Origin of the sequence: Luteimonas sp. FCS-9 (assembly GCF_001014645.1) — a bacterium.
GTDB lineage: Bacteria > Pseudomonadota > Gammaproteobacteria > Xanthomonadales > Xanthomonadaceae > Luteimonas.
Genome location: NZ_LASZ01000013.1, coordinates 1 through 55,392 on the forward strand (window position 1 = coordinate 1; position 55,392 = coordinate 55,392).

Sequence of the window (55,392 nt, forward strand, 5' to 3'; positions counted from 1 at the left end):
CCGCCGTCGGCGTCCCCGGCCGGCAGCGTGAAGCGCAGCGTCGCCTGCGCGCCCGGCGCGGTGCCTGGCGCCGGCGCCAGCACGTCGACCGCGCGACGCTCGCCCGGCCGCAGTTGGGTCGAGGCCACCAGCGCCACGAACAGGCCCAGCAGCAACAGCAGGCAGCCGGCCAGCACCCAGCCGTGACCGGGAATCGCACGCGCACGCTCGCTGGTCGTCATCGGCGGGCCCTCCCGCGCGCGCCGGCCCGCGGCCGACGCATCGTCGCCCACGCGCCACCCGCGCGCGTGTTGTCGCTGTCGCGCTGCATCCTGCCCGTTCCCCGTCGGAAATCCATACCCCGTCACATCATTATGTCACCGGCGGTCACAGAAACGCGTCCGACCGGGCGCAGCGCCCGGCGGCGGCCCGGGCGCGCCGGTCCGCTACACTGCGCAGTTCATTCCGATCCCCCGAGCCGCCCGCCCCATGTCCGCAGGTCCGACCGAATCCGCCGCCCCGCCCGCCGATGCCGCCGCCCCGGCGCGCCAGGACTTCATCCGGCAGATCGTCCGCGAGGACCTGGCCAGCGGCAAGCACGCGGCGGTGCGCACGCGCTTCCCGCCCGAGCCCAACGGCTACCTGCACATCGGCCATGCCAAGGCGATCTGCCTGGACTTCGGCATCGCCGCGGAGTTCGGCGGGCACTGCAACCTGCGCTTCGACGACACCAACCCGGAGAAGGAGGACCTGGCGTTCGTCCGCGCGATCGAAGACGACGTGCGCTGGCTGGGCTTCGACTGGGCCGAGCTGCGCCATGCCTCGGACTACTTCGAGGTCTACTACCTGGCGGCCGAGAAGCTGATCCGCCAGGGCGACGCATTCGTCTGCGACCTGACCGCCGAACAGATCCGCGCCTATCGCGGCACGCTGACCGAGCCGGGCCGCGATTCGCCGTTCCGCGACCGCAGCATCGAGGAGAACCTGGACCTGTTCCGGCGCATGCGCGCGGGCGAGTTCGCCGACGGCACGCGCACATTGCGCGCGAAGATCGACATGGCCAGTGGCAACATGAACCTGCGCGACCCGGCGCTGTACCGGATCAAGCACCTCGCCCACCAGAACACCGGCGATGCCTGGCCGATCTACCCGATGTACGACTACGCGCACGCGCTGGGCGACGCGGTCGAGGGCATCACCCACTCGCTGTGCACGCTCGAGTTCGAGGACCACCGCCCGCTCTACGACTGGGTCGTCGACCGCGTCGACCTGGCCGGGCATCCCGAACTGCTCGCGTCGCTGAGCGCGCGCGGGCTGCCGGTGGTCGCGGCCAAGCCGCGCCAGATCGAGTTCTCGCGCCTGAACATCAACTACACCGTGATGAGCAAGCGCAAGCTCACCCAGCTGGTCGCAGACGGCCTGGTCGACGGCTGGGACGACCCGCGCATGTACACGCTGCAGGGGCTGCGCCGGCGCGGCTACACCGCGTCGAGCCTGCGCCTGCTGGTCGACCGCGTGGGCATCAGCAAGCAGAACTCGGTGATCGACTTCTCGGTGCTCGAGGGCGCGCTGCGCGACGATCTCGACGCGCGCGCGCCGCGGCGCATGGCGGTGATCGAGCCGCTCAAGCTGGTGCTGACCAACCTGCCAGAGGGCCATGCCGAGACGCTGACCTTCCCCAACCATCCCAAGGACGAGGCGCAGGGCACGCGCGAGGTGCCGTTCTCGCGCCAGCTGTGGATCGAGCGCGACGACTTCGCCGAAGTCCCGCCCAAGGGCTGGAAGCGGCTGATCCCGGGCGGCGAAGTGCGCCTGCGTGGCGCCGGCATCGTGCGCTGCGATGAGGTGATCAAGGACGACAGCGGCGCGATCGTCGAACTGCGCGGCACGCTCGACCCCGAGTCGCGCCCCGGCATGGAAGGCGCCAACCGCAAGGTCAAGGGCACGATCCACTGGGTCAGCGCCGCGCACGCGGTCGAGGCGCAGGTGCGGCTCTACGACCGGCTGTTCGTCGTCGAGAAGCCGGACGACGAATCGACCGGCAAGACCTATCGCGACCATCTCAACCCCGATTCGAAGCGCAGCGCGACCGGCTTCGTGGAACCGGCGGCGGCGCAGGCCGCGCCCGAGCAGGCGTTCCAGTTCGAGCGGCTGGGCTACTTCGTCGCCGACCGCTACGACCACACCGCCGCGGCGCCGGTGTTCAACCGCAGCGTCACGCTGCGCGATGCGTGGACGGCGTGGTCGTGACCGGCGCGCGCGTCCGCTGGCTGGCGCTGGCCTGCCTGCTGGCGCTGGCCGCGTGCGCGGCGCCGCGGACGCCGGGCACGGACGCGTCCCGGGTGCCCGCCGGCGCCCCGCCTGCGCTGACGGCCGGCGATCCGCTCGCGCCCGACACCGGCTGCAGCGTCGACGCCGACTGCACGGTCAAGAACGTCGGCAACTGCTGCGGCGCCTACCCGGCGTGCGTGAACCGCGACGCCGCGGTCGACCCCCAGGCCGTCGCCGCGGACTGCGCGGCGCGCGGCCTGGCATCGGTGTGCGGCTTTCGCGAGATCGAGGCTTGCCGCTGCGTGTCCAACCGCTGCGAGCCGGCCCCCATGAACGCGCTCGCGCGCTGACCGCGCCTGCGCTGTCCGTCCTTTCCGGAACGTCCCGATGCTGTACGCACAAGTCCATCTCACCCTGCCCGCCTGGGTCCACGCGCACGTCGACACGACACGCGCCTATCCCGGCGACGAGGCCAAGGTCGCGCTGGCCATCGCGCTGTCGCGCGAGAACGTCGACGCCGGAAGCGGCGGTCCGTTCGGTGCCGCGGTGTTCGACGGCCAGGACCGCATCGTGTCGGTCGGCGTGAACCGGGTGATGCCGCACACCTGCTCGGTCGCGCACGCCGAGACGATGGCCTACATGCTGGCGCAGCAGCGCCTGCAGACGCCGCGGCTCAACGAGCGCATGGGCCCGGTCACGCTGGCGACCTCGTCGCAGCCGTGCTGCATGTGCTACGGCGCGACTGTCTGGGCCGGCATCGACCGGTTGCTGATCGGCGCGCGCGCCGAGGACGTCGAGGCGCTGACGCCGTTCGACGAGGGCCCGCTGCCCGAGGACTGGGTCGGCGCGCTGGCAGGCCGCGGCATCGCGGTGGTGCGCGACGTGCTGCGCGACGAGGCCTGTACGGTCCTGCGCGCCTACGGCGAATCGGACGGAGCGAAGTACTGACATGACCGACCTCGACCCGGCCCGTCCGGACACCGGCACCGACCAGGCCGGCACGGCCGCGTCGCCGCTGCAGCCGATCAGCGGCCTGCTGTGCTATTGCCGGCCCGGCTTCGAATCCGACCTCGCCGCGGAACTGACAGAGCGCGCCGCCGGCGTGCACGTCGCCGGCTACGCGCAGGCCCGGCGCGGCGACGGCTACGTGCTGTTCCATTCCGACAACGGCCCGTCGGCGACCCACGAACTGCCGTTCCGCGAGCTGATCTTCGCGCGTCAGAAGCTGATGCTGCTGGCCGAACTGCGCGGCCTGGACCCGAGCGACCGCATCACCCCGATCTTCGAGGCCCTGGCGGGGCGCGGACGTCACGGCGAACTGCTCGTCGAACATTCCGATTCCGACGAAGGCAGACAGCTCTCCGGCCTGGCGCGCAGCTTCGGCAACGCGCTGCGCCCGGCACTGCGCAAGCGCGGCTTCCTGAGCCAGAAGGACGAGGCGCGCTTCCCGCGCCTGCACGTCTTCTTCGTCTCGGGCACGCATGCGTACATCGCGCAGTCGATCGTCGGCGACAGCGCGCCCTGGCCGATGGGCATTCCGCGCCTTCGCACGCACGCCGACGCGCCGTCGCGCTCGGCGCTGAAGCTCGAAGAGGCCTTCCTGGCGCTGCTGACCGAACGCGAGCGCAATGCGCGCATCAAGCCGGGCATGCGCGCCGTCGATCTGGGCGCCGCACCCGGCGGCTGGACCTGGGTGCTGACGCGCGAGCACATGCGCGTGGTCGCGGTCGACAACGGACCGATGCAGGCCGAGCTGCTCGACACCGGCCTGGTCGACCACCACCGGGTCGACGGCTTCCGCTACCAGCCGGTCGGCCCGGTCGACTGGCTGGTCTGCGACATGGTCGAACAGCCGCGCCGGGTGGCCGAGCGCATGGCCACCTGGTTCCGCGAGGGCTGGTGCCGCCACGCGATCTTCAACCTCAAGCTGCCGATGAAGAAGCGCTGGCAGGAAACGCTCCTGGCGCTGGACCTGTTCGCCAACAACGCTGGCGAGCATGCGACGCTGACGTTGCGTGCCCGCCAGCTCTACCACGACCGCGAGGAGATCACGGTCTACGCCAGCGTCGAGTAGGACGCGCACCGGAGGATGTCCCATGGCCGCAGGCTGGATCACCGTCGTCGCCCCGTACCTGCCCGAGATCGTGCGCCTGGCGCGGCCGATCTTCACCCGCACGCCGCCGCAGGCCGACCTCGGCCAGCAGCGGCGGATCGACGTGATCGACGCGCAGATCGGCGAGCTGCAGGACGCGGCGAGCGTGAACGCCGACTCGATCGCCAAGCTCGCCGCGGACATGCAGAAGACCATCGAGGTGCTGCAGCTCGGCGCCGAGCGCATGGAACGCCGGCTGATCCTGTCCAACCGGCTGGCCGTGGCCGCCGCGACCGCCGCGGTGTTGGGGTTCGCGATCGCGGCCTACGCACTCGCGCGCTGACGTGCGCGCGCGCGTGACCGCACGCTCACCGGCGTGACGGATACTGCGCGCCGGTCCCCTCTTCCGGCGTCTCCCGATGGCCTCCAGCCTGCTGACCCTGCTCGACGACATCGCCACCGTGCTCGACGACGTCTCGGTGATGACCAAGGTTGCGGCGCGCAAGACCGCCGGCGTGCTCGGCGACGACCTCGCGCTGAACGCGCAGCAGGTCACCGGCGTGCAGGCCGACCGCGAGCTGCCGGTGGTCTGGGCGGTCGCCAAGGGCTCGGCGCGCAACAAGCTGATCCTGGTGCCCGGCGCGCTGGCGATCAGCACCTGGCTGCCGTGGCTGGTCACGCCGCTGCTGATGGCCGGCGGCCTGTTCCTGTGCTACGAGGGCTTCGAGAAGGTCCTGCACAAGCTCGTGCACCGCGGGCGCGACGACGCCGCCAAGTCCGCGCGCACCGCGGCGCTGGCCGCGGCCGACGTCGATCCGGTGGCGTTCGAGCGCGACAAGGTGCGCGGCGCGGTGCGTACCGACCTGATCCTGTCGGCCGAGATCATCGCGATCAGCCTGGGCACGGTCGCCGGTCAGCCGTTCGCGACCCAGCTGGGCGTGCTCGCGGGCATCTCCGCGCTGGTGACGGCCGGCGTCTACGGCCTGGTCGCCGGCATCGTCAAGCTCGACGACGCCGGCCTGGCGTTGACCCACCGCGCCTCGGCCTTCGCGCAGGCGGCCGGCCGCGCGATCCTGCGCGCCGCGCCGTGGCTGATGAAGGGCCTGGCGGTCGTCGGGACCGCGGCGATGTTCCTCGTCGGCGGCGGCATCATCGCCCACGGCATCCACGACGTGGCGACCTGGATCGAGGAGGCCGCGACCGGCCTGGGCGCGCTGCCGACCGTCGGCACCGTGCTCGGCGCGATCGTCCCGACGCTGGTCAACGCCGCGGTCGGCGTGGTCGCCGGCGGCCTGGCGGTCGCGGTCGTGTCCGGCGTGCGCCGCCTGCGTACGGGCCGGCGCGCGGCGCCGACGGGCTGACCGCGCCGCCGGCCGGCTCAGCAGCGCAGGACCGCCCAGGCGCCCCAGACCCAGATGCCGGCCGCCCAGATGGCCAGCATCGCGACGGTCGCCAGCAACATCGCAGCGACGACGAGCGCGGCCGACCGGCCACGCGTCCTGCGGTACGCGAGCCACGGCACCGCGGAGCCTGCGACCACCGCCAGCACCAGGCAGGCGACGCCGAGGAACGCGAACAGGCCCGCGTCGTCGCTGACCGCAGGACATGGCTGCAGCGCGAACGCCGGCGACGCGCCCAGCCACGCCGCCCCACCGGCCGCGGCCCGCAGGCGCGCGACCGCGCGCCGGTTCAGCGGCCGGCGGCGCGCGCCCACAGCAGGTTGCGCAGCGGCGGCAGCGCCTGCGCGATGCCCAGCGCATGGCTGCGCAGCAGCGTCGGCGCCAGCGCGTCGGTGGAGTAGACGCGGTTGATGGCGTCGAACGCATAGGCGGCCACGGTGTTGTCGCTGCGCCGCGTGCGCGCCCAGCGCGCGAGCCGGTGCGGCGCATCCCAGGCCGCGCCGCGGCCGCGCGCCTGCGCCACCGTCGCGGCCAGCCCGGCGACGTCGCGCAGGCCCAGGTTCACGCCCTGCCCGGCCAGCGGGTGGACGACGTGCGCGGCATCGCCGACGACCAGCACGCGCCCGGCCAGCTGGGTGTCGACGAGCTGGCGACGCAGCGGGAACGCCGCGCGCGCCGACACCGGGGCCAGCCGCCCGAAGCGGCCCTCCGAGGCCCGCGTCAGCGCGTCGGAGAACGCGGCGTCGTCGAGGCCGCGCACGCGCGCCGCCTCGTCGGCCGGCAGCGTCCAGACGATCGAGCAGCTGCCGTCGCCGCAGGGCAGCAGCGCCAGCGGGCCGGTCGGCAGGAACCGCTGCCAGGCGGTGTCGGCGTGCGGCCGTTCGCCGCGCACGTAGCCCACGACCCCGCTCTGGCCGTAGTCGTGCGCCTGCGCGCCGATGCCGGCCAGCCGGCGCAATGCCGAGCCGGCACCGTCGGCGGCGATCGCCAGCCGCGCTTCGATCCGGGGGCCGTCGGCCAGCCGCAGCGCGACCGAGCCGGCGGCCGTCTCCAGCGCCTCGACCGTCGCCGGGCTGCGCACCTCGACCCCCGCCGCGGCCAGTCGCGCCCAGAGCCGGTCGACCAGCAGACCGTGCTCGACGATCCATCCCAGCTCGCGCATGCCCAGCGCATCGGCGTCGAAGACCAGTTCGCTGCCGCCGCCTGCGTCCCAGACCCGCATGCGCCTGTAGGGATGCGCACGCGCGGCGCGCACCGCGTCCCAGGCGCCGACCTGCGCCAGCAGGCGCGCATTGTCGTGCGCGAACGCATAGACGCGCAGGTCCGGCGCCGCGGGTGTCCAGCCGGCCGGCGGCCGGGCCTCGACCAGCACCACGTCCAGGTCCTGGGCGGCGAGCGCCAGCGCGCAGGCCGCGCCGACCACGCCGCCGCCGACGACCACGACGTCGCGCACGCCGCGCCGGCTCATGCCGACGCCCCGCGGCACAGCGCCGGCACGTCGCCGCGGTAGCCCATCGCGCCACCGGCCAGCAGCGCCTGCAGGCCGCGGTCGCCGTCGAGCGCCAGCAGCCCCGCGCTGCGCAGCGGCCGCAGCAGCGGCGACGGGTTCGCGGTCAGCCGCGCCAGCCCGTCGGAGAACGCCAGCGTGCGCGTGCGGTCCTCGCGCCGCCGCGTCGCCCAGGCCGCGAGCAGCGCCGGCGCGCCCGGATCGCCGCCGTCGGCGGCCAGCTCGGCCAGCGTCAGCGCATCGCGTAGCCCGAGGTTGAAGCCCTGCGCCCCGATCGGGTGCAGCGTCTGCGCCGCGTTGCCGACCAGCGCCGCACGCGCGGCGGTCGTGTGCTCGGCGACGACGCGGCGCAGCGGGTAGCGGCTGCGCGGGCCGACCGCTTCGAAGCGGCCGGCCCGCCAGCCGAACACGGACTGCACGCGGGCCAGGAACGCGGCGTCTTCGAGCGCGGCGACCGCGTCGGCGGCGTCGCGATCGACGCCGTGGACCAGTCCGTAGTGGCGGTCGCCGCGCGGCAGCAGCGCGGTCGGGCCGTCGTCGGTCAGGCGCTCGAACGCGCCGCCGTCCGGCGCGCGCGCCGCGCGCAGCCGGGCGACGAACAGGTCCTGCCGGTAGTCGTGTTCGATGGTGTCGATGCCCAGGGCCGCGCGCACCGTGGACCCGGTGCCGTCGGCGGCGACGACCAGCGCCGCGCCGATCCGCAGTTCGCCGTCGCCGGTCGCCACGCGGACCGTCCGCAGGCCATCGGACTCCGCTTCCAGGTCGACGAAGCGCGCCGGCCGGTAGCGCGTCAGGTGCGCCAGTTCGCCGAGCCGCGCCTCCAGCGCCTGGCCGAAATCGCGGGCGACGACGACCTGCCCGAACTGGTCGCGGCCGTAGTCGGCGGCGTCCAGCCGCAGACGGCCGAAGTCGCCCCGGCGGCTGACGTGGATGCGGCGGATCGGGCCCGGCGGCATCCGCAGCTTCTGCAGCACGCCCAGCGCGGTCAGTGCGTTGACCGTGGCCTCGGCGAAGCTGAGGTTGCGCTCGTCGAAGACCGGCGGCATCGCGTCGGGCGGCGTGGCCTCGACCAGCCCGGTGTCGATGCCGGCGCGGTCGAGCGCGATCGCGAGGCTGGCGCCGACCAGCCCGCCGCCGACGATCAATACAGCATGGGAGTGCGTCATGGCCGGATTGTAGCGGCAGGCGCCCGCGCCGACCGTTGTGCGGGTGTCGCCTGTCTGCGGCGCCGCCGGCCGCCTGCCCGGGCGATCCACGCTAAGATCGGCCGATACCTCCGCACGCCCAGTCCGCCATGCCTGCCCGCACGAAAACTCCCGATCGCGCGATCGCCCCTGGCCCGACCGTGCTGGCCGGCATGATCCTGCTCGCCGCGTTGTCCAGGCTGATGCCGCTTCCCCCGAACTTCGCGCCGATCGAAGCCATGGCGCTGTTCGGCGGCGCGTACTTCGCCAGGCGATGGCTGGCGCTCGCCGTGCCGCTGCTCGCGATGGCGCTGTCGGACGTGGCGCTGGGCATCGCGCGCGGCGGCACGTATGTCGAGTACTTCACGACGCCGGCGTACCTGCCGAGCATCGCCGCGAACTACCTGTGCATCGCGCTGACCTGCGTGCTGGCGTTCGGGCTGCGCGGCCGCGTGACGGGCGCTCGTGTGCTGGGCTACTCGCTCGCCGGATCGGTGCTGTTCTTTTTGATCAGCAATTTCGCGATCTGGCTGAGCGCCTCGCTCAACCCCGCCTATCCCGCCTGCAGCCAAGGCCTGCCGGCGTGTTACGCGGCGGCGCTGCCGTTCTTCAAGACGACGCTGCTGAGCACGTTGTTCTACGCGGCGCTGCTGTTCGGCGGTTTCGCGCTCCTGCGCGAGCGGCTTCCCGCGCTGCGCCCGCAGACGGCCTGATCGCCAGTTGCATCCGCGATGGGCCATCGTCTCTCCAGGATCTACACCCGCACCGGCGACGACGGTTCGACCGGTCTGGGCGATGGCAGCCGGACCGGCAAGGATGCGCTGCGGGTGGCCGCCTACGGCACCGTCGACGAGGCGAACTCGGCGATCGGGCTGGTGCTCGCCGCGCCGCTGCCCGACGACGTCCGCGCCCTGCTGACCGGGCTTCAGCACCGGCTGTTCGATCTCGGCGGCGAGCTGTGCATCCCCGGCCACGCCGCGATCGAGGATGCGGACGTCGTCGAACTCGAAGCGCAGCTCGACCGCTACAACGGCACGCTGCCCCCACTGCAGGACTTCGTCCTGCCCGGCGGCGGCGAGGCCGCGGCGCGCTGCCACCTCGCGCGCACCGTCGTGCGCCGCGCCGAGCGCGAGACCGTGGCGCTGTCGCGCGCCGAGTCCGTCCGGCCGCAGGCGCTGCGCTACCTCAACCGGCTGTCGGACCTGCTGTTCGTGCTGGCCCGGGTCCTGGCCCGCGCCGACGGCCACGGCGAGGTGCTCTGGCGGCACGGGGAGCGAGCCTGACATGCACCATCCGATCGGCTTCGGCGGCGATCGACGGCAGGTGCCGGTGTTCTCGCACCCCGCCTGCCTCGACCACGACACCGGCCCCGAACACGCAGAACGCCCGCAGCGGCTGGCGGCGGTGATCGAGGCGCTGCGGGCGTCGTTCCCGGACCTGGACCTGCGCCAGGCGCCGGCCGCGACCCGCGGCCAGCTGCTGCGGGTGCATGACGAGGCCCTGCTGCGCACGGTGCTCGAATCGCAGCCGACCGGGCGCATCCCGCTCGATGCCGACACCGTACTCTCGCCAGGTTCGGCCCAGGCCGCGCTGCACGCGGCCGGCGCCGGGGTCGCCGCGGTCGACCTGGTCTGCAACGGCGAGTTGCGCCGGGCGTTCTGCGCCGTGCGCCCGCCGGGCCACCACGCCACCGCCGACATCGCAATGGGCTTCTGCCTGTTCAACAACATCGCCGTGGCCGCGGCCCATGCGCTGGACCGCTACGGGCTGATGCGGGTGTCGATCGTCGATTTCGACGTGCACCACGGCAACGGCACCCAGGCGATCTTCGAGCAGGAGCCGCGGGTGCAGTACCTGAGCTCGCACCAGTTGCCGCTGTTCCCCGAAACCGGCCTGCGCCGCGAGCGCGGCGTGGGCAACATCGTCAACATCCCGTTGGCGCCGGGCACCGGCAGCGCGCGCTTCTGCGAGGCCTGGCGCGAACGGATGCTGCCCGAGATCGACGCCTTCGCGCCGCAACTGGTGCTGGTCTCGGCCGGGTTCGATGCCCATCGCCTCGACCCGCTGGCGCAGCTCGAGCTCGAGGCCGAGGACTTCGCCTGGCTGACCCGGGAGCTGGTCGCGCTGGCCGACCGCCACGCCGAGGGCCGCCTGGTGTCGATGCTCGAGGGTGGCTACGACCTGCAGGCGCTGCGGGCGTGCAGCGTGGCCCACCTCCAGGCGCTGCCCGGCTGAGCCGCCCGCGCCCGGCCGGACGTGAACGGGAGGTCGGGAGGCCGCATTGCCGCTGCACTAGGGATGCGGCATGCTGGCGCCCGTTTTGGCTGAACGGATCGACCGTGCGCCCCGCCCTCCGCCTGCTGCCCCTTCCGTTCTGCATCGCGATCTCGCTCTCGGCCCATGCCGACGACCTGCCGCGCGCCAACTACTGGGCGCTGTGCCCGATCGAGGATGCGGTGCCGGCGTTCGCCGACGCGCAGGCGCCGGTGGGCTCGGTCGAGGACCGCGAGAACCAGCCGACCGACATCGACGGCGACCAGTTCGAGGGGTTGTCGGGCATGGACAGCGACTTCACCGGCAATGTCAGCGGTGACGTGACCCTGCGCCGCGGCGACCAGTTCCTCGGCACCGACGACCTGCAGTTCTCGCAGGACGACGGCACGTTCGTCGCCAGCGGCAACGTGCGTTACCAGGATGCGGGCATGCGCGTGGTCGCCGACCGCCTGGAAGGCGACACCATCGCCGAGTCCTACCGCATGGACAAGGTGCGCTACCAGTTGACCGCACGGCGCGGCAATGGGGGCGCAGAACGTATCGAGATGGACGGAACGGTCGGCGCACTGATGGGCTCGACCTATTCCACCTGCCCGCCGAGCGACCGCTGGTGGGAGCTCAAGGCCCAGCAGATCGACGTCGACACCGACATGGGCATGGGCACCGCGCGCAACGCGACGCTGCGCGTGGGCAAGGTGCCGGTGCTGTACGTGCCCTGGTTCCGCTTCCCCGTCGACGAGCGTCGCATCTCCGGCCTGCTGTACCCGCGGATCTCGCAGTCCAGCCGCAACGGCTTCGACTACACCCAGCCGGTCTACCTCAACCTGGCGCCGAACTACGACATGACGCTCGAGCCGCGCTGGATGAGCAAGCGCGGCCTGCAGTTGGGCACCGAGTTCCGCTTCATGACCGACGCCACGCGCGGCGAACTGGACGTGATCTACCTGCCGTCCGACAAGCTCGCCAGCCGCGAGCGCGAGCTCGAGCAAACCCAGGTCCCGATCGCCGAGAACCGCCGCAAGGACGACCGCAGCTTCCTGAGCTTCAACGGCTCGGCCGACATCAACCCGACCTGGCAGGGCCGCGCGAGCCTGACCTGGATGAGCGATCCGCGGTACCTGGAGGACTCGAACAACAACATCGACGGCATTTCGTCGATCAGCGCGGTCAGCCAGCTCGGGGTCTTCGGCCAGGGCACCTCGGGCGAGCGCGGCTACTGGAACGCCGGCGTGCTGGGCGACTACCAGCTGCTGACCGACTACACGCTGCCCGAGTCGATCCTGCCCTACAACCGGCTGCCGCACGCCTACTTCACCTGGGAACGGCCCTACGGCCGCTGGTTCACCGCCGGCGTCAACGCCACCGCGACCCGCTTCGCGCACGTCGACGACGTCGCCAGGCCCGGCGGCAGCCGCGTCGACCTCAAGCCCTACATCTCGATGCCGCTCGAGGGCCCGAGCTGGTTCGTGCGGCCCACGCTCGCCTGGCGCCACACCGCCTACGGCCTGGACCGCGAACTGGCCGATGCGATCGCCGACCAGCGCGCGCGCGGCGCGCTGGGCATCGGTGCAGGGGACGCCGTCCCCGACGCGCTGCTGGGGCAGTACCAGGCCGCGTTCGGCCAGTTGCGCGACACCGCGCCCAGCCGCAGCCAGCCGATCACCTCGATCGACGCCGGCCTGTTCTTCGACCGCAACACGGCTTTCCGCGGCGAGGACTACCTGCACACGCTCGAGCCGCGGATCTACTACCTGCACTCGCCCTATCGCGACCAGTCCGCGCTGCCGCTGTTCGACACCAGCCCGCTGACGTTCGGCTGGGGCCAGCTGTTCCGCGACAACCGCTACTCGGGCGCCGACCGCCAGGCCGACGCGAACCAGGTGACGCTGGCGGTGAGCACGCGCCTGATCCGCGAATCGGACGGCCAGGAAAAGCTCAGCGCCAGCCTGGGCCAGATCGTCTACCTGGACGATTCGCGGGTGACGGTCGGCAACGAGACGCAGATCGAGCGCGGCCGCTCGGCCTGGGTCGCCGACTCGACCTACGCGATCAACGACCGCTGGACGATCAGCGCCGGCTACCAGTGGGACCCGAAGTTCCGCCGCGAGGACCTGGCGAGCGTCCGCACCCGCTACCTGATCGGCGACGACGGCATCGTCAATTTCGCCTACCGGCGCCGCAGCGACCTGATCGAACAGGCGGACTTCTCGTTCCTGTATCCGATCAACCCGACCTGGAGCCTGATCGGCCGCTACTACTACTCGTTCACCGAGGACCAGCTGCTCGAGGCGGTCGCCGGCGTGCAGTGGGACAGCTGCTGCCTGGCGGCCCGCGTCGTCGGCCGCCGCTACCTGCGCAACCGCCAGGGCGAGCTGAACAACGCCATCATGTTCGAGCTCGAACTCAAGGGCCTGGGCTCGGCCGGCCCCGACACGGAGAGCCGCCTGCGCCGTGCTATTCTCGGCTATTACCGTGACGACCTCTATCTCGTGCCGCCGTCGGAACTGCGCAACAGCGACGACGATGAAACCATCACTCCCGGCCTGAGCCAATGAAGACACTGATCCGTTCCCTCGCGGCCGCCGTCGCGCTGTGCGCCGCCACCGTGCATGCGCAGGACCTCCAGCCTCTCGACCGCATCGCCGCGGTCGTCGACGAGGACGTGATCCTCGCCAGCGAACTCGACCGCGCGGTGAACAACATCCGCACGCAGTACGCGACCCGCCAGGACCAGCTGCCGCCGCAGGAGATCCTCGAGCGCCAGGTGCTCGAGCGCCTGATCACGATGCGGCTGCAGACCGCGCGCGCGCAGCAGACCGGCGTTCGGGTCAGCGACGAAGAGGTCGACCAGGCAATCGCCGCGATCGCCCAGCAGAACAACTTCACGATGGACCAGCTGCGCCAGCAGCTGGCCGGCGACGGCATGTCGTTCGACGACTTCCGCGCCTCGCTGCGCGACGAGCTGCTGATCCAGCGCATGCGCCAGCGCTTCGCGCAGACCCGCATCTCGGTCAGCGATGCCGAGGTCGACGCCGCGCTGTCGGCGCAGGCGACCGGCGCCCAGTACCGCCTGGCGCACATCCTGGTCGCGCTGCCCGAGGGCGCCACGCCCGAGCAGATCCAGACCGGCCAGCAGAAGATCGACGGCATCAAGGGCCTGATCGACCGCGGCGAGATGGAGTTCTCGGCCGCGGCGGTGCGCTACTCCGACAGCCCGAACGCGCTGGAAGGCGGCGACCTGGGCTGGCGCCGGACCGACGAGATCCCCGCCGCGTTCGCGACCTCGGTCTCGTCGCTGCAGCCCGGCCAGGTCATCGGCCCGATCCGCGGCCCCAGCGGCTTCCAGCTGCTGCAGCTGGTCGACGTGCGCGATGCGGCCCAGGGCGGCGGCGCCGGCACGGTCACCGAGTACCAGGCCCGCCACATCCTGATCCGCGCCCAGGGCGACAACGACAGCGCCGCCAAGGCGCGCGCCGACTCGCTGCGCGCACGCATCGCCGGCGGCGCCGACTTCGCGCAGATCGCCCGCGACAGCTCCGAGGACAACGCCACCAAGTCTGGCGGCGGCGACCTGGGCTGGTTCACGCAGGACGAGTTCGGGCCCGACTTCGGCGGCCAGGTCGCCGCGCTCGGCGACGGCGACGTCTCGCAGCCGTTCCGCACCCAGGCCGGCTGGCACATCGTCCAGCGCATGGCCAGCCGCCAGTCGGCCGGCAACGACAGCAACCGCCGCGCGCAGGCGCGCGAGGCGATCGGCCAGCGCAAGCTCGAGGACGAGTGGGACCGCTACGTGCGCGAGATGCGCGGCGAGGCCTACGTCAGCGTCCGCGTCGGCGCCAACCCCGACCCCGAGATCGGCGGCGGCGGCTGACCGATGCCACGGCCCAGGCTGGCGCTGGTCCCGGGCGAGCCGGCCGGCGTCGGTCCGGAGCTGTGCGTGCGTGCCGCGTGGCGCGCCTGGGATGCCGACCTGGTCGCGCTCGGCGACCGCGCCGCGCTGCAGCGGGCGGCCGACGCGATCGCGCTGCCGATCGCCTTCGCCGACGCCCGGGCCGCGCACGTGCCGCCCGGCACGCTGCGCCTGATCGACCTGCCGCATGCGGTCCCCGTCCCGTTCGGCGCGCCCGACCCGCGCAACGCGCGCAGCGTCGTGGACGCGCTGCTGCACGCCGCCGCCGGCTGCCGCGAGGGCCGCTTCGACGGCGTGGTGACCGGCCCCGTGCACAAGGCCGCGATCAACGCCGGCGGCGTGCCGTACACCGGCACCACCGAACTGCTGGCCGACGACGCCGGTCGCGCGGTCGTGATGATGCTCGCCAACCCCACGCTGCGCGTGGCCCTGGCGACCACCCACCTGCCGCTGCGCGCGGTGCCCGACGCGATCACCGCGTCGGGGCTCGATCGCGTGCTGCGCATCCTCGACGCCGCGCTGCGCCGCGACTTCGGCCTCCCGTCGCCACGGATCGCCGTGCTGGGCCTGAACCCGCACGCCGGCGAGGACGGACACCTGGGCCACGAGGAACGCGAGATCATCGCGCCGCTGCTGACGCGCCTGCGCGCCGAGGGCCTCGTGCTGGACGGACCGCTGCCGGCCGACACCGCCTTCCTGCCCGCCCGCCTGGACGGCACCGACGCGGTGCTCGCGATGTACCACGACCAGGGCCTACCGGTGCTGAAGTTCAGCGGCTTCGAATCGGCGGTCAACCTGGCGCTGGGCCTGCCCTACCCCAGGGTCGCGGTGGACCACGGCACCGCGCTGGACCTGGCCGGCACCGGCCGCGCCGACCCGACCAGCCTGTTCTGCGCGATCGATCAGTGCGCGACGCTCGCCCGCCATCGCAGGGCCGCCGCATGAGCGCGGGCGCGCCGATCGCCTGGGACGATTTCCTGCGCGTTGACCTGCGCGTGGGTCGCGTGGTGTCGGCCGAGCCGTTCCCGGCCGCTCGGCGCCCGGCCTACGTGCTGCACGTCGACTTCGGCCCGCAGATCGGCGTGCGCAAGTCCAGCGCCCAGATCACCGACCACTACGCGCCCGAGACGCTGGTCGGCCGGCTGGTCGTGGGCGTGGTCAACTTCCCGCCCAAGCAGATCGGGCCGCTGATGTCCGAATGCCTGATCACCGGCTTCCACGACGCCGAGGGCAGGGTCCGGCTGTGCGTGCCCGACGGCGACGTCGCGCCCGGCACCCGGTTGCTCTGACGCATCCTCCCTTTCCGACAACGCCCCGATGACCCGATCCCCCGCCGCGCCCGGCGCCTTCTCCGAACCGCCGAAGAAATCGCTCGGCCAGAACTTCCTGCACGAACGCGGCGTCGTCGACAGGATCGTGCTGGCGATCGACCCGCGCCCCGGGGACCGGCTGGTCGAGATCGGCCCCGGCCAGGGCGCGATGACGTTCCCGCTGCTCGATCGCCACGGCGCGCTGACGGCGATCGAGTTCGACCGCGACCTGCTGGCGCCGCTGACCGCGCAGGCGGCCGCGCACGGCGCGCTGACGCTGGTCCACGCCAACGTGCTCGACGTCGACCTGACCGCGCTCGCGGCCGGCGCGCCGATCCGGCTGGTCGGCAACCTGCCCTACAACCTGTCTTCGCCGATCCTGTTCCATGCGCTGGCACACGCCGCCGCGATCGTCGACATGCACTTCATGCTGCAGAAAGAGGTCGTCGAGCGCATGGCGGCCGGTCCGGGCAGCAAGGTCTACGGCCGGCTGAGCGTGATGCTGCAGGCCTACTGCGAGGTCACCGCGCTGTTCGTCGTCGGGCCCGGTGCGTTCCGGCCGCCGCCGAAGGTCGACTCGGCGGTCGTGCGGCTGGTGCCGCGTCCTTCGGCAAGCATCGGCATCGACGATCCCGGGCGCTTCGCCGACATCGTCCGCGCCGCGTTCGGCCAGCGCCGCAAGACCCTGCGCAACGCGCTGGGTGGCACGATGGACGCCGAGGCGATCACGGCTGCCGGCATCGATCCGCAACAGCGCGCCGAGCAGCTGTCGGTGGCCGACTTCGTACGGCTGGCCAACCATCCGGCCACGCCATAGTCGAAGCATTCATTGCCGCCCGCTACACTGGACGCGCCATGGACGAGACTGCCGACTACACCCTCGAAATCCAGATCGCGACGCGCTTCCTCGACGAGGAATCGACGCCCGACGACGACCGCTACGTGTTCGCCTACACCATCCGCATCCGCAATGTCGGCCGGCTGCCGGCGCAACTGGTCTCGCGCCACTGGATCATCACCGACGCCAACGGCCGCGTCGAGGAAGTGCACGGCGACGGCGTCGTCGGCGAACAGCCGCGGCTCGAGCCCGGCGAGGCCTTCACCTATACCTCCGGCGCGGTGCTGTCGACGGCGGTCGGGACGATGGAGGGCAGCTACGACATGGTCGGCGACGACGGCGCGCACTTCGACGCCCCGATCCCGCCGTTCACGCTGTCGGTCCCGCGTACCCTGCACTGATGGCGATCTGGGCGATCGGCGACCTGCAGGGTTGCTATGGCGCAACCGCACGGCTGCTCGAGGCGATCCGCTTCGACCCCGCCGTCGACCGGCTGTGGTTCTGCGGCGACCTGGTCAACCGCGGCGGCGAATCGATCGAGACGCTGCGGCTGGTGCATTCGCTGCGCGAGAACGTCGTCAGCGTGCTCGGCAACCACGACCTGTCGCTGCTGGCGATCGCCGAGCGCCGCGAGGAGGACCAGCGCAAGGTCAATCCGGACCTGCGCGGGGTGCTGTTCGCGCACGACCGCGACGTGCTGCTCGACTGGCTGCGCGCCTGCCCGCTGCTGCACGTCGACCGCGCGCTGGGCTGGATGATGCTGCACGCGGGCCTGGCGCCGCGCTGGACCACCCAGTTGGCCGAGAAGCACGCTGCCGAGATCGAACGCAAGCTGCGCAGTCCCGGCTACCGCAAGCTGCTGCGCAACATGTACGGCGACCGCCCGGCGTGGTCGCCCAACCTGACCGGGCCCGATCGCGACCGCGCGATCATCAACGTCTTCACCCGCATGCGCTACTGCGCGCCCAAGGGCCGCATCGCATTCGAGGAGAAGGGCGCGCCGGGCACCCAGCAGCCCGGCCTCTATCCATGGTACGAGGTCCCGGGCCGCGCCGAGCGCGACCTGAAGATCGTCTGCGGCCACTGGTCGACGCTGGGCCTGTTCATCGGCCACGGCATCCACGCACTCGACACCGGCGCGGTCTGGGGCGGCAAGCTGACCGCGCTGCAGCTCGACGCCGAGACCCTGCGCATCGTGCAGGTGCCCGGGCGCGACGTGCCGCCGCCGGCGAAATGAACCCGGGCGCGCGCCTGCGCATCCGCCTGGCGGCGCTCGCGCTGGTCGGCCTGCTGGTGTCGGCGACGGCCGTGGCGCATCCGCTGGCGGAGGCGGCCCGCCGCCAGGTCGGCGTCACCGTCCGCTACGATCCCGCCTACGTCCGCCTGGACTACCCCGGCGGCGACGTGCCCGCCGACCGCGGCGTGTGCACCGACGTCGTGGTGCGCGCGCTCCGCGCCCACGGCATCGACCTGCAGCAGCGCATCCACGACGACAAGCGCGCCCACCCCGACGCCTACCCGCGCCAATGGCGGCACCTGGCCGCCGACCGGCACATCGACCACCGGCGCGTGCCCAACCAGACGACCTGGTTCGCGCGCCAGGGCTGGTCGCTGCCCGTCGCGCAGGCGCGCGGCGACTACCGTGCGGGCGACATCGTCGCCTGGCGCCTGGACAACGGCCTGCTGCACATCGGCATCGTCTCCGACCGCAAGGCCGCCGACGGCACGCCGCTGGTACTGCACAACATCGCCCGCGGCACGCGCGAGGAGAACGTGCTGCTGGCCTGGCGCGTCATCGGGCACTACCGTCCGGCGCTGCCGACGGCTTCCCCGTAGGCGCGGCGCGCGCACGCGCGCGAAGACGCTTCGCCAGGAGATCCTGTCGCGCGCGAGCGCGCGCCTATGGCGTGGTCGGCATGGCCCGGCGGTAGTCGACGAACGCGAACGCGTGCGCGTGGCGCGCATCGGCGGCATGTGCCTCGCGGCCGGTCTCCACCCACTGCGCCGGGTCGAACGCCGGGAACCATGCATCCGCACCGGCTGCATCGGTATCGACGTGGGTCAGCGCCAGGTGCGTGGCGCGCGGCAGCGCCAGCGCGTAGACCTCGCCGCCGCCGATCACGCACAGCGCATCGGCGCCGTCGGCCGCGGCCTGCGCGATCGCCGCGTCGAGCGAATCGACCGCTTCCATGCCGGCGAACGGCACGCGACCCGAGCGGGTCAGCACGAGGTTGCGGCGCCGGGGCAGCGCGCGCCCGATGGCCTCGGCGGTCTTCCGCCCCATCAGCACCGGCTGGCCCAGCGTCAGCGCCTTGAAGCGCTTGAGGTCGTCGGGCAGGTGCCACAGCAGCGCGTTGTCCCCGCCGATCGCGCCGTTGCGGTCGAGCGCGGCGATCAGCACGATCCGGGGACCGGATGCGCGCACCGATGCGGGGCTGCCCGAATCCCGGGTCGCTCCGCCCGACGCCCGACCCGTCACACCGCCACCGGTGCCTTGATCGCCGGCAGCGGGTCGTAGCCGTCGAATGCGATGTCGTCGTAGCCGAACGCGAACAGGTCGGTCACGTCCGGGTTCAGGCGAAGCCGCGGCAGCGCGCGCGGGGTGCGCGCCAGCTGCTCGCGCGCCTGCTCGAAGTGGTTGGCGTACAGGTGCGCGTCGCCGAGCGTGTGCACGAAATCGCCCACGCCCAGGCCCGTCGCCTGCGCGACCATGTGCGTGAGCAACGCGTAGCTGGCGATGTTGAACGGGACGCCGAGGAAGATGTCGCCGCTGCGCTGGTAGAGCTGGCAGCTGAGCCTGCCGTCGACGACGTAGAATTGGAACATCGTGTGGCAGGGCATCAGCGCCATCTGCGGCAGGTCGGCGACGTTCCAGGCGCTGACGATCAGCCGGCGCGAATCGGGATTGCGCGCGATCTCGTCGACGACCCAGCGGATCTGGTCGATCTCCCGGCCGTCGCTGCCGGTCCAGCGCCGCCACTGCTTGCCGTAGACCGGACCCAGTTCGCCGTCGGCGTCGGCCCACTCGTCCCAGATGCCGACCCTGTTCGCCTTCAGGTAGCCGATGTTGGTTTCGCCCTTCAGGAACCACAGCAGCTCGTGGACGATCGAGCGCAGGTGCAGCTTCTTGGTCGTGACCAGCGGGAAGCCGTCGGCGAGGTCGAAGCGCATCTGCCAGCCGAACACGCTGCGCGTGCCGGTGCCGGTGCGGTCGGCCTTGTCGCGGCCGTGCTCGAGCACGTGGCGCAGCAGGTCTAGGTACTGGCGCACGGTCAGCCCGCCTGCGCCGGCACGCCCGGCTGCAGCACCGGCGCGCTGCGCGAGCGCCACAGCAGGAACAGGCCCAGCGCGACCAGCGGCAGCGACAGCAGCTGGCCCATCGTCAGCCAGCCGAACGCGATGTAGCCGATGTCGGCGTCGGGCACGCGGACGAACTCCACGAGGAATCGGAACACGCCGTAGAGCAGCGCGAACAGCCCCGAGACGGCGTAGCGCGCACGCGGCTTGCGCGAGAAGACCCACAGCACGACGAACATCGCCAACCCTTCCAGACACGCCTGGTAGAGCTGCGAGGGATGCCGCGCGAACTGGTCCAGCGCGCCGGTCGCGAACTCGGCCTGCAGGCGCTCGGCCGACCAGCCGGCGAACGCCGGATCGGTCGGGAAGACCACGCCCCACCCGGCCTGGGTGTACTTGCCCCACAGCTCGGCGCCGATGTAGTTGCCCAGCCGCCCGAAGCCCAGGCCCGGCGGCACCAGCGGCGCCACGAAGTCCATCACGTCGAAGAAGTGCAGGCGCTGGCGGCGCGCCCACCACCAGGCCGCGACCAGCACGCCGAGCAGGCCGCCGTGGAAGCTCATGCCGCCGTCCCAGACCTTGAACAGCATCAGCGGGTCGGCCAGCAGCTCGCCCGGCGCGTAGAACAGCACGTAGCCGATGCGCCCGCCCAGGATCACGCCGAGGATGCCGTTGAACAGCAGGTCGCCGAAGCGCTCGGCATCGACGCCGGGCAGGCGGCCGGCACGGATGCGCAGCCGCCCCAGCCACCACGCCGTCCCGAAGCCCAGCAGGTACATCACGCCGTACCAGTGGATCGACGGGTGGAACGGCCCCAGCTGCGGCAACTGGACGGCGATCGGGTCGATCTGGTGCAGGATCGTCATCGGATCAGCGCGGCAGCGGGTGCTTGGGCTCGTCGACCGGCGGCGTGAGCTCGCCGCGGTTGCGCATCGCGTTGCGCTTGGCCCACAGGTTCAGCACCTCGACGAACGCCGAGAAGCCCATCGAGCCGTAGATGTAGCCCTTCGGGATGTGCAGTCCGAAGCCGTCGAGCGTCAGATAGACGCCGATCAGCACGATGAACGCCAGCGCCAGCATCTTCACCGTCGGGTTGGCGTCGATGAACTTGCCCAGCGGCTGCGCCGCCAGCAGCATCACCGTGACCGCCAGCAGGATCGCGCAGACCATCACCGGGACGTATTCGCCGGCCATGCCGACCGCGGCGATCACCGAGTCGAGCGAGAACACGATGTCGATGACCGCGATCTGCGCGATGACCGCGCCGAACGACGCCGTCGCCTTGCCGACGCTGCCGTGCGCCTCGGGATCCTCGCCCTTGAGCTGCTCGCGGATCTCCATCGCGCCCTTCACGATCAGGAACAGGCCGCCGAGGATCAGGATCAGGTCGCGCACCGAGATGCCGCGCCCGAACAGCTCGAACAGCGGATCGGTCAGCCGGGCCAGCCAGGCCAGCGTCAGCAGCAGCGCGATGCGCGTGATGCAGGCCACGGCGATGCCGAACTTGCGCGCGAACTCGCGTTTTTCGACCGGCAGCTTGCCGACCGCGATCGAGATGAAGACCAGGTTGTCGATACCGAGCACGATCTCGATCGCACTGAGCGTGATCAGCAGGATCCAGACCTGGGGGTCGGTCAGCAGTTCCATCATGGGGAGGGCATCCTCGTTTGAATTCCGGCCGCCGCGGGGCTCGCGGCGGCATTCACAGCCAGCGCGGCAGCAGGACCAGGGCCCACACCGCCACCACATTGATCATCGTCACGAACACCGCGGCCGAACCCATGTCCTTGGCCCGCCCGGCGAGTTCGTGATGTTCGGCGCCGTAGCGCTCGATCACCGCCTCGATCGCCGAGTTCAGCAGCTCCACCACCAGCACCAGCAGGCAACTGCCGAGCAGCAGTGCCCGCTCCACGCCCGTCCCGCCCAGCCACAGCGCCAGCGGTGCGAGCACCGCGAGCAGGCAGACCTCCAGCCGGAACGAGGACTCGTGCAGCCAGGCTGCGCGCAGGCCCTGGCAGGACCACACCGTGGCCTTGAGCATGCGTGCCGGCCCGCGCGGCCAGTGCCCGGTCTCGTCGGCCATCGCTCATGCCGGCCGGCGGCGGTCGGCCCCGGAGGGCCGGAAGCGCGGCGGCTGCGCTCGGGCCGCGGGCCGCGGGTGGGTCGAAGGCATGGAGGACCGGGTGGAAGGGAGCAGTCGCGACCGGGCGATTCTGCCACATCCCGGGCCGCCGGCCGGCCGCGGTTTGCATCGCGCGACAGGGACTGTTTGACTGGCGGCACGCTCGAACACAGGTCTCCCCGATGCACGCACTGCCGTCCTCCCGTTTCCGCGCCGCCGCCGTCGTGCTGCTGGGCGCCCTGCTGCTGGCCGGCTGCGCCGGCACGCGCGCGCTCACCGCCGGCCTCGACCCGGTGTCCTCGCCCGAGTGGGCCCAGGACATGGCCCGGTTCGCCGCGCAGGACGCCGCGACCCCGCCGCCGGACCGGCCGGTCGTGTTCACCGGCAGCTCGTCGGTGCGCTTCTGGGAGACGCTGGCCGCGGACTTCCCCGACGTCCCGGTGCTCAACCGCGGATTCGGCGGTTCGCAGGTGCGCGACTCGGTGTGGTACGCCGACGAGGTCGCGCTGCGCTACCGTCCGCGCCAGATCGTGCTCTACGCCGGCGACAACGACACCGCCGAGGGCCGGTCGGCGCAGCAGGTGCTGGCCGACACGCAGGCCTTCGTCCGGCGCATCCACGCCGAACTGCCCGGCACCCAGATCGCGCTGCTCGGCATCAAGCCCAGCCCGTCGCGCGCGAACCTGCTGGGCGTCCAGCGCGAGACCAACGAGGCGCTGCGCGCGTGGGCCGCGACCCAGCGCAACGTCGCCTACATCGACGTCTTCACCCCGATGCTCGATGCGAACGGCGTGCCGCGCGAGGACTTGTTCATCGAGGACCGCCTGCACATGAACGCCGCCGGCTACGCGCTGTGGCGCGATATCATCGGCCCGTACCTGGTCCGCTGACGCCGGCCGTTCACCCGGTCCGAATGCGCGCCCGTCCAGACTGCGCCCGGTATCGACCGGGAGCAGGACCATGCGCCTCCGCCTCGCCGCCGGCCTGCTGGCCGCGCTGACCCTGGGAGCCTCCATGCCGCACGCCTTCGCCCAATCGACCGTCGCGCCGCAGCACCCGGGTGCGCCCGGCTACGACGCCCTGCTCGACGCCGCCACCGCCCCGTTGCGCGCCGCGCTCGGAGACCGCGTGGTGGTCGACGTCGAACGCCTGGACCGGCTGGGCGACTGGGCGTTCCTGCAGGGCACGCTGCGCGGGCCCGACGGCGGCCGCCCGGACTACGACGGCACGCCCTATGCCGAGCGCGCCGCGGCCGGCGGCATGTCCGACGTCTACGTCGCGCTGCTGCGTGCGCGACCGACGGACGGCCCCGCGCACGACGGGAGCGAAGCCGCCCCCGCGCCCGCCGCGACCGGCGACGACGCGCCCACGGGCGCGCCGGGCGCGCCGGATCCCGCCGCGATCGAATGGACGCTGCTCGACCACGCGATCGGGCCGTCCGACGTGGCCTGGCTGACGTGGCCGGACACGCATGCGGCCCCGCGTCACCTGTTCGGCTTCTAGCTGACGGCATGTAGGAGCGCGCTTGCGCGCGAAGGGCTTCCCACGGAGAGCCCATCGCGCGCAAGCGCGCTCTTACGTCCCAAAGCGAGAGCCCCGCATCAACGCGGCGGGGTGATGATCTCGTAGTTGCCCGACGCGCCGCCCCAGCTGATCCGCTGCGAGCCGTCGGCATTGACGTTGTTGGAGCCGATGAACTGCGGCTTGCCGCCCTCGAAACCGGCGAACAGCACCACGTGCGACTGACCGTTCTTCTGCATCAGCACCACATCGCCCGGCCGCGCGTTCTCCAGCGACACCGTCTGCCAGCCGTCGCCCTTGAGGTTGTTGGCCAGTTGGTCGACCGACGCGCTGGCCTGGCCGGCGTCGATGACGCCCGCCTTCTGCAGCACCGCCGAGACGAAGTTCGCGCAGTTGACGTTGTTGGGCACCCACGACTGCATCGGGAGCTCGTCGCTGTGCTTGAGCTCGCCGGCATTGCGGCCGATGAACTGCTCGGCGATCGCGGCCGGGTTGCGCGCATCGATCGGGCCGGTATCGCCGCCGACCGCGCCGGTCCCACCGACGCCGGCCCCTGCGCCCGTGCCCTGGGGGCCCGGTGCGCCACCGGTCGCACCGGGGATATTGAGCGTGTCGCCGGCGTAGATCTTGTTCGCATCGGTGATCTGGCTGTTGGCCGACATCAGGGCATCGACCGAGGTGCCGTAGCGCACGGCCAGCGCACTGAGGGTATCGCCCCAGGCGATGTGGTGGGACGAGGTGCTGCCGATCGCGGTCATCGCAGTGTCTCCGGAAAGGAATCTCGCATGTCCTGCGCGCGGGCAGGACGGATGGAACCCACTGTGGCCGTCTGGACGGCCGCACTCAATCTGGGAGCGACCCTAGTCGGGCGGCATCCCGCATTCATTGGGCGATTCCGCACGCACCGCCCCGCCCGGTTTCGCGCAACGCGTTGGTGCAGTGCGCAAACGCGAGCGACGCGCGCTTGCCTGAACCCGTAGCAAAACGTTTACAACGCAGCGCACGGACACGCAGGACACGCATGAATTGGGCGCTGCGCGCGTGCCGCCACCGCGCGCTTGACAACGCCGCGATCGCCCAACAGCGTCGCCCATCCGGGCCATCGCATTCGCCGCCCGGACAGGAACAGGGGGAACAACCCGCACCGCAGTCGACGACCACCCTCCATAAGGACATCCCATGAACAACAAGCGCCTGCTCGTTCTCGCACTCGCCGCCGCCCTCGCCTCGCCCGCGTACGCGGCCGAACTGCGCAAGGTGGACAACCCGATCCCCGGTCGTTACATCGTCGTCTTCAGCAGCGACGACATCCGCAGCAAGGTCGAGGACGACCGGCTGGCGGGACGGCTCGACAAGGCCGCGACGGCGGACGCCGCGATCGCGGCTGAAGTCGAACGGACCGTCGTCGAGGTCGCCGCGCGCTACGACCTCCAGGTCGACACGCTCTACACCCACGCGCTGTACGGCATGGCGGTCTCGGCCGACGCGCGCAAGCTCGCCCGGCTGCTCAACGACCCGCGCGTGGAGTTCGTCGAGGAGGACGGCCTCGTCGAGCTGTCGGCGACGCAGACCGGTGCGACCTGGGGCCTGGATCGCGTCGACCAGCGCGACCTGCCGCTCAACGGCACCTACGTCTACGACCCGCTGGCCGCGAACGTGCGTGCCTACATCATCGACAGCGGCATCCGCAGCGGGCACACGCAGTTCGGCACCCGCCTGCTGTCGGGCTATACCGCGATCAGCGACGGCAACGGCACCAGCGACTGCAACGGCCACGGCACCCACGTCGCCGGCACCGTCGGCGGCACCACCTGGGGCGTCGCCAAGCAGGTCCGGCTGGTCCCGGTGCGCGTGTTCGGCTGCACCGGCGGCAGCCCGAACTCGACGATCATCGCGGGCATCGACTGGGTCCGCGCGAACCGCGTGCTGCCCGCGGTCGCCAACCTCAGCCTCGGCGGTCCGGCGGCGACCACCACCGACACCGCGATCAACAACCTGATCGGCGCCGGCGTCACGGTCGTGGTCGCGGCGGGCAACAACAACGCGAACGCATGCAACTACTCGCCTGCCCGCGTCCCCAACGCGGTCACCGTCGGTTCGACGACGTCCACCGATGCGCGCTCGTCGTTCTCCAACTTCGGCACCTGCGTGAACATCTTCGCGCCCGGCTCGTCGATCACCTCGGCCTGGTCCACCAGCACCTCGGCGTCGAACACCATCAGCGGCACGTCGATGGCCTCGCCGCACGTGGCCGGCGCCGCGGCGCTGTACCTGACCAACAACCCGTCGGCCTCGCCGGCGACGGTGCGCAACTGGCTCTACAGCAACGCGACCACCAACCGCCTGACCGGTATCGGCACCGGTTCGCCGAACCGCCTGCTCTACACGCGCTGAAGAACGCACCGGAGAAGGGCGCCTGTCGGGCGCCCTTCTTCGCGTGTGGTCAACGCCGGCGCGGGGCCCGCGCCGGCTGGTGCAGGCTCAGCACGGTCCCGTCGGGATCGAGGAAGTCGAGCGTGAGCCCGCCATCGGGCGCCTCGCTGACGGGCGTGACGAGATCGACGCCGTGGGCGACGAGCGCCTCGGCGCAGTCGTCGATGCCGCCATCGAGCGAGAACACCGGGATCGGCGTTTCGCCCGTCCGCACCGCGCGCTCGAGGAACACGAGCGTCACGGCACCGGCACGGGCGGTCGCGAGCGGTCCATCGTGGCCGTCCTCGACGTCGACCTGCAGGCCGAGCACGTCGCGATAGAAGGCGACGCTCCTGGACAGGTCGGCAACGAACAGCACGAGGGTTTCGAGACGGGCACGGGCGAGCATGGGAACTCCTGAAGGATGGGCGACGCCGGTGCGTTGCCGCCGGCGGCCGGAACGTGAGCACCGCGTCGGACCAGCAGCAGTGACCGTCCGGATCGTGCGTCCCGAAGGCACCGCCGAGTGCAGCCGCCTTCAGCAACCGGCGGGCCGGCCCCATCGCCATTGGAGTCGCGCGGCGGCGGGGCGCCGGGGCCGCCGCGAAGGCGCGCTGTGCCGCCTGCACGCCCGCCGGCGCCGCCGCGACCGCCTTCCGGATCGAGGTCAGCCGCTGCCGGAACGCCTGCGGCGCAATGCCCAGCAGCCAGCGGATCTCGTCGGCGTCGAGCCCGTGCAACGCGAGCCGTGCGACACGCCGCGCGGCAGGCGGCATTGGCGGCAAGGCCGGCGAAGCCACCATGCCAAGGCCCTCGTGCGCATGCACGGACGCGCCGACCTCGCGCTCGCGCCGGCGGCGACGACCCGCACCGCGGGCGGCCAACGCGGCCTGTCGTCGCAAGGTACCGGCGAGCCACGCCGCGTCGCTGCGGCCGGCCAGGACCGCGGCGACCAGGACGTCCTGCACGAGGTCGTCGACGTCGGCCGCGCAGCGGCTCAGGCGCACCGCGTGCGCGCGCAGGCGGCGCAGCAGGGCGGCGTCGATCGCCTGCGATGCGGGCAGGTCGCCGGTCTGCGCGTCGGGACGATGGGCGGGCATGTCGGCGAGCATAGCGCCGTCCCGACCGGACCGGCCGACGGGCGGGCACGCCTTCCGGTGTCGCGGCTCACTGCTGGCGCAGCGCCTCGATCGGGTCGAGCTCGGAGGCCTTGCGCGCCGGGTAGTAGCCGAAGAACAGGCCGGTCGCGACCGAGAACCCCGCCGCCAGCGCGACCACGTTGCCATTGAGCTGGATCGGCAGCTCGGTGTTGTAGCGGCCGACCAGCAGCGCGCCGACGACTCCCAGCGCGATGCCGAGCACGCCGCCGCCGAGCGAGAGCAGCATCGCCTCGGCGAGGAACTGGCGGCGGATGTCCGACGGCCCGGCGCCGACCGCCATGCGCAGGCCGATCTCGCGGATGCGCTCGGTCACCGAGACCAGCATGATGTTCATGATGCCGATGCCGCCGACGATCAGCGAGATCGTCGCCACCGCGCCCAGCAGCCACGACATCTGGCTCGTGGTCTGGTTGCGCGTGGCCACCAGCTGGGACACGTTGCGGACCTGGAAGTCGTCCGGCTCGCCCGGACCGATGCGATGGCGCTGGCGCAGCAGCGACTCGACCTCGTTCTGCACGTAGCCCAGGTCGCCGGCGTCGGCGACGGTCAGCGACACGTCCATAACCGCGCCGGCCGGCAGGCCCATCGCGCCCATCAGACGCCGCCGCGCGGTGTCCAGCGGCACCATCAGGATCTCGTCCTGGTCGCTGCCGAAGCCGCTCAGGCCTTTGCTGCCGAGCGTGCCGAGCACGGTGAAGATCGTGCGGCCGATGCGCACCTGCTCGCCGATGCCGCTCTCCTCGCCGAACAGTTCGCGGCGCACCGTCTCGCCCAGCAGCACCACGCGCTCGGCGCCGGTGAAGTGCTGCGGCTCGAAGCCGCTGCCGTTGGCGATCGTCCAGCCGTTGATCTCCAGGAAGTCGGGCTGCACGCCGCGCCAGCTGCTGTTCCAGTTGCGCTCGGCGTAGACCACCTGGCTGCTGCCGCGCAGCGAACCGGAGATGTACTGCACTTCCGGGATCTCCTGCCGGATGGCGTCGATGTCGCCCTCGTTGAGGGTGAAGAAGCTCGAGGCGCTCATGCGCGCGCCGCCGGGCGAGCGGCCGGCGCTCGGGCCGATGTCGAGCTTCTGCGCGCCCAGCCCCGAGAGCTGCCGGTCGATCTCGGCCTGCGTACCCTGCCCCACCGACACCATGACGATCACCGCCGCGATGCCGATGATCACGCCCAGCGAGGTCAGCGCGCTGCGCATCCAGTTGCCGCGCAGCGCGAAGATCGCGGTGCGCAGGACGTCGAGGAGGTTCATGGCGCCGCTCCGGGCATCGGGGGTCGGGATTCGGCCCCGGGGCCGGATCCCGGTTCGCGGTTCCCGAATCCCGGCTCTTCATGCAGCTCGCCGTCGCGCATGACGTAGGTGCGGTCGGCGTGGGCGGCGACCTCGGGGTCGTGGGTGATCAGCACCACCGTGTGGCCGTCGTCGCGCAGCTGCTTGAACAGCGCGAGGATCTCCTCGCCGGTGCGCGTGTCGAGCGCACCGGTGGGCTCGTCGGCGAGCAGCACCGGCGGCCGGTTGATCAGTGCGCGTGCGATCGCGACGCGCTGCTGCTGGCCGCCCGACAGCTCGCTGGGGCGGTGCGCCGTGCGCGCGCCGAGCCCGACCGCCTCGAGCGCGGCCTGCGCCCGCGCGCGGCGCTCGGCGGGCGGCACCGTCGCGTAGCCGAGCGGCATCGCCACGTTGTCGAGCGCGCTCATCCGCGGCAGCAGGTTGAAGCCCTGGAACACGAAGCCGATCGTGTCGCGGCGCAGGACCGCGAGCGCCTCGCGGTCGAGCGTCGCCACGTCGACCCCGTCGCACAGGTAGACCCCGGCGCTGGGGGTGTCGAGGCAGCCGATGAGGTTCATCAGCGTCGACTTGCCGGACCCCGACGGCCCCATGATCGCGACGAACTCGCCGCGCCGGATCGTCAGGTCGACGCCGCGCAGCGCCACGACCTCCGCCTCGCTGCCCTCGGCGTAGACCTTCTGCAGCGCGCGGGTCTCGATGACCGGGACCTCGCCGACGGCCGGTGCCGGGCGGCTCATCGCGGCGCGCGTTCGCCGACGACGATCGCATCGCCTTCGGCCAGGTTGCCCGAGATCTCGACGCTGCTGCCGTCGCTGGCGCCGATGCGCACCGGCACCGCCTCGCGCCGACCGTCGACCAGGCGGTAGAGCGTGGTCCGCGTCGCGCCGACCAGCGCCGCCAGCGTCCGGTTCCACTGCGCGCGCTGCGCGTCGTCGAGCTGCGCCGTGAACCCGGCGAAATCCTGCTGGAAGCGCTCGGTCATGCGCTGTCGGATCTGGGCCTGCATGCTGGGGTCGAGCGCACGCGCGCCGCCGGGCCCGCCGGGGCCGCCCCCCGGCGCGCCGCCCGCGCCCCGCGCGCCCTGCGCCGGACGCTGCGGCCCGGCCTGCTGGCGCTCGCGCACCGCCGCCAGCGCGGTGTCGAACGCCGCCCGCTGCGGCGCCGTGAGGTCCATCGCCGCGGCCGCGGCCTCCAGGTCGGCCGCCAGGCCGACGCCGCGCGCGGCGCCCGACGGCGGCGCCGCCATCGCGATGTCGGCCGCGTCGGCGGGCTTGTAGCGCGTCGCCGCGCTCGACACCTTGAGCACGTTGCGGCGGTTGCTGACCTCGATCTCGGCATTGACGGTCAGGCCCGGCAGCAGCGTGCCGTCGCTGTTGTCGACCGTCACCACGACCGGGTAGGTGACGACATTGTTGGTCGTCGTCGCCGACAGGCGGACCTGCTCGACCACGCCGCGGAACTGGCGGTCGGGGAACGCGTCGGCGGTGAAGTTCACGGCCTGTCCGGCGCGCACCTGGCCGATGTCCGATTCGTCGACCGACAGCTCGATGCGCATCTTCGCCAGGTCCTCGGCGATCTGGAACAGCTCGGGCGCAGTCATGCTCGCGGCCACCGTCTGGCCCGGCTCGATCGAGCGCAGCAGCACGACGCCGTCGACCGGCGAGCGGATCACGGTGCGGTCGAGGTTGACCCGCGTGGTCTGCGTGGCCGCGGTCTGCTGCCGGATCTGCGCCTGCATCGAGGCGACCTGCGCGCGCGCCTGGTCCAGCGCGGCCTTGGCCAGGTCGATGTCGCTCTGCGCGACCAGCCGCTGGGTGCCCAGGTCGGCCTTGCGGCGGTAGTCGAGCTCGGCGTTCTCCAGCGTGGCCTGCGCCTGCGCCAGCGAGGCGCGCGCGGAGGCGATCTGCGCGCTGCCCTGCTCGATCTGCGCCTGGTAGCTGCTCGGGTCGATGCGGGCGATGACCTGGCCCTTGACGACCTTGTCGTTGAAGTCGGCCAGCACCTCGGTGATCTGCCCGGAGATCTGGCTGCCGACGGTCACCGTCGAGGTCGCGCTCAGGGTGCCGGTCGCCGAGATCGCGACGCGGATGGCGCCGCGCTCGACCAGTGCGGTGCGGTAGGCCGACTCGGCGCCCTCGCTGCCGCGCCCGGTCCACCACCACAGGCCCGCGGCGATCGCCGCCGCCACGACGGCGATGGGAACGAAGCGCGTCAGGCCGCGACGACGGGGAGCGGGCTTGGGCTTGGCACGGGTCGACATGCAGGCATCTTCGGTGGGCGGTATGACCGGATAACGCGCCCGGCGCGGCGCAGTTGACCGGACCCGGCGTTTTTTTCGCATCGTCCCGGCATGACCGGGCCGGCGTTCAGTCGGCGGCGGGGCGCGCGAGCTGGATCGTCACCGTCGTCCCCTCGCCGGGCGTGCTGTCCAGGCTCACCGGCCAGCCGAAGCGGGTGCCCAGCCGGCGCACGATCGACAGCCCGATGCCCTTGCCCGCCTGGCCGAACGGATCGACCCGGTAGAACGGTTCGTAGACCCGCTGCAGCACTTCGTGCGACATGCCGATGCCGGTATCGCGCACGACGATGCGGTCGTCGGCGACCACGACCTCGACCTCGCCCTGCTCGGTGAATGCCCAGGCATTGCGCAGCAGGTGGCCGAGCATCACGCCGAGCACGCGCGGCGGCGCCTCCAGCCGCGGCCGGGCCTGCAGGTCCACCCGCAGCCCCAGGTGCTTGGACTCGAACATCGGCCGGATCTTCTCGACCTCCTCCTCGACCACCTCGGCGACCTCGAACAGTTCGCTCTGCGGCATCACCCCGCGCTCGCGCGCCAGCACCAGCAGCGCGTCGATGACCGCCTCCATCTCCTGACTGGCGCGACGGATGCGCAGCAGCGGACGCTGCTGGTGCGGCGGCGTGGCGGGGTCGGCGGCGATCATGTCGCTGGCCACCCGGATCACCGTCAACGGGGTGCGCAGCTCGTGGCTGGCGTCGCGGGTGAACTCGCGCTCGCGGCGCACGAACGAGGCGATGCGCTCGCCCAGGCCGTGCAGCGCGCTCGACAGCGCCTGCGCCTCGCGGCCGGCGCCCTCGCGCGACTCCAGCGGCGCCGGCGTGCCGTCGTCGTCGCCGGCGGGATTCCAGCGGCCGACCTCGTCGGCCAACTGGTGGATCGGCAGCACCATGCGCTTGGAGGTGCGGTAGGTCAGCCAGGAGACGACGAAGATCGTGCCGACCGTCAGCAGCGCAAGGCCGCCGGCGGCCAGGGCCAGCAGCCGGTCGAACAGTCCCATCGACACCGCCAGGTACAGCGTGCCGGCCTCGCGCCGGTCGACCAGCAGCACGCCACCGGTATCCCGTCGCGACGAGAAGCCCTCCGGCGCGTCCTTGAACCAGACCAGGCTGGCGACCGCACGGTCGCCGCTGACGATGCTGTCCCAGGCGCCACCGCCGCTGGGCACGAAATAGCCCTGCATGTTGGCGCCGAACGGCGGCGGATAGGCCGCGTCGGTGGTGCGCGCGCGCCAGTAGGCGTCGGCCTCGGCGCGCAGCCACTGGCGCGCGGCGACCTCGCGCCCGACCAGCGCCGCGGCCATGACGCAGACGATCAGCGTCATGCCGGCGACGACCGCCTGGAACGTGAACGCATCGCGGATGCGGTTGGGTAACCCCTGGGGCATCGGATCGACCGCCTGGCGTGCCGGCTCAGGCCGGCGACTGTTCGATGTCGGCGATCCGGTAGCCGGCGCTCTGCACGGTATGCAGCAGCTGCTTGTCGTAGGGCTTGTCGATGATCTTGCGCAGGTTGTACAGGTGGCTGCGCAGGGTGTCGGAGTCGGGCAGGCTGTTGCCCCAGATCTCGCGCTCGATCTCCTGGCGGTTGACCACGCGCGGCGACTCGCGCATCAGGATCGTCAGCAGCTTCATGCCGATCGGCGAAAGCTGCAGCTCGGTGCCGCCGCGGGTCGCGCGCATGCTGGCCGGGTCGAGGACCAGGTCGGCCACCTTCAGCACCTCCGATCCGACCTGGCGGCGCTCGCGACGGATCAGCGCGCGCAGTCGCGCCTCGAGCTCCTGGATCGCGAACGGCTTGGTCAGGTAGTCGTCGGCACCGGAGCTCAGGCCGGTGAGCTTCTCGTCGAGCGTGTCGCGCGCGGTGAGCATCAGCACGGGGGTCGACTTGCGGGCATCCTCGCGCAGGCGCTTGCAGACCTCGATGCCGTCCAGCCGCGGCAGCATCAGGTCGAGCACGATGACGTCGTAGCTGTTCTCCGTCGCCAGGCGATACCCGTCCAGACCGTCGGCCGCATAGTCGACCTCGAAACCGCGCCCTTCCAGATATTCGCCGACCATCTCTGAAATGTTGCGATTGTCCTCGACGATGAGAACGAGACCCCCTGGTTCCTGACCTGCACGCATTGCATGGCTCCCGTGGCTGGCGCGAATGATTAATCTTTGTGAAATTCGCATGGGACGGGTGCACGCTTCGTGAAGAGCGGCGCCCGGAACCGCGCGCGAGGCGCCTGCGCTACGCTGCGCGCTTTCCCGCCCGAGCGCCTCCATGCCCGGTTTCGAACGCATCCTCCCTGTGCTGCTGCTGATCGGCTCCAACGTCTTCATGACGTTTGCCTGGTACGGCCACCTCAAGTACCGCAGCGCCCCGCTGGCGGCGGTGATCGGGATCAGCTGGGGCATCGCGCTGTTCGAGTACATGCTGATGGTCCCTGCCAACCGCATCGGCGCCGCGGTCTATTCGGCGCTGCAGCTCAAGGGCATGCAGGAGGTCATCACGCTGGTGGTGTTCGCCGGGTTCTCGACCTGGTACCTGGGGCAGCCGCTGAAGTGGAACCACTGGGCAGGCTTCGCCCTCATCGTCGTCGCAGCCTGGCTGATCTTCCTCGACTGACGCCAGTGGGTGCCATCGGCGTCCGGGCATCGCCTGCCACGCGCGCGGCCTCGTTACCCAGCGGCCGAACGGTCCCGCGGGCGGGGCCGGCTTCGCCCTGATCGTCGTCGCGGCCTGGCTGATCTTCCTGGACTGAACCTGCGCGACCGGGACCGCGGACGGCGGATCAGGCGGCCCGCGGCGAGAACATGATGACGGCCATGCCCGCCAGGCACAGCGCCGCGCCGAGCAGGTCCCAGCGCGTCGGCGCGACCGCGTCCACCCGCCACAGCCAGAGCAGCGCCACTGCGACGTAGACCCCGCCGTAGGCGGCGTACACGCGCCCCGATGCGGTCGGATGCAGGCTCAGCAGCCAGACGAACGCGGCCAGTGCGGCGGCGGCGGGCAGCAACAGCCAGGCGCTGCCGTCCTTGCGCAACCACAGGTACGGCAGGTAGCAGCCGACGATCTCGGCGACGGCGGTGAGCAGGAACAGCAGGAGGGTCTTCATGGGACGGGCTTGGGGATTCGGGCTTCGGGATTTGGGTAAGCCCGGGGCGTCGGGAACGAGCGCCCGCCTCCCGGGCAGGGCGTCAGCCGGCGGCGTCGGGGCCGGGCCAGTCCTCGCCGCGCTTGACGCGGGCCCAGTAGGCCTCCTGCACGGCGAGCGGCAGGTCGGCGAACGTGACGTCGTCGGCCTCGGCCAGCGCCTCCATCGCGCGGAACCGGCGCTCGAACTTGTGGTTGGCCCGGCGCAGCGCGCTGCCGACGTCGACCTTCGCATGGCGCGCCAGGTTGGCCGCGACGAACAGCAGGTCGCCGAGCTCGGCCTCGAGCCGGTCGCGCGCAGCGGCATCGTCGGGCGCGGCGGCGACCGCATCGAACTCGACGCGCACCTCGTCCAGTTCCTCCTGCAGTTTGTCGAGGACAGGCGCCGGGCCGGGCCAGTCGAACCCCGTGCGCGCCGCGCGGTTCTGCAGCTTGATCGCGCGCTGCCACTCCGGCAGGCCGCGGGCGATGCCGGCCAGCGCCGAGCGATCGGGATCTCCGGCCTCGGCGCGCTCGGCCCGCTTGATCGCGTCCCAGTTGCGCGCGACCGCGCCGGCCCCGTCGAGCTGGGCCTGCGCGAACACGTGGGGGTGCCGGCGCACCATCTTGCCGACGATCGCGGCGACCACGTCGTCGAACGCGAACGCCCCCTGTTCCTGCGCCATGCGCGCATGGAAGACCACCTGCAGCAGCAGGTCGCCCAATTCGTCGCACAGGCCCGGCAGGTCGCCGCGGTCGATCGCGTCGGCGACCTCGTAGGCCTCCTCGATCGTGTACGGCGCGATCGTCGAGAAATCCTGCTGCAGGTCCCAGGGACAGCCGGTCTGCGGATCGCGCAGTCGCGCCATCACCTCGAGCAGCCGCGTCATCCCCGCATTCGTGTCGTGCATCGCCTGTCCTCGAAACTGCGCTTCGGCCGCGGCTCTGCGCGGACCAACGCGATTTGGAAAGTGGATCCGGACGCGCCGTCAGCGGCGGTGCGCTGCCTGCCGCCCGGTCGGCGCGAATCGGGATCGGGGCGCATCCGGTCTTTCCCGGGACCGATCGACGCGGATGATGCGGCCCTCAACGCGTCCGCCGCGGCCTGGTCCGCGTTCATCGGCGTCGATCCGCGACAGGCATCAGATCCATGTCCGCCACGGCAGGTCGGGGTCGCCGAGCGCGACGAAGTCGCCGTTGCGCAGGGTCTCGCGCCGGTTGTAGCGGAACGGCCGGCCGTCGGGATCGAACAGCGCGCCGCCGGCCGCCTCCAGGATCGCCTGCCCGGCGGCGGTGTCCCACTCGCAGGTGGGCCCGAAGCGCGGGTAGACGTCGAGCGCGCCCTCGGCGAGCCGGCAGAACTTCAGCGACGACCCGAGCGGACGCGGCTCGATGTCGCCGAGCCGGGCCAGCAGCGCCGCGGTGCGCGGATCGCGGTGCGAGCGGCTGGCGGCGACGCGCAATGCCGCGCCGCGGCCGGCGACCGGCCGTGCGCGGATCGCGGTCTCGACGCCGCCGTCGCGCCGGAACGCGCCGACGCCCGGCATGCCGTACCAGACCGTGCCGGTGACCGGCGCCTGGATCACGCCGAACACCGCGACGCCGTCGTCGTCGATCAGCGCCAGATTGACGCTGAACTCGCCGTTGCGCTTGACGAACTCCCGGGTGCCGTCGAGCGGATCGACCAGCCACATCCGCGTCCAGGCGCGGCGCTCGGCCGTCGGCACCGCGTCGGTCGCCTCCTCCGACAGCACCGGGATGCCGGGCGTGAGCCGGCGCAGGCCGTCGACGATGACGTGGTGCGCGGCCAGGTCGGCGGCGGTCACCGGGCTGGCGTCGGCCTTGGCGACGACCTCGAACGCCTGGGCGTAGACCGCCAGGATCGCCGCTGCCGCATCGTGCGCGATCGCGATCGCGCCCTCGACGATCGCGGCCTCGACCGGCGCGCGGCCGTCAGCCACCGTAGTGGCGCAGCCAGTCGCGGACGATGAACAGCGCGGCGATCGACCGCCCTTCCGAGAAGTCCTCGCGCAGGATCAGTTCGTGCAGCGCGTCGAGCTTCCACGGCACCACGTCGAGCTCCTCGGGCTCGTCGCCGGGCAGCCGCTCGGGATACAGATCGCGCGCGAGCACCAGCGTCGCCTGGTGGCTCATGTAGGTCGGCGCCAGCGTCAGGCTGCGCAGCGCGTCGAGCCGGCGGGCGCCGTAGCCGGCCTCCTCCTTGAGCTCGCGGTCGGCGGCCTGGATCGGCGTCTCGCCGGCGTCGATCCGGCCCTTGACCAAGCCCAGCTCGTAGCGGTGCATGCCGGCGGCGTACTCGCGCACCAGCAGCACCGTCTCGTCGTCGATCAACGGCACGACGATCACCGCGCCGTGGCCGCGCCCGTGCAGGCGCTCGTAGCGGCGGCGCTCGCCGTTGGAGAACTCCAGGTCGAGCCGCTCCATGCGGTAGGGACCGGCATCGTGCTCGGTGATCTCGTGGATCGTCGGCAGCGCCCGGCTCACGGCCGCGGGCCTCCGCCTGCACGGAGCCGGCGATGCGGGGCGATAATGCGCGGATGACAGGACAGATTCACGATCCGGCCATTCTAGCCGACGGCAACGACTGGCGGACCCGCGACCTCGCCGCGGTCTGGCACCCGTGCACCCAGATGCGCGAGCATCCCGACACCCAGCCGCTGCTGCCGATCGTGCGCGGCGACGGGGCCTGGCTGGTCGAGGCCGGCGGCCGGCGCATCCTCGACTCGGGCAGCAGCTGGTGGACCAACCTGCACGGCCATGCCGAGCCGCGCATCGCCGAGGCGATCGCGCGCCAGGCGCGCACGCTCGAACAGGTGATCCTGGCCGGCTGCACCCATCCGGCCGCGGTCGAGCTCGCCGAGCGTCTGCTCGCGCTCGCCCCGCGCGAACCCGGGCGCGCGCCGCTGTCGAAGGTGTTCTACGCCGACAACGGCTCGGCCGGCGTCGAGGTGGCGCTGAAGATGGCGTTCCAGTGGTTCGCCAACCGCGGCGACGAACCGCGGCGGACCAAGTTTGTCGCGCTGCGCAACGGCTACCACGGCGAGACGCTCGGCGCGCTCGCGGTCGGCGACATTCCGCTGTACCGGCGTGTGTACGCCCCGCTGCTGTGCGAAGCGGTGTTCGCGCCCTCGCCCGACGCTTTCGACGCGCCCGACGGCCGCAGCCCCGCGGGGCACGCAGAGGACGCGGCCGACGCGCTGGCGCACCTGCTCGACGCGCACGCCGGCGAGATCTGCGCGCTGATCCTCGAGCCGCTGATCCAGTGCGCGGGCGGCATGCGCATGCACGATCCGGTGTACCTCAAGCGCGTGCGCGAACTGTGCGACGTGCACGGCATCTTCCTGATCGCCGACGAGATCGCGGTCGGCTTCGGGCGCACCGGCACGTTGTTCGCGTGCGAGCAGGCGCCCGGCGAGGCCGGCGCGCCCGCCGGCATCCAGCCCGACCTGCTGTGCCTGTCGAAGGGCCTGACCGGCGGCTTCCTGCCGCTGTCGACGGTGCTGACGACGCAGGCGCTGTACGACGGCTTCCTCGACGCCTCGCGCGAACGCGCGTTCCTGCACTCGCACAGCTACACCGGCAACCCGCTGGCCGGCGCCGCGGCACTGGCCTCGCTCGACATCTTCGCCGCCGACGACGTGATCGCACGCAACCGCGACACCGCGGCGCGGATGGCGACGCTGGCCGCGCAGATCGGCGCGCACCGGCATGTCGCCGACACCCGCCGGACCGGCATGGTCGTCGCGTTCGAGCTCACGCGCGACGGCGACCGCACGACACCGTTCGATCCCGCGCTGCGCATCGGCCTGCGCGCCTACCGCCACGCGGTCGAACGCGGCGTGCTGTTGCGGCCTCTGGGCGACATCCTCTACTGGATGCCGCCGTACTGCATCGACGAGGCCCAGCTGGAACTGCTCGCACAGGTCACCGCCGAGGCCATCGAGGTGGCGACGTCGTGCGCGTGATCCGGGCCTTCGTCGACCTGCCGCTGCGCGAGGGCGACACCATCGAGCTGCCCGACGACGCGGCCGCGCACCTGGTCCGCGTGCTGCGCCTGCGCGAGGGCGACGGTTGCGTGCTGTTCAACGGCGACGGCTGCGACCACGACGCGCAGCTGACCCGGGCCGACAAGCGCGGCGCGGCCGCGCGCATCGTCGCCTCGCGCCGGGTCGAGCTCGAATCGCCGCTGCGCATCGTGCTGCTGCAGGGCATCGCCCGCGGCGAGAAGATGGACTGGATCCTGCAGAAGGCCACCGAACTGGGCGTCGCCGGGTTCGTGCCGGTGTCGAGCGACCGCAGCGAGGTCAGGCTCGACGCCGAGCGCGCGGGCAAGCGACACGCGCACTGGCGCAGCGTCGTGGTCTCGGCCTGCGAGCAGAGCTGGCGCACGCGCGTGCCCGAGGTCGCCGCGCCGCAGTCGCTGGCCGCGGCACTGGCGGCGTTGCCGCCCGGCGACGGGCGCTGGCTGCTCGACCCCGACGCGACCGCGGGGCTGGCGACGCTGCCCGCGCCGGCCGGCGAGCTGGTGCTCGCGATCGGCCCGGAGGGCGGCTGGTCGGACAACGACCGCGCCGCGCTCGTCGCCGCCGGCTTCGGCGGCCTGCGCCTGGGCCCGCGGATCCTGCGGACCGAGACCGCCGGCATCGCCGCGATCGCCGCGCTGCAGGCGCGCTTCGGGGACCTGGGCTGAGGCCGGGCTTCGGCGCCGGATTCCCGTCGCCCTAGGCCACCACTCCGCGCAGCGCGCGCTCGATCGCATCGAGGTCCGGGATCTGCACGACCTCCTCGCCCAGTCGCACGCGGGCGCGTACCGCGAACGGCAGCGACGCGCCGCCCTCGGTGCCGGCATCGACCAGTTGGCCGGGCGAGACCGTGACCAGGCGCGGGAAGCCGTGGGTCACCAGCGCGAAGTACGGCAGGCGCGCATCGCCGCCGAGCGCCTTGAGCACGATCACCTTGCTGCCGAGCCCGGCCGCATCGTCTTCCTGGCCCGACAGCGTCGCGAACGCGACCAGCGGCAGGCGCCAGCCGCGCCAGCGCAGCCGGCCCGGCAGCCAGGCCGGCGCCGCCGGGACCGGTTCGGGCGCCGAATACGACAGCACCTCGGAGATCGTCGCGTTCGGCAACAGCAGCGGGGTCGAGCCGACCCGGATCAGCACGCAGCGGATGTCGTGCGCGGCGTTCACAGCGTCCATGACCCGTCCTCGATCGCGGGGCCGGGCGCGGCGTCGGGCATCCAGCGCTCGACGAGCCACGCGGCGATCTGCGCCGGCGCGCCGCTCCGGCCGCCGCGTGCGACCAGCGCGTGCGTCGCGGCCGGATCGTAGCAGCCCGGCTCGGACTGCGCGGCGACCAGCGCGCCGTGCCATGCCGGCCCCGTGGCCAGTTCGACCAGCGCGGGATCGGCGCCGCTGAGCAGCAGCCACGCGCTGTCGTCGGGCGGCACCGCCCGCGCGAGCGCCGCGAGGTCGCCGTCGGCGGCGAAGCGCAGCTGCCCGCCGGCGCGCAGCGGTAGCAGGTCGGGCGGCAGGAAGTAGACCTCGCCCGGCGCGATCGTCATGCCCGCCTCGGCCAACTGCACCGGGGCGGCGGTCACGCGCGCCATCTGGCGCACGAGCCGGTCGTAGCGCCCGCCGTCGAGGCGCAGCCGCACCAGGACCGGACGCGGGAAGCCCTCGGGCAGCGCGGCCAGCAATTGCCTGACTGCATCCGGACCGCCCAGGCCGCCGTCCACGAGCACCAGGCCGCGCTGCGGGCCCTGTCCGTAGCTGTCGGCATCGGCCAGCGACAGGCCGGCGATCCGCTGCTCGAGCTCGGCGAGGTCGGTCGCCGGCTTGGCCGGTGCCAGCGACGCGTCGGCGTCGGGCGTGGCGGCGAGCCCGCGGAACGACGGCAGCGCGTCGAGGTCGGACGCCGGCGGGGCGGACGTTGAGCCGGCGTCGGCATCGGCCGGCGCGTCGAGCGATGCGAGGCCGGCGGCGTCGGGCAGGTTCGCGTCGTCGTCCGGGTCGCGCACGGGCGCGAACGGGCCGTCGTCGAGTGCCAGCACGAACGCGGGCGGCGCCGGCGGGCCGTCGGGCGGCTCGCCGTACTCGGCGGCCACCGGGTCGAACGCATGGGCGGCGCCGTCGGCACGCGGCGCGGCCGGTGCGGGCGCGATCGATGCGGCATCGACGTCCATCGCACCGGCACCCGGCGGCAGCGCGTCGTGGCGCAATCGCAGCTTGACGGCGAGATGGCGGACCCAGCGCGCGGCGTCCCAGCCGCTGCGCTCGAGCACCAGCGCGGTCTCCTCGAACACCACGATCCGCCCGGGCCGTTCGAGCGCCGGCGCGAGCGCGTCCAGGGCGTCCTCGACCGCCGGCTCGAGCGCGACGACGATCGCCTCCGGGGCGAGCGCGTCGAGGGCACGGACGTCCGCGGCCAGCGGGTCGACGGGCCGCAGCACGTCCGCGCCCGCCTCCACCAGCCCCTCGACGATCCGATCGCAGGCCGGCCCCGGCCGGGCCAGCACGACCACGCGGGTCGCGGGCGCTGCGCGCTCAGCCATCGTCGCGCTCCGGTCCGAGCAGCGCCTGCACGTGACGCAGCAGCTCGGACTCCTGGTACGGCTTGCCGAGGTAGCGGTCGACGCCGATCTCCAGCGCGCGCTCGCGGTGCTTGTCGCCCGTGCGGGAGGTGATCATCATCAGCGGCAGCTCGCGCAGCCGCGGATCGGCCTTCATCCGCATCGCCAGTTCGTAGCCATCCATGCGCGGCATCTCGATGTCGAGGAGTACGAGGTCGGGGATGCGCTCGTCCATGCGCTCGAGCGCGTCGACGCCATCCTTCGCGGTCACCACTTCCAGCCCCTGCCGTTCCAGCGCGCGGCCGGTGACCTTGCGCATCGTGATCGAATCGTCGACCACCAGCACCAGCGGCACCGCGCGCGCGCCGGACGCGGCCGGCGCATCGGTCGCCTCGGCCGGTGCGTCCGTCGTCCGCTGCGCGGCCTGCCGGCGCGCCAGCGGCGCGATGTCCAGGATCACGACCACGCGGCCGTCGCCCATGATCGTGGCGCCGAAGATGCCCGGGATCGACGTGACCTGCGGGCCGACCGGCTTCACGACGATCTCGCGGTTGCCCAGGATCTCGTCCACCGCCACGGCGGCCCGCAGTTCGCCGGCGCGGATCAGCAGCAGCGGCATCTGCAGCTGGCCCTCGGCGCGCGCCGGCGCCTGGCCGACCAGACGGCCGAGGTCGTGCAGGTCGTAGTCCTCGTCGCCGTAGCGGTAGCCGCCGCCGGCGCGCAGCGCGTCGCGGGCGATGCGTCCCACGCCGCGCACCGAGGCGATCGGGACCGCGAACGTGGTCTCGCCGATGCGCACGAACGCGGCCTGGGTCACCGCGAGCGTCTGCGGCAGGCGCAGCACGAACGTGGTGCCGGCGCCGTCCTGCGAGCGGATGTCGACACTGCCTCCGAGCTGGCGCACTTCGCGGGCGACGACGTCCAGCCCGACGCCGCGACCGGCCACGTGGCTGAGCGCGGTCGCGGTCGAAAAACCGGGCTGCAGGATCAGCGCGTCCAGGTCGCCCTGCGCGATCTCCGCATCCGGCGCCAGCAGGCCCCGCGCCTGGGCGCGGCGGCGGATCGCGGCGCGGTCGAGACCGGCGCCGTCGTCGGCGACCTCCAGCACGATCTCCGAACCCTCGCGGCGGACCGCGATCCGGACGCCGCCCTCCTCCGGCTTGCCGGCCGCCCGTCGCGCCGCCGGCGATTCGAGCCCGTGCGCGACCGCATTGCGCAGCAGGTGCTCGAGCGGCGACACCATGCGTTCGAGCACGTTGCGGTCGAGCTCGCCCTGGGTGCCGGCCAGATGCAGCTGCACCTGCTTGCCGGTGTCCTGCGCGGCCTGCCGGACCACGCGGCGCAGGCGCGGTACGAGGCCGTCGAACGGGACCATGCGCGTGCGCATCAGTCCTTCCTGGAGATCCGAGCTCACGCGCGACTGCTGCTGCAGCAGCGATTCGTAGTGCCGGGTCTGGTCGTCGAGCGTCTGCTGCAGGCTGTCCAGGTCGGCGGCGGTCTCGCCCAGCGCGCGCGACAGCTGCTGCAGCGTCGAGAAGCGGTCGAGTTCCAGCGGGTCGAACGCGACGTCGCCGGCGTCGCCCTCGCGCCGGTAGCGCGCGACGATCTGGGCCTCGGTCTCGATGTCGAGCCGGCGCAGCTGGTCGCGCAGGCGGTCGTTGGTCTGTGCCAGTTCGAGCATCGCGCCGCGGAACGTGCCGAGTTGCTGTTCGAGCCGCGCGCGGTAGATCGCGACCTCGCCGGCGTAGGTGACCAGGCGGTCGAGCAGGCCGGCGCGGATGCGCACCTGTTCCTGCGGTCCGCGCACGCCGTCCTCGTCGCCCTCGGCCGCGACCTCGGCAACCGGCAACGGCGCCGACAGCGGCGCGAGGACCGCACGGGGCGACGCAGCGCCGGCCGCGTCCGCGGTCTGCTCGCGGGCCGCGGCGTCGCGTGCGGTCGCGACGAATGCCTCGACCAGTGCCGGCGACGGCCCGACCGCCAGGCGCCCGCCTGCGCGCACGACCATCGCGTGCAGCCGATCGAAGCCGCGCTCAAGCAGCGCGAGTTCGTCGCGGCGCAGCGCCTGGCGTCGCTCGGCGACCGCTTCGAGCAGCGTCTCCATGGCGTGGCCGAGGTCGCCGACGGCCATCAGCCCGGCCATCCGCGCGCTGCCCTTGAGCGTGTGCAGGCCGCGCTGGAGGCCCGCGATCGCCGCGCTCGCGCCGGGATCCTCGCGCAGCAGCGCCAGCCGCGCGTCGGCGTCGTCGAGCAGGTCGATGCCTTCCTCGACGAAGATGTCGACCAGTTCCGGGTCCAGGCCGGCCAGGTCGAGCGGTCCGTCGGGATCGCCGTCGGCATCCAGGCCAGGCGTCGCCGGACCCGGCACCGCGTCGGGGTCCTCGGCGGACGCGCTCGCCACGGCGGGGACAATCGGGGCGTCCGGTGGACGATCGTCGGCGCGCGTGTCGGTGACGTCGGTGGCGTCGGTCGTCTCGGCCGCGTTCGCCGCGTCGGGGGCACCATCGGCCGGCGCGCTCGCCCGCTCCACGGCGCGCGATGCCAGCGTCTCGTAGCGGCGTCGCTCGGCGGCGAGGACGCCCGCATCGATCGCCGCCTGCCGCTGCTGCGCGGCCCGCGTGTGTTCGCGATGCGCCGTGTCGAGGCGTGCGGCCTCGGCACGCTCCGCCTCGAGCCGCTCGGTCTCCCGCCGCTCGCGCTCCAGGCGTTCGGCCTCGGCGCGTTCCGCTACCTCGCGCGCCGCCTCCGCGCGTGCGCGTTCCCGGCGCTCCGCCTCGAGCCGCTCGGTCTCGAGGCGCTCGGCGTCGAGCCGCTCCGCTTCCAGTCGCTCGATCGCGGACGCCTCGTCGTCCGCGATCGGCGCGTCGGGTTCTGCGAAGTCGTAGACCGGCGCGGGCGGCGCCCCGAGACGGTCGCGCGCGACGCACAGCCGGGCCGCGAGCACCGGCAGCGAGGGAATGCGCGGGTCGTCGTCGTGCAGGCGCACGAGCGTCTCGCGCAACGCCTGGCGCAGTTCGTCGATCGCGTCCACCGCCTCGGGGTCGGGCGGGGACGGCGCGGCGACCAGGCGACGGGCGTAATCCTCGGCCGGCCCCAGCAGCAGTCCGACGGCAGGGACCTCGGCCACCGCGAACGCCCCGTGCATCGTATGCAGCGCGCGCAGCAGGCGCTCGACGTCGAAGGCGTCGCCGGCGCGGACCGCCGCGAGCCAGGCATCGACCGTATCCAGGTGCGCGCTCGCATCGGCATCGAGGATCTCGAGCAGCAGCGCGTCGATTCGCGCCGGCACCGTTTCCGCGGGCGGCCCGGCCTGCGGCGCCGCTGTCGCGTGCGCCGGCGCGCGGGTAGGCAGGGTCGGCAGGGTCTCGTCGCCGGCCGCGATGCGTGCGATCGCATCGGCGAGCGCGTCCACGTCGAGCGACAGCGGCGCCTCGTCGCGCAGCGCCGCCTCCAGCGCCGGCAGCGCGCGCGCGGCCAGCATCACCGCCGCCACGACCGCGGGGCTGGCCGGGCGCAGGCCGTCGATCACCCGGTTGAGCAGGGATTCGACCGCCCAGGCGAACTCGCCGAGCTCGAGCGCGCCGACCAGCCGTCCGTTGCCCTTCAGCGTGTGGAACACGCGGCGCAGCGGACGCAACAGCTGGGGATCGTCGGGACGTTGCCGCCAGTCGGGCAGCAGCGTGTCGAGATGCGCGATCTCGTCGGCCAGTTCCTCGAGGAAGATCGCCCGGATCTCGTCGTCGATGTCGCCGGCCACGGGCGCAAAGCCGCCCCGTTGCGCGATGTCGGGCGCCGTTTCGGGCTGAAGCCCGTGTTCGGGCTCGGACGCGACCGTCGCGGCGTCGCCGGTTCCGGGCACCGCCGCGGGTCGTCCGTCGATCTGCGGCGGCGCGTCGCGGTCGACGCGGCCGTCGGTCGCCGCGTCGGGCACCGGCCAGTAGCCGAGCGCCTCGAGGCGGGCGCGCGCCAGCTCGAGGCTGCCATCGCGATCGGCGCGCTGCTCGCGCAGCGCCTCGAGATGGACCTCCAGGCTCGCGACCGCGTCGGCGAAGGTCTCGAGCTGGTGCGCGTTCGGCACGTGGCGCCCGCCGAGCAGCTCGCGGTCCACGTACAGGCGCACGCCCGACAGGCAGGCGGCGGCCTGCGGCAGGTCGAGCATCGCCAGTGCACCGGCGACCTCGTCCAGCAGGCGCGGCACCTCGCGCAGCGCATCGTGGTCCCACCGGGTCTCGACGAAGGCGACCAGCGCCTGGCGGGCGTCGGCGAAGCCGGCGATCGCCTCGCGGATCGCGACCGCCTTCGACTGCTGTGCCTCGGCGGCGAGCGTGCCGTCGCCGGTCGCGTTGCCCAGTTGCGCGACCTGTTCGTCCAGCGTGGCATCGACGTAGAGCAGCGCCCCGGCGATGTCCAGCAGCGCGGCCTCGTCGGCCGGGGCCGCGCCGTCAGCGATCGCGCCCAGCGCCTCGCGCTGCTGGCCGACGACCGCGCCCGCGGCGTCCAGGCCGATCATTCCCAGGGTGTCGGCGACCCGGCCCAGCAGCGTCGCCTGCGGCCGCAGCGCCGCGACGTCGCGCGCACCGGTGCGCAGGTGCAGGTCCAGCGCGTCCTTGACCCGCAGCAGGTCGTCCTTGACCGCGGCCGACACCGTGTCGAGCAGCGCGCGGTTGCGGCCGGCCAGGCTGCCGCGCGCGTGCTCAAGCTCGGCGGCGCTCGGCGCCTCCTCCCCGGCCCCGAACGCCTCGCGCAACGCGTCGAGCGCCTCGGCCGGGACGCTGTCGTCGCCCTCGGCGTCCGCAGCCGCGGCATCGAACAGCATGCGTTCGTGCAGCGCCGCCGCGCCGCGCGCGGCGCGCAGTTCGTTGAGCAGCGGCAACAGCACGATCGGGATGTCGCGATGGCCGCCCTGCAGCCGCTCCAGGTAGTCGGGCAGCAGCAGCAGGCCGCGCAGCAGCGCCGAGGACGCCGCGTCGCGGTCGTCGACGGCCCCCTCGTGCAGCGCATCGGCCAGCCGTTCCATCTCCCCGGCCACCAGCGCGGGCGCGTGCAGCTCGACCATCCGCAGCGTCCCGGCCGCCTGGCGCAGGCAGCCGGCGCACTGGCGCAGGCGGGTGCCGTCGTCCGGCGCCTCGACGTACCGTTCCAGCTCCATCCGCGCCTGGCGCAGCACCGCGTCGAGCTCGGGCTTGATCCAGCCCAGCATCGTGTGGTCGATGGCGTCGCGCAGCCCGCTCATGGATCGATCCGCGTCCCGGCTCAGGTCGGCAGCTTGAAGTCGGCGACCGAGCGGCGCAGGTCGGCGGCGAGCTGGGCGAGGTTGCCGATCGATTCGGCCGTCTGGCTGGCGCCGCGCGAGGTCTGCGCGGTGATCGACTGGATCGTGTGCATCGCCTCGGTGATGTTGGTCGCGGCCGAGGACTGCTGCTGCGCGGCCGAGGAAATGCCCTCGATGAGGTCGGCCAGGCTGGTCGAGACGTTCTCGATCTCGCCCAGCGCGGTGCCCGCGTCCTCGGCCAGGCGCGCGCCGGCGACGACCTCGGAGGTCGTCTGCTCCATCGAGGTGACCGCCTCGTTGGTGTCGGACTGGATGGTCTGCACGAGCGTTTCGATGCGGCGCGTCGCGCTGGTGGCGCGCTCGGCCAGGCGCTGCACCTCGTCGGCGACGACCGCGAAGCCGCGGCCCGCCTCGCCGGCCGAGGCGGCCTGGATCGCGGCGTTGAGCGCCAGGATGTTGGTCTGCTCGGAGATGTCGGTGATCAGCTCGACGATCGACCCGATCTCCTGCGAGCTCTCGCCCAGGCGCTTGATCCGCTTGGAGGTCTCCTGGATCTGGTCGCGGATCGAATCCATGCCTGCGATCGTCTCGCGCACCACGCCCGCACCCTTGGTCGCGATCCGCACCGAGCGCTGCGCGACGTCGGCCGATTCGGAGGAGTTGCGCGAGACCTGATCGATGCTGACGGCGATCTCGTTGATGCGGTCGGAGGCCGAATTGATCTCGTGCGCCTGGTGCTCGGCGGCGTCGGCCAGGTGCATCGCGGTGGCGCGGGTCTCCTGCGCGCTCGAGGCGACCTGCACCGAGGTGTCGTTGATGGTCTGCACCAGGCTGCGCAGCTGCTCGATCGCGTTGTTGATCGAGTCGGCGATCGCGCCGGTGATGTCCTCGGTGACCGAGGCCTTGACGGTCAGGTCGCCCTCGGCGAGCGCGCCCATCTCGTCGAGCAGCCGCATGATCGCTTCCTGGTTGCGGTTGTTGAGCTCGAGCGAGGTCTCGTAGCGCCGGCGCTGCGCACGGTTGAGCTCGGTCACCAGGCCGGCGATCGCGGCCAGCGCCAGCAGGCCGGCGATGATGCTGATCCACACGTTGCCCAGCAGGCTGCGGTCGCGCAGCGAGCCGAAGGCGGTGAAGGCGTTGAACAGCGCCTCGCTCTCGGCCAGCAGGCGGTCGGAGCCGGCGACCAGTTCGCCGGCGGCGGCCTGGGCCTGGAACAGCTGCTCGCTGCTGGCGAGGATCGCCTCCAGATCGGTGCGCATCTGCGCCCAGGCCTCGTCGGCCCGCGCCAGCGCTGCCAGCGCGTTGCCGTTGGTCAGCGCCTGCAGTTCGCGCGTCGGCTCGCCCTCGCGCAGGCCGGTCATCACCTGCTGGAAGTCCTCGACGTTGCGGCGCAGGCCCTGGCCGGCGACCGCGGCGGCGCTGCCGCCGGCCTGCACCTCGGTCACCCGGCGCGCCATGTCGCCGGCGATCACCACCTGGCGCAGCGCCATGTACACCTGCGAGGACGGCGAGCCGCTGCTCGACATCGCCCGCACCAGTTCGTCGAGCAGCGCCTGCAGCTGGGGGACGCGCTGGCTGAAGCGGTCGGCGTGGCCGGCGAACGCGGTGACCGCGGCCTCGCCGTCGGCCAGCCGCGCCGCGCTCGTGCCCAGCGGCTCCCAGGTCCGGGCCACCGCGCCGATCGGGCCGGACACGCCCGCGGTCTGGCCGTAGCGGTCCTCGAGCTGCCGGATGTCGCTCTCGATCTGCGCCCGGGTCGCGTTGAACGCCGCGAACGCGGCGGCATTGCCGCGGGCCGCCTCCGAGCCCTGGTTGGCCAGCCGCTGGCTGTCCACGCGCAGGTTCGAGGCCGAGAAGCTCGCGCTGCCCAGCTGCGCGGCGCGCCACGTGCCGTAGCCGGTGTTGAGGATGAGGATCGTGCCGGCGACGATCAGCAGCACGACCCAGAAGTTCGTGCCGAGAATGCGCCGCTTGCCTGCGCTGGGATCGACGACTGTGCTCATGCGTTGCGTTTCCTGATCGTGGTGCGCGCCGCGGCGTCAGGCCGCGGCATGTCTGAACTCGGGCGTGCGGGTCAGGCGGTCGAGGCTGAAGACCCCCCAGGTCGCATCGGCCTGCGCATAGGCACGGTCGACGAAGTGCGCATAGCGCCCGCCGGCGACGCGGTCGGCCGGCACCGCATCCGCCTCGAGAAAGCTGCGCTGGCCGAACAGTTCGTCGATCGTGACCGCGACGTCGCCGCCGGGCTGGCGGACCAGCAGCACCCGCTGCCCGTCCTGCAGCACGCTGCGCTCGCCCTCCAGGAACTGCCGCAGGTCGACGATCGGCAGCAGCGCGCCGCGCACGTTGCCCACGCCCAGCATCCACGGCTGCGCGCCGGGCACCGGCGTGACCGGCGGCATCGGCAGGATCTCGACGACCTCGTCGAACGCCGATGCCAGCAGCCGGCGGCCGATGCGGTAGCCGACGCCGCGCCACAGGCCCGGCGCGTCCAGCTGCTCGGGCAGGCCGGCGACGTGCGCCAGGCTGCGCCGCTCGTAGCCGGCCAGCAGCGCGAAGGCCTCGGACGCCGGCCCCGGTGCCTCGGGCACGGTGGCGTTCACCCGCCCAGGACCTGGCGGATCTGCGCGATCAGCGCGTCCTCGGTGGGCGGCTTGACGATGTAGCCCTTCGCGCCCTGGCGCAGGCCCCACATCCGGTCGGTCTCCATGCCCTTGGTGCTGACGATCACCACCGGGATGCCGGCGGTCTGCGGGTCGCGCGCCAGCGCGCGGGTGGCCTGGAAGCCGCTCATGCCCGGCAGCACCACGTCCATCAGCACCAGGTCCGGACGCTCGCGCCGGCACAGCTCGAGCCCGTCCTCGGCGTTGGCCGCCGCGAGCACGACGTGGCCGTGCCGCGCCAGCCACTGGGTCAGCACCGCGGCATCGGTGGGCGAGTCCTCGATCAACAGGATGCGTGCCATGCCTTTCCCCTCAGGCGTCGACGTGGGTGCGGATCGCGTCGAGGAGTTCCTCGCGCGTGAACGGCTTGGTGACGTACCGCTCGGCACCGACGATCCTGCCGCGCGCCTTGTCGAACAGGCCGTCCTTGGACGAGAGCATGATGACCGGCGTGCCGCCGAAGCGCCGGCTGTTCTTGATCAGCGCGCAGGTCTGGTAGCCGTCGAGGCGCGGCATCATGACGTCGACGAAGATGATCTGCGGCTTCTGGTCGACGATCTTGGCCAGCGCCTCGAAGCCGTCGACCGCGGTCACCACGTCCGCGCCCTCGCGCCGGAGCAGCGTCTCGGCGGTGCGCCGGATGGTCTTCGAATCGTCGATCACCATCACCCGCAGGCCGTCGAGGCTTCCGGTGGACGGTCTGTCGTCACTGCTCATGCGCTCGCTGTCCCCTGCGCGTCGCACCGGTCCGGCGCCGCGGCAACGCGGAGTTATCCCAGCGGGCCGCCGGGCTGTCAAGCCGGCGTGAAACCGCCGCGCATGCGGGGCCGGACGCGCGCCGGGCCGGGATGGACGCCCTGATAAGATGCGGCCTTCCCTCCCTTGTGCGGATGCCGGTATGTCGCTGAACGTCGTCGTGGTGATGGACCCGATCGGGTCGATCCGGATCGCCAAGGACACGACGTTCGCGATGCTGCTCGAGGCGCAGCGCCGCGGGCATCGCCTGCAGTACGTGCTGCCCGGCGCGCTGGGCATGGCGGGCGGCGACGCGGTCGCGTCGGTCGCGCCGCTGTCCGTGCGCGACGATCCGGCCGACTGGTTCTCGCTCGGCGCGCCATCGCTGCACCGCTTCGGCGACGGCGACGTGGTGCTGATGCGCAAGGACCCGCCGGTCGACCCGGAGTTCGTCAACGACACGCAGATCCTCAGCGTCGCCCAGCGCCAGGGCGCGCGGATCGTCAACGACCCGCAGGGGCTGCGCGACATGAACGAGAAGCTCGGCGCGCTGGCGTTTCCGCAGTGTTGCCCGCCGACGCTGGTCGGCCGCGACGCCGCGGCGCTCAAGGCCTTCGTCGCCGAGCACGGCGAAGCGGTGCTCAAGCCGCTCGACGGCATGGGCGGGCGCTCGATCTTCCGTGCCGCGGCCGGCGACCCGAACCTCAACGTGATCCTCGAGACGCTCACCGACGGCGGCCGCCGGCTGGCGATGGCGCAGCGCTACCTGCCGGAGATCGTCGACGGCGACAAGCGCATCCTGCTGATCGACGGCGTGCCCGTGGACTACTGCCTGGCGCGCATTCCGCAAGGCGACGAGTTCCGCGGCAACCTGGCCGCCGGCGGCCGCGGCGAAGGCCGCCCGCTGAGCGAGCGCGACCGCTGGATCGCCGCGCAGGTGGGCCCGTCGCTTGCCGCCCGCGGCATGCGCTTCGTCGGCCTGGACGTGATCGGCGACTGGCTGACCGAGGTCAACGTCACCAGCCCGACCTGCGTGCGCGAGCTCGACGCGCAGTTCGGCCTCAACATCGCCGGCCTGTTGTTCGACGCGATCGAGCGCGCGGACTGACAGGCGCACGGGCCCAGGACCGCGCCGGATGAACACGGACGAGCGCCACGGGGTTGAACGCCGGCGTCCAGCCGGGACATCGACGATCCGGACGCCCGCGATGCACGTCGCCCCCCGCGACGCGGCCCCTGCATCGGTCCGCCGTCGTCGCCGCGGCCCCGCGCACGACGCGTCGGACGCATGACGGCGGTTGCGCCGCCCCGGATCGGCGACGACGCGCGCCTGGGCGCGGCGCTGGCGCTGTCGCTGCTCGTGCACGGCCTGCTGGTGCTCGGTCTCGGCTTCTCGACCGAGGACGCCGCGCCAGTGGTGCCGACGCTGGACGTGATCCTGACCGAGACCACGAGCCCGCTGACCCAGGCCCAGGCTGATTTTCTCGCCCAGGCCAGCCACCAGGGCGGCGGCGAACACGAGCGCAGCCTGCGCCCCCGCGAGATGCAGCCCGGCCGGGTGCCACAGCCCGACGGCGGCGTCGCGCCGCTCCAGGTCCGCGCGCAGTCTCCCCGGCCGCGCCCGCCGCCGCGCGAGCGGGTCGTCGCCAGCGCCCGGGGCCAGGCACGCGTGCCGAGCCCCGATCCGGCGCCGCAGGCCGAGCACCGCGCGCTGCCGCCCGGACCCGAGCGGGTCGAGCGCGACCTGGAGATGGCGCGGCTGGCCGCGGAGATCCACCTGCGCTCGGAACGCTACGCGCGCCGCCCCAAGCGCAAGTTCGTCTCCGCGAGCACCCAGGAGTACGTCTATGCGCGCTACCTGCGGCAGTGGGTGGACCGGGTGGAGCGCGTGGGCAACCTGAACTATCCCGACGAGGCGCGGCGACGCGGGCTGGCCGGGCGCCTGGTCATCAGCGTCGCCATCCGCCGCGACGGGTCGGTCGAGCGTGCCGACGTCATCCGCAGCAGCGGCGTGCCGCTGCTCGACGACGCCGCGCTGCAGATCGCGCGTCTCGCCGAACCCTACCCGCCGCTGCCGCCGACCGACGAGCAGATCGACATCCTGCACGTCACCCGCAGCTGGAACTTCCTGCCCGGCGGGGCCCTGGTGGACGACTGAGCGGAGACGACGCGGCCCTCCGGCGGCCATCCGCGACCGGACGGGCATCAGGCCGTCGCGCGACCCCCGGGGATTGGCGCGGCGACGCGTCGGCGGCTCACAGCGGGTGCCAGCCGAAGCCCTCGCCGCGCCGCCAGAACACGCCGCGGGCCTGGCCGTAGATCGCGGCGCTGGGCACGAAGCCGAACCAGCGGCCGTCGAGGCTCGCGCCGCGGTGGTCGCCGAGCACCAGCACGTGCCCCTCGGGCACCCGCAGTCCGTCGATGTCCGGCCCGCCGCCGGCGCCCAGGTCGAGCACCGCCTGGCGCCCGCCGAAGTCCTCGGGCGCGCCGGGCACGGGCGCGAGCGCGACGCCGTTGATCGACAGGTGGCCGTCGACGAGGTCGACGCGATCGCCACCGGTGGCGACGACGCGCTTGATCAGCCGCAGGCCGTCGGCCGGCGAGCGGAACACGACCACGTCCCCGCGCACCGGCGCCTCCGCCGGCCACACGATCCACTCGGTGAACGGCACCCGCAGGCCGTAGGCGCGCATGTCGACGACCACGCGGTCGCCGGGCTGCAGCGTCGGCTCCATCGAGCCGCTGGGGACGTGGTAGTGGTTGGCCAGCGACGAGCGCGCGACCAGCAGCAGGCCGAGCAGGCACACCAGCGGCACGCCCTCGCGACGCAGCCAGGCGCGCACGCGCTGGGCACGGTGCGCGGGGGGACGCGGGCGCGGTGCTGCAGGCATCGGGTGGGACATGTGGGGCCTCCGCATGGGGATGGGCGCAACGCCCAGCATAGGACAGCGGCGACGCGTCGCGGTTCCCGATCAGCGCGCCGCGCGTCGCGCCTGCTGCTGGGCCAGCGTCAGCGCGACGTCGTTGCGCAGGTAGGCCGGTTCGAGCCGCTCCGGGACGACCGCCTCGCCGCGCTCGTACGCAGCCGCGGCCAGCGCGGCCAGGTCGGCGGCATGCGGCAGTGCGGTCGCGTCGATCCGGGCGGCGTCCGCGCCCAGTCGCGCGGCCAGCAGGCCGTCGGCCACGCCGAAGCCGGTGCCCACGCCATGCCAGGCGTCGCCGGTGCCCGGCAGCTCGACCGCGTCGGGCGCGCCGACGCGTTCGTCGCTCGTCGCCACCGGACCGTCGGCCCCCATCGCGAACGCGGCCCGGTAGACCTCGCCCATGCGCGCGTCGATCGCGGCGAGCACGGGCGCGCCCTCGCCCGCGTGCGCGCGCAGTGCGAGCACGGCCAGCGTCGAGGCGGCGACGACCGGGCGATCGAGCGCCAGCGCCACGCCCTGCGCCAGCGCGATGCCCAGGCGCACGCCGGTGAACGCGCCCGGGCCGCGGCTGACCGCGACCGCGTCGAGCTGGCTGCGCGCGATCCCGGCCTCGGCCAGCAGCGCCTCCGCCCACGGCAGCGCGAGTTCGGCATGGCGGCGTGGCGCGACCTCGAAGCGTTGGAGCACGCGCCCGTGGTCCCAGACGGCGACGGAGCAGGCCTCGGTGGCGGTTTCGAACGCGAGCAGTTTCATGCAGGCCGGAATTCGGGATTCGGAATGGGGGATTCGATGGCCGGTGTCGGCTGCTCGATTGTCGCAAAGTCGCCGGCGGGGGGCGCGGCGAAGAACGCGGCGACCGTGGCGATGTCGCGGGTGCGCGGCAGCGGCGGCAGCGAGTCGAGGAACAGCGCGCCGTAGCCGCGGCCCAGCAATCGCGGGTCGCACAGCACCAGCACGCCGCGGTCGCGCTCGGTCCGGATCAGCCGGCCCACGCCCTGCTTGAGCGCGATGACGGCCTGCGGCAGTTGCTCGTCGCGGAACGGGTTGCCGCCGGCGCGCCGGATCGCATCGAGCCTGGCCTCGAACACCGGATCGTCGGGCGCGGCGAACGGCAGCTTGTCGATGACCACCACGCTCAGCGCATCGCCGGCGACGTCGACCCCTTCGCGGAAACTCGCCGCTCCCAGCAGCACGCCGTCGCCCGAATCGCGGAAGCGCTGCAGCAGCACGTGCCGCGGCGCCTCGCCCTGTACGAACAGCGGCCACGGACAGTGCGTCGAGGCCCGCAGCAGCACGGCCGCCTCGCGCAGCGCGCGGTGCGAGGCGAACAGCACGAACGCGCGCCCCTGCGAGGCAGCCAGCACCGGCAGCAGCGCCTCGACCACGGCGCGCGTGTAGTCGGGCGCGGCCGGCGTCGGCAGCCGCGGCGGCAGGTAGCACAGCGCCTGGCGCGCCCAGTCGAACGGGCTGGGCGAGAGCAGCGTCTGCGGCGCCTCGAGTCCAAGCCGCGTGGCGATGTGCGCGAAGCTGCCGTCGACCGCCAGCGTCGCCGACGTGAACACCCAGGCGGCCTGCGACCGCCCGCGGTGGGCGCGCAGCGGCGCCGACACGTCGAGCGGCGTGCGCTGCAGGCGGAACCCGCGCGGCGTCAACTCGTACCACAGCACGCTGTCGTCGCGTGCGTCCCCGTCCGGCGGCGCGGCGGCCTCGCCGGCGTCGTCGTCGAACATCGCGCCGGCCGCGGCGCCATCGTTCCAGCGTCGCAGCCGCGTCAGGCACAGCGCCGCGCGCGCATGGCAGGCGTCGAGCCCCGGCGAGGCCTCGCGCAGGGGCGCCAGCACGTCGCGCAGGTGCGCCAGCGCCTCGTCGAGCGCGTGCAGCGCGTCCTCGACCGCCGGCTCGTACAGCGCGCGGTAGCGGGTGCCGCGCGACGGCAGGCCGTCCATCGCCGTCCGCAGCCCGCGCGCCGCGCCGTCGAGCGCCTGTGCCGGCAGCTGCAGCACCGGCAGCGCGCCGGGCACGTCGCGACACTCGGCGACGGCATCGCGCGCCAGCCCGACCAGCGGCCGCGCGCTCAGCCCGTCGCCGAAGAACTGCGCGGCGAGTTCGGGCAGCTGGTGCGCCTCGTCGACGATGAAGGCCTGCGCCCCGGGCAGGATCTCGCCGAAGCCCTCCTGCTTGAGCGCCAGGTCGGCGAGCAGCAGGTGGTGGTTGACGACCACCACGTCCGCGGCCTGCGCGCGCTGGCGCGCCCGCACCACGAAGCATTCGCTCCAGAACGGGCAGTCGTTACCGAGGCAGTTGTCGACGGTGGAGGTGACCATCGGCAGCAGCGGCGTGTCCTCGGGCAGGCCGTCGAGCTCGGCGACGTCGCCCAGCCGCGTCCGGCCGGCCCAGGCGACAATGCGCTGGAACTGGCTGCTCTGCGACGGCGTGATCTGATCGCGCGTCGCCAGCCGCGGCGCCCCGCGCGCCTGCTCGAGCCGGTACAGGCACAGGTAGTTCGCGCGCCCCTTGAGCAATGCGCTGCGCAGGCCGCTGCCGAGCGCGTCGCGCACCCGCGGCAGGTCGCGGTGGAAAAGCTGGTCCTGCAGCGCCCGGGTGCCGGTCGAGACGATGGTCTTCAGTCCCGACAGCAACGCCGGCACGAGATAGGCGAAGGTCTTGCCGGTGCCGGTGCCCGCCTCGGCCAGCAGCGTCGCGCGCTGGTCGAGCGCGTCGCCGACCGCCATCGCCAGCGCCTGCTGCGCCGCACGCGGGCGGAACGCGGGGATGCGCACCGCCAGCGGGCCGCCTTCGACCAGCGCCTCGCGGCTGCGCACGGCCAGGCGATCGGCAGTCGGCTCCATCACCCCGTCGCGCCCCGGGGCCGGGCTCAGTAGCGCTGCGGACCGGCGACGCGGCAGCCGTCGGCCTGCGCACGCGCGGCCGCGGCGCCGTCCGCGTCTCCCGATGCGAGCCGGACCTGCTCGAGCGTGATCCAGTGCCTGCGGCACAGCGGGCCGACCTGGCTGCCGATCGCGTGCGCGCGCTCGGCCAGCGCCGCGGCGCGCGGGAAGTCGCGCTGCAGGACCGCCAGTTCGGCGCGCTCCTGCAGCAGCGCCGGATCGTCGTGCACGATCTCCAGGGCCTGATCCAGCGCAGCCGTCGCACCGGCGACGTCGCCCTGGCCCTCGAGCGCGCCCGCGCGTTCGCGCAGGTCCTCGACCATCGGATCGCGCAGCGGCTGCA

55 protein-coding genes and 1 pseudogene (1 of these 56 only partly in view) are annotated in these 55,392 nt (G+C 73.0%); 25 read left to right on the top strand and 31 right to left on the bottom strand.

Features of this window, described 5'->3' with window-relative positions; genetic code table 11:
• On the bottom strand, positions 1-221 hold a 221-nt coding region (locus WQ56_RS11740), incomplete at its 3' end, for a hypothetical protein (protein WP_197076485.1).
• A 247-nt stretch (positions 222-468) separates the two neighbouring features.
• Here WQ56_RS11740 and WQ56_RS11745 point away from each other — a divergent pair.
• The 6 genes from WQ56_RS11745 (at position 469) to WQ56_RS11770 (ending at position 5,703) form a co-directional block, all read left to right on the top strand.
• Positions 469-2,229, top strand: coding sequence for a glutamine--tRNA ligase/YqeY domain fusion protein (locus WQ56_RS11745; RefSeq protein WP_047137314.1), 1,761 nt, complete (start codon positions 469-471; stop codon positions 2,227-2,229).
• Complete coding sequence (locus WQ56_RS11750) at positions 2,226-2,600, top strand: hypothetical protein (RefSeq protein WP_047137379.1); 375 nt, start codon at positions 2,226-2,228, stop codon at positions 2,598-2,600. The genes WQ56_RS11745 and WQ56_RS11750 overlap by 4 nt, the downstream gene beginning before the upstream one ends.
• Positions 2,601-2,637: 37 nt before the next feature.
• On the top strand, positions 2,638-3,198 hold the full coding sequence (locus WQ56_RS11755) for a nucleoside deaminase (protein ID WP_047137315.1): 561 nt from the start codon (positions 2,638-2,640) through the stop codon (positions 3,196-3,198).
• Positions 3,199-3,274: 76 nt separating this feature from the next.
• A complete protein-coding gene (gene rlmM / locus WQ56_RS11760; RefSeq protein ID WP_047137380.1) occupies positions 3,275-4,324 on the top strand; it encodes a 23S rRNA (cytidine(2498)-2'-O)-methyltransferase RlmM in 1,050 nt (349 codons plus the stop codon).
• A gap of 22 nt (positions 4,325-4,346) precedes the next feature.
• Entirely contained in the window at positions 4,347-4,685 is a 339-nt protein-coding gene (locus WQ56_RS11765; protein ID WP_047137316.1) for a hypothetical protein, read from the top strand.
• Positions 4,686-4,761: 76 nt separating this feature from the next.
• A complete protein-coding gene (locus tag WQ56_RS11770) occupies positions 4,762-5,703 on the top strand; it encodes a DUF808 domain-containing protein (protein ID WP_047137317.1) in 942 nt (313 codons plus the stop codon).
• 17 nt (positions 5,704-5,720) lie between these two features.
• On the opposite strand, the gene WQ56_RS11775 is transcribed toward WQ56_RS11770, so the two are convergent.
• From WQ56_RS11775 to ubiH, 3 genes are read right to left on the bottom strand one after another with little or no spacing between them, the layout of a single operon-like run.
• The gene (locus WQ56_RS11775; RefSeq protein ID WP_047137318.1) at positions 5,721-6,056 is read right to left on the bottom strand and encodes a hypothetical protein; all 336 of its coding nucleotides are present in this window, start codon (positions 6,054-6,056) and stop codon (positions 5,721-5,723) included.
• Positions 6,032-7,210, bottom strand: a complete 1,179-nt coding sequence (locus tag WQ56_RS11780; RefSeq protein ID WP_047137381.1) for an FAD-dependent oxidoreductase — start codon at positions 7,208-7,210, stop codon at positions 6,032-6,034. The genes WQ56_RS11775 and WQ56_RS11780 overlap by 25 nt, the downstream gene beginning before the upstream one ends.
• Positions 7,207-8,415 (bottom strand): 2-octaprenyl-6-methoxyphenyl hydroxylase, encoded by a 1,209-nt coding sequence (gene ubiH / locus WQ56_RS11785; protein ID WP_047137319.1) that lies wholly within the window; start codon positions 8,413-8,415, stop codon positions 7,207-7,209. The genes WQ56_RS11780 and ubiH overlap by 4 nt, the downstream gene beginning before the upstream one ends.
• A gap of 128 nt (positions 8,416-8,543) precedes the next feature.
• On the opposite strand from ubiH, the gene WQ56_RS11790 reads away from it, so the two are divergent.
• From WQ56_RS11790 to WQ56_RS11840, 11 genes and pseudogenes are all read left to right on the top strand, one after another.
• On the top strand, positions 8,544-9,146 hold the full coding sequence (locus WQ56_RS11790; RefSeq protein WP_052772988.1) for a DUF6580 family putative transport protein: 603 nt from the start codon (positions 8,544-8,546) through the stop codon (positions 9,144-9,146).
• Between the two features lie 18 nt (positions 9,147-9,164).
• Positions 9,165-9,716, top strand: coding sequence for a cob(I)yrinic acid a,c-diamide adenosyltransferase (locus WQ56_RS11795; protein WP_047137320.1), 552 nt, complete (start codon positions 9,165-9,167; stop codon positions 9,714-9,716).
• A gap of 40 nt (positions 9,717-9,756) precedes the next feature.
• Positions 9,757-10,668 carry a histone deacetylase family protein gene (locus WQ56_RS11800; protein ID WP_047137383.1) on the top strand — a complete coding sequence of 304 codons (912 nt, stop codon included), beginning with the start codon at positions 9,757-9,759 and terminating at the stop codon, positions 10,666-10,668.
• 104 nt (positions 10,669-10,772) lie between these two features.
• Positions 10,773-13,262 (top strand): LPS-assembly protein LptD, encoded by a 2,490-nt coding sequence (gene lptD, locus WQ56_RS11805; RefSeq protein WP_082132376.1) that lies wholly within the window; start codon positions 10,773-10,775, stop codon positions 13,260-13,262.
• Positions 13,259-14,578 (top strand): peptidylprolyl isomerase, encoded by a 1,320-nt coding sequence (locus tag WQ56_RS11810; protein ID WP_047137321.1) that lies wholly within the window; start codon positions 13,259-13,261, stop codon positions 14,576-14,578. Before lptD ends, WQ56_RS11810 begins: the two co-directional genes overlap by 4 nt.
• Positions 14,579-14,581: 3 nt before the next feature.
• Positions 14,582-15,562, top strand: a complete 981-nt coding sequence (gene pdxA / locus WQ56_RS11815; protein ID WP_047137322.1) for a 4-hydroxythreonine-4-phosphate dehydrogenase PdxA — start codon at positions 14,582-14,584, stop codon at positions 15,560-15,562.
• Positions 15,559-15,906 carry a tRNA-binding protein gene (locus WQ56_RS11820; protein ID WP_047137323.1) on the top strand — a complete coding sequence of 116 codons (348 nt, stop codon included), beginning with the start codon at positions 15,559-15,561 and terminating at the stop codon, positions 15,904-15,906. Before pdxA ends, WQ56_RS11820 begins: the two co-directional genes overlap by 4 nt.
• A 28-nt stretch (positions 15,907-15,934) precedes the next feature.
• Complete coding sequence (rsmA, locus tag WQ56_RS11825) at positions 15,935-16,744, top strand: 16S rRNA (adenine(1518)-N(6)/adenine(1519)-N(6))-dimethyltransferase RsmA (RefSeq protein ID WP_047137324.1); 810 nt, start codon at positions 15,935-15,937, stop codon at positions 16,742-16,744.
• 38 nt (positions 16,745-16,782) lie between these two features.
• Positions 16,783-17,166, top strand: a complete 384-nt coding sequence (apaG, locus tag WQ56_RS11830) for a Co2+/Mg2+ efflux protein ApaG (RefSeq protein WP_047137325.1) — start codon at positions 16,783-16,785, stop codon at positions 17,164-17,166.
• A pseudogene (locus WQ56_RS11835) lies at positions 17,166-17,993 on the top strand (symmetrical bis(5'-nucleosyl)-tetraphosphatase); the annotation flags it as partial. The gene apaG and the pseudogene WQ56_RS11835, both read left to right, overlap by 1 nt.
• Before the next feature lie 5 nt (positions 17,994-17,998).
• Positions 17,999-18,601 (top strand): DUF1287 domain-containing protein, encoded by a 603-nt coding sequence (locus WQ56_RS11840; protein WP_047137326.1) that lies wholly within the window; start codon positions 17,999-18,001, stop codon positions 18,599-18,601.
• Positions 18,602-18,665: 64 nt separating this feature from the next.
• Here the strand turns inward: WQ56_RS11840 and WQ56_RS11845 are convergent, their stop codons facing one another.
• The 5 genes from WQ56_RS11845 to WQ56_RS11865 all read right to left on the bottom strand — a co-directional run bounded on the left by WQ56_RS11845 (position 18,666) and on the right by WQ56_RS11865 (position 22,145).
• Complete coding sequence (locus WQ56_RS11845) at positions 18,666-19,169, bottom strand: dihydrofolate reductase (RefSeq protein WP_047137386.1); 504 nt, start codon at positions 19,167-19,169, stop codon at positions 18,666-18,668.
• A gap of 71 nt (positions 19,170-19,240) precedes the next feature.
• The gene (locus WQ56_RS11850) at positions 19,241-20,035 is read right to left on the bottom strand and encodes a thymidylate synthase (RefSeq protein WP_047137387.1); all 795 of its coding nucleotides are present in this window, start codon (positions 20,033-20,035) and stop codon (positions 19,241-19,243) included.
• Between the two features lie 2 nt (positions 20,036-20,037).
• Complete coding sequence (gene lgt / locus WQ56_RS11855) at positions 20,038-20,928, bottom strand: prolipoprotein diacylglyceryl transferase (protein WP_047137327.1); 891 nt, start codon at positions 20,926-20,928, stop codon at positions 20,038-20,040.
• Positions 20,929-20,932: 4 nt separating this feature from the next.
• Positions 20,933-21,712: a TerC family protein gene (locus WQ56_RS11860; protein ID WP_047137328.1), complete on the bottom strand. Its 780-nt coding sequence runs from the start codon at positions 21,710-21,712 to the stop codon at positions 20,933-20,935.
• A gap of 52 nt (positions 21,713-21,764) precedes the next feature.
• Positions 21,765-22,145, bottom strand: coding sequence for a diacylglycerol kinase (locus WQ56_RS11865; protein ID WP_047137329.1), 381 nt, complete (start codon positions 22,143-22,145; stop codon positions 21,765-21,767).
• 221 nt (positions 22,146-22,366) lie between these two features.
• Here WQ56_RS11865 and WQ56_RS11870 point away from each other — a divergent pair, with 221 nt between their 5' ends.
• The gene (locus tag WQ56_RS11870) at positions 22,367-23,074 is read left to right on the top strand and encodes an SGNH/GDSL hydrolase family protein (RefSeq protein WP_047137330.1); all 708 of its coding nucleotides are present in this window, start codon (positions 22,367-22,369) and stop codon (positions 23,072-23,074) included.
• A 70-nt stretch (positions 23,075-23,144) separates the two neighbouring features.
• Entirely contained in the window at positions 23,145-23,687 is a 543-nt protein-coding gene (locus WQ56_RS11875) for a hypothetical protein (RefSeq protein ID WP_052772989.1), read from the top strand.
• 98 nt (positions 23,688-23,785) lie between these two features.
• On the opposite strand, the gene WQ56_RS11880 is transcribed toward WQ56_RS11875, so the two are convergent.
• Entirely contained in the window at positions 23,786-24,463 is a 678-nt protein-coding gene (locus WQ56_RS11880; protein ID WP_047137331.1) for a LysM domain-containing protein, read from the bottom strand.
• A gap of 421 nt (positions 24,464-24,884) precedes the next feature.
• On the opposite strand from WQ56_RS11880, the gene WQ56_RS11885 reads away from it, so the two are divergent.
• Positions 24,885-26,099: a S8 family peptidase gene (locus WQ56_RS11885; RefSeq protein WP_047137332.1), complete on the top strand. Its 1,215-nt coding sequence runs from the start codon at positions 24,885-24,887 to the stop codon at positions 26,097-26,099.
• A 49-nt stretch (positions 26,100-26,148) separates the two neighbouring features.
• Here WQ56_RS11885 and WQ56_RS11890 read toward each other — a convergent pair whose 3' ends face one another.
• The 6 genes from WQ56_RS11890 to WQ56_RS11915 all read right to left on the bottom strand — a co-directional run bounded on the left by WQ56_RS11890 (position 26,149) and on the right by WQ56_RS11915 (position 32,984).
• Complete coding sequence (locus WQ56_RS11890; protein WP_047137333.1) at positions 26,149-26,526, bottom strand: VOC family protein; 378 nt, start codon at positions 26,524-26,526, stop codon at positions 26,149-26,151.
• 758 nt (positions 26,527-27,284) lie between these two features.
• The gene (locus tag WQ56_RS11895) at positions 27,285-28,523 is read right to left on the bottom strand and encodes an ABC transporter permease (protein ID WP_047137334.1); all 1,239 of its coding nucleotides are present in this window, start codon (positions 28,521-28,523) and stop codon (positions 27,285-27,287) included.
• Positions 28,520-29,299, bottom strand: a complete 780-nt coding sequence (locus WQ56_RS11900; protein WP_047137335.1) for an ABC transporter ATP-binding protein — start codon at positions 29,297-29,299, stop codon at positions 28,520-28,522. Before WQ56_RS11900 ends, WQ56_RS11895 begins: the two co-directional genes overlap by 4 nt.
• Positions 29,296-30,822 (bottom strand): efflux RND transporter periplasmic adaptor subunit, encoded by a 1,527-nt coding sequence (locus WQ56_RS11905; RefSeq protein WP_082132377.1) that lies wholly within the window; start codon positions 30,820-30,822, stop codon positions 29,296-29,298. Before WQ56_RS11905 ends, WQ56_RS11900 begins: the two co-directional genes overlap by 4 nt.
• A 106-nt stretch (positions 30,823-30,928) precedes the next feature.
• Positions 30,929-32,245 (bottom strand): HAMP domain-containing sensor histidine kinase, encoded by a 1,317-nt coding sequence (locus WQ56_RS11910; RefSeq protein ID WP_047137336.1) that lies wholly within the window; start codon positions 32,243-32,245, stop codon positions 30,929-30,931.
• A 25-nt stretch (positions 32,246-32,270) separates the two neighbouring features.
• The gene (locus tag WQ56_RS11915) at positions 32,271-32,984 is read right to left on the bottom strand and encodes a response regulator transcription factor (protein WP_047137337.1); all 714 of its coding nucleotides are present in this window, start codon (positions 32,982-32,984) and stop codon (positions 32,271-32,273) included.
• A gap of 142 nt (positions 32,985-33,126) precedes the next feature.
• Between WQ56_RS11915 and WQ56_RS11920 the strand changes: the two genes are divergently transcribed.
• Positions 33,127-33,471, top strand: a complete 345-nt coding sequence (locus tag WQ56_RS11920) for a DMT family protein (protein WP_047137338.1) — start codon at positions 33,127-33,129, stop codon at positions 33,469-33,471.
• 166 nt (positions 33,472-33,637) lie between these two features.
• Here the strand turns inward: WQ56_RS11920 and WQ56_RS11925 are convergent, their stop codons facing one another.
• From WQ56_RS11925 to nudE, 4 genes are all read right to left on the bottom strand, one after another.
• Positions 33,638-33,961: a YnfA family protein gene (locus tag WQ56_RS11925; RefSeq protein ID WP_047137339.1), complete on the bottom strand. Its 324-nt coding sequence runs from the start codon at positions 33,959-33,961 to the stop codon at positions 33,638-33,640.
• 82 nt (positions 33,962-34,043) lie between these two features.
• Positions 34,044-34,889, bottom strand: coding sequence for a nucleoside triphosphate pyrophosphohydrolase (gene mazG / locus WQ56_RS11930; protein WP_047137340.1), 846 nt, complete (start codon positions 34,887-34,889; stop codon positions 34,044-34,046).
• A 231-nt stretch (positions 34,890-35,120) separates the two neighbouring features.
• Entirely contained in the window at positions 35,121-35,939 is an 819-nt protein-coding gene (gene cysQ / locus WQ56_RS11935; protein ID WP_047137341.1) for a 3'(2'),5'-bisphosphate nucleotidase CysQ, read from the bottom strand.
• On the bottom strand, positions 35,932-36,483 hold the full coding sequence (gene nudE, locus WQ56_RS11940; RefSeq protein ID WP_047137342.1) for an ADP compounds hydrolase NudE: 552 nt from the start codon (positions 36,481-36,483) through the stop codon (positions 35,932-35,934). Before nudE ends, cysQ begins: the two co-directional genes overlap by 8 nt.
• 53 nt (positions 36,484-36,536) lie before the next feature.
• Here nudE and bioA point away from each other — a divergent pair, with 53 nt between their 5' ends.
• Both bioA and WQ56_RS11950 read left to right on the top strand, forming a co-directional pair.
• Positions 36,537-37,964 carry an adenosylmethionine--8-amino-7-oxononanoate transaminase gene (gene bioA / locus WQ56_RS11945; RefSeq protein WP_047137343.1) on the top strand — a complete coding sequence of 476 codons (1,428 nt, stop codon included), beginning with the start codon at positions 36,537-36,539 and terminating at the stop codon, positions 37,962-37,964.
• Complete coding sequence (locus WQ56_RS11950) at positions 37,955-38,689, top strand: 16S rRNA (uracil(1498)-N(3))-methyltransferase (RefSeq protein ID WP_047137344.1); 735 nt, start codon at positions 37,955-37,957, stop codon at positions 38,687-38,689. The genes bioA and WQ56_RS11950 overlap by 10 nt, the downstream gene beginning before the upstream one ends.
• 31 nt (positions 38,690-38,720) lie before the next feature.
• Here WQ56_RS11950 and WQ56_RS11955 read toward each other — a convergent pair whose 3' ends face one another.
• Genes WQ56_RS11955 through pilG form a run of 7 tightly spaced genes read right to left on the bottom strand, consistent with a single transcriptional unit; the run spans position 38,721 to position 49,219 of the window.
• Entirely contained in the window at positions 38,721-39,194 is a 474-nt protein-coding gene (locus WQ56_RS11955; protein WP_047137345.1) for a chemotaxis protein CheW, read from the bottom strand.
• On the bottom strand, positions 39,182-40,549 hold the full coding sequence (locus WQ56_RS11960) for a chemotaxis protein CheB (protein WP_047137346.1): 1,368 nt from the start codon (positions 40,547-40,549) through the stop codon (positions 39,182-39,184). Before WQ56_RS11960 ends, WQ56_RS11955 begins: the two co-directional genes overlap by 13 nt.
• Positions 40,542-45,800, bottom strand: coding sequence for a response regulator (locus WQ56_RS11965; protein ID WP_047137347.1), 5,259 nt, complete (start codon positions 45,798-45,800; stop codon positions 40,542-40,544). Before WQ56_RS11965 ends, WQ56_RS11960 begins: the two co-directional genes overlap by 8 nt.
• A 20-nt stretch (positions 45,801-45,820) precedes the next feature.
• A complete protein-coding gene (locus tag WQ56_RS11970; protein WP_047137348.1) occupies positions 45,821-47,842 on the bottom strand; it encodes a methyl-accepting chemotaxis protein in 2,022 nt (673 codons plus the stop codon).
• A 36-nt stretch (positions 47,843-47,878) separates the two neighbouring features.
• A complete protein-coding gene (locus tag WQ56_RS11975; protein WP_231583408.1) occupies positions 47,879-48,442 on the bottom strand; it encodes a chemotaxis protein CheW in 564 nt (187 codons plus the stop codon).
• Positions 48,439-48,804 carry a response regulator gene (locus tag WQ56_RS11980; RefSeq protein WP_047137349.1) on the bottom strand — a complete coding sequence of 122 codons (366 nt, stop codon included), beginning with the start codon at positions 48,802-48,804 and terminating at the stop codon, positions 48,439-48,441. The genes WQ56_RS11975 and WQ56_RS11980 overlap by 4 nt, the downstream gene beginning before the upstream one ends.
• Positions 48,805-48,814: 10 nt before the next feature.
• Entirely contained in the window at positions 48,815-49,219 is a 405-nt protein-coding gene (gene pilG / locus WQ56_RS11985) for a twitching motility response regulator PilG (protein WP_082132378.1), read from the bottom strand.
• A gap of 181 nt (positions 49,220-49,400) precedes the next feature.
• On the opposite strand from pilG, the gene gshB reads away from it, so the two are divergent.
• Positions 49,401-50,345 carry a glutathione synthase gene (gshB, locus tag WQ56_RS11990; RefSeq protein WP_047137351.1) on the top strand — a complete coding sequence of 315 codons (945 nt, stop codon included), beginning with the start codon at positions 49,401-49,403 and terminating at the stop codon, positions 50,343-50,345.
• A 180-nt stretch (positions 50,346-50,525) separates the two neighbouring features.
• Positions 50,526-51,395: an energy transducer TonB gene (locus tag WQ56_RS11995; protein WP_047137352.1), complete on the top strand. Its 870-nt coding sequence runs from the start codon at positions 50,526-50,528 to the stop codon at positions 51,393-51,395.
• Positions 51,396-51,492: 97 nt separating this feature from the next.
• Here the strand turns inward: WQ56_RS11995 and lepB are convergent, their stop codons facing one another.
• The 4 genes from lepB to WQ56_RS12015 all read right to left on the bottom strand — a co-directional run.
• Positions 51,493-52,128, bottom strand: coding sequence for a signal peptidase I (gene lepB, locus WQ56_RS12000; protein WP_047137353.1), 636 nt, complete (start codon positions 52,126-52,128; stop codon positions 51,493-51,495).
• Positions 52,129-52,209: 81 nt separating this feature from the next.
• Positions 52,210-52,914, bottom strand: coding sequence for a tRNA (adenosine(37)-N6)-threonylcarbamoyltransferase complex dimerization subunit type 1 TsaB (gene tsaB, locus WQ56_RS12005; RefSeq protein WP_047137354.1), 705 nt, complete (start codon positions 52,912-52,914; stop codon positions 52,210-52,212).
• Positions 52,911-55,010 carry an ATP-dependent DNA helicase gene (locus WQ56_RS12010; protein WP_082132379.1) on the bottom strand — a complete coding sequence of 700 codons (2,100 nt, stop codon included), beginning with the start codon at positions 55,008-55,010 and terminating at the stop codon, positions 52,911-52,913. Before WQ56_RS12010 ends, tsaB begins: the two co-directional genes overlap by 4 nt.
• Positions 55,011-55,036: 26 nt before the next feature.
• Positions 55,037-55,392, bottom strand: the 3' portion of a protein-coding gene (locus WQ56_RS12015; protein WP_047137355.1) for a hypothetical protein. Its footprint extends 175 nt past the window's final position; the window shows 356 of its 531 coding nt (coding positions 176-531); its start codon lies beyond the right edge, outside the window — the gene reads right to left on this strand; the stop codon is at positions 55,037-55,039.

Excerpts from the sequence above, each read along its gene's own strand:
- WQ56_RS11745 (WP_047137314.1), top strand. The coding sequence starts at position 469 with ATGTCCGCAGGTCCGACCGAATCCGCCGCCCCGCCCGCCGATGCCGCC.
- WQ56_RS11755 (WP_047137315.1), top strand. The coding sequence starts at position 2,638 with ATGCTGTACGCACAAGTCCATCTCACCCTGCCCGCCTGGGTCCACGCG.
- WQ56_RS11765 (WP_047137316.1), top strand. The coding sequence starts at position 4,347 with ATGGCCGCAGGCTGGATCACCGTCGTCGCCCCGTACCTGCCCGAGATC.
- WQ56_RS11770 (WP_047137317.1), top strand. The coding sequence starts at position 4,762 with ATGGCCTCCAGCCTGCTGACCCTGCTCGACGACATCGCCACCGTGCTC.
- WQ56_RS11780 (WP_047137381.1), bottom strand. The coding sequence starts at position 7,210 with ATGAGCCGGCGCGGCGTGCGCGACGTCGTGGTCGTCGGCGGCGGCGTG.
- ubiH (WP_047137319.1), bottom strand. The coding sequence starts at position 8,415 with ATGACGCACTCCCATGCTGTATTGATCGTCGGCGGCGGGCTGGTCGGC.
- WQ56_RS11790 (WP_052772988.1), top strand. The coding sequence starts at position 8,544 with ATGCCTGCCCGCACGAAAACTCCCGATCGCGCGATCGCCCCTGGCCCG.
- WQ56_RS11795 (WP_047137320.1), top strand. The coding sequence starts at position 9,165 with ATGGGCCATCGTCTCTCCAGGATCTACACCCGCACCGGCGACGACGGT.
- WQ56_RS11810 (WP_047137321.1), top strand. The coding sequence starts at position 13,259 with ATGAAGACACTGATCCGTTCCCTCGCGGCCGCCGTCGCGCTGTGCGCC.
- pdxA (WP_047137322.1), top strand. The coding sequence starts at position 14,582 with ATGCCACGGCCCAGGCTGGCGCTGGTCCCGGGCGAGCCGGCCGGCGTC.
- WQ56_RS11820 (WP_047137323.1), top strand. The coding sequence starts at position 15,559 with ATGAGCGCGGGCGCGCCGATCGCCTGGGACGATTTCCTGCGCGTTGAC.
- rsmA (WP_047137324.1), top strand. The coding sequence starts at position 15,935 with ATGACCCGATCCCCCGCCGCGCCCGGCGCCTTCTCCGAACCGCCGAAG.
- apaG (WP_047137325.1), top strand. The coding sequence starts at position 16,783 with ATGGACGAGACTGCCGACTACACCCTCGAAATCCAGATCGCGACGCGC.
- WQ56_RS11840 (WP_047137326.1), top strand. The coding sequence starts at position 17,999 with ATGAACCCGGGCGCGCGCCTGCGCATCCGCCTGGCGGCGCTCGCGCTG.
- lgt (WP_047137327.1), bottom strand. The coding sequence starts at position 20,928 with ATGACGATCCTGCACCAGATCGACCCGATCGCCGTCCAGTTGCCGCAG.
- WQ56_RS11860 (WP_047137328.1), bottom strand. The coding sequence starts at position 21,712 with ATGATGGAACTGCTGACCGACCCCCAGGTCTGGATCCTGCTGATCACG.
- WQ56_RS11865 (WP_047137329.1), bottom strand. The coding sequence starts at position 22,145 with ATGGCCGACGAGACCGGGCACTGGCCGCGCGGGCCGGCACGCATGCTC.
- WQ56_RS11870 (WP_047137330.1), top strand. The coding sequence starts at position 22,367 with ATGCACGCACTGCCGTCCTCCCGTTTCCGCGCCGCCGCCGTCGTGCTG.
- WQ56_RS11875 (WP_052772989.1), top strand. The coding sequence starts at position 23,145 with ATGCGCCTCCGCCTCGCCGCCGGCCTGCTGGCCGCGCTGACCCTGGGA.
- WQ56_RS11880 (WP_047137331.1), bottom strand. The coding sequence starts at position 24,463 with ATGACCGCGATCGGCAGCACCTCGTCCCACCACATCGCCTGGGGCGAT.
- WQ56_RS11885 (WP_047137332.1), top strand. The coding sequence starts at position 24,885 with ATGAACAACAAGCGCCTGCTCGTTCTCGCACTCGCCGCCGCCCTCGCC.
- WQ56_RS11890 (WP_047137333.1), bottom strand. The coding sequence starts at position 26,526 with ATGCTCGCCCGTGCCCGTCTCGAAACCCTCGTGCTGTTCGTTGCCGAC.
- WQ56_RS11895 (WP_047137334.1), bottom strand. The coding sequence starts at position 28,523 with ATGAACCTCCTCGACGTCCTGCGCACCGCGATCTTCGCGCTGCGCGGC.
- WQ56_RS11900 (WP_047137335.1), bottom strand. The coding sequence starts at position 29,299 with ATGAGCCGCCCGGCACCGGCCGTCGGCGAGGTCCCGGTCATCGAGACC.
- WQ56_RS11905 (WP_082132377.1), bottom strand. The coding sequence starts at position 30,822 with ATGTCGACCCGTGCCAAGCCCAAGCCCGCTCCCCGTCGTCGCGGCCTG.
- WQ56_RS11910 (WP_047137336.1), bottom strand. The coding sequence starts at position 32,245 with ATGCCCCAGGGGTTACCCAACCGCATCCGCGATGCGTTCACGTTCCAG.
- WQ56_RS11915 (WP_047137337.1), bottom strand. The coding sequence starts at position 32,984 with ATGCGTGCAGGTCAGGAACCAGGGGGTCTCGTTCTCATCGTCGAGGAC.
- WQ56_RS11920 (WP_047137338.1), top strand. The coding sequence starts at position 33,127 with ATGCCCGGTTTCGAACGCATCCTCCCTGTGCTGCTGCTGATCGGCTCC.
- WQ56_RS11925 (WP_047137339.1), bottom strand. The coding sequence starts at position 33,961 with ATGAAGACCCTCCTGCTGTTCCTGCTCACCGCCGTCGCCGAGATCGTC.
- mazG (WP_047137340.1), bottom strand. The coding sequence starts at position 34,889 with ATGCACGACACGAATGCGGGGATGACGCGGCTGCTCGAGGTGATGGCG.
- bioA (WP_047137343.1), top strand. The coding sequence starts at position 36,537 with ATGACAGGACAGATTCACGATCCGGCCATTCTAGCCGACGGCAACGAC.
- WQ56_RS11955 (WP_047137345.1), bottom strand. The coding sequence starts at position 39,194 with ATGGACGCTGTGAACGCCGCGCACGACATCCGCTGCGTGCTGATCCGG.
- WQ56_RS11960 (WP_047137346.1), bottom strand. The coding sequence starts at position 40,549 with ATGGCTGAGCGCGCAGCGCCCGCGACCCGCGTGGTCGTGCTGGCCCGG.
- WQ56_RS11965 (WP_047137347.1), bottom strand. The coding sequence starts at position 45,800 with ATGAGCGGGCTGCGCGACGCCATCGACCACACGATGCTGGGCTGGATC.
- WQ56_RS11970 (WP_047137348.1), bottom strand. The coding sequence starts at position 47,842 with ATGAGCACAGTCGTCGATCCCAGCGCAGGCAAGCGGCGCATTCTCGGC.
- WQ56_RS11980 (WP_047137349.1), bottom strand. The coding sequence starts at position 48,804 with ATGGCACGCATCCTGTTGATCGAGGACTCGCCCACCGATGCCGCGGTG.
- pilG (WP_082132378.1), bottom strand. The coding sequence starts at position 49,219 with ATGAGCAGTGACGACAGACCGTCCACCGGAAGCCTCGACGGCCTGCGG.
- gshB (WP_047137351.1), top strand. The coding sequence starts at position 49,401 with ATGTCGCTGAACGTCGTCGTGGTGATGGACCCGATCGGGTCGATCCGG.
- WQ56_RS11995 (WP_047137352.1), top strand. The coding sequence starts at position 50,526 with ATGACGGCGGTTGCGCCGCCCCGGATCGGCGACGACGCGCGCCTGGGC.
- lepB (WP_047137353.1), bottom strand. The coding sequence starts at position 52,128 with ATGCCTGCAGCACCGCGCCCGCGTCCCCCCGCGCACCGTGCCCAGCGC.
- tsaB (WP_047137354.1), bottom strand. The coding sequence starts at position 52,914 with ATGAAACTGCTCGCGTTCGAAACCGCCACCGAGGCCTGCTCCGTCGCC.
- WQ56_RS12010 (WP_082132379.1), bottom strand. The coding sequence starts at position 55,010 with ATGGAGCCGACTGCCGATCGCCTGGCCGTGCGCAGCCGCGAGGCGCTG.